Annotated in this window: 41 protein-coding genes; 26 read left to right on the top strand and 15 right to left on the bottom strand. The window is 72.4% G+C overall.

The window, feature by feature from the left end; all coding sequences use genetic code 11:
- The first annotated feature begins 194 nt into the window (after nt 1-194).
- The 7 genes from ACZ4W5_RS18995 to ACZ4W5_RS18965 all read left to right on the top strand — a co-directional run bounded on the left by ACZ4W5_RS18995 (nt 195) and on the right by ACZ4W5_RS18965 (nt 7306).
- The gene (locus tag ACZ4W5_RS18995; RefSeq protein ID WP_360226193.1) at nt 195-869 is read left to right on the top strand and encodes a DUF4097 family beta strand repeat-containing protein; all 675 of its coding nucleotides are present in this window, start codon (nt 195-197) and stop codon (nt 867-869) included.
- A gap of 148 nt (nt 870-1017) precedes the next feature.
- A complete protein-coding gene (locus ACZ4W5_RS18990) occupies nt 1018-2205 on the top strand; it encodes a sensor histidine kinase (RefSeq protein ID WP_465655657.1) in 1188 nt (395 codons plus the stop codon).
- Nucleotides 2202-2882 carry a response regulator transcription factor gene (locus ACZ4W5_RS18985; RefSeq protein ID WP_360226199.1) on the top strand — a complete coding sequence of 227 codons (681 nt, stop codon included), beginning with the start codon at nt 2202-2204 and terminating at the stop codon, nt 2880-2882. The genes ACZ4W5_RS18990 and ACZ4W5_RS18985 overlap by 4 nt, the downstream gene beginning before the upstream one ends.
- A 122-nt stretch (nt 2883-3004) precedes the next feature.
- A complete protein-coding gene (locus ACZ4W5_RS18980; protein ID WP_465655655.1) occupies nt 3005-3616 on the top strand; it encodes a hypothetical protein in 612 nt (203 codons plus the stop codon).
- Nucleotides 3617-3708: 92 nt separating this feature from the next.
- Nucleotides 3709-4923 (top strand): cytochrome P450, encoded by a 1215-nt coding sequence (locus ACZ4W5_RS18975; protein WP_465655654.1) that lies wholly within the window; start codon nt 3709-3711, stop codon nt 4921-4923.
- 21 nt (nt 4924-4944) lie between these two features.
- Nucleotides 4945-5943, top strand: a complete 999-nt coding sequence (locus ACZ4W5_RS18970; RefSeq protein WP_465655652.1) for an ADP-ribosylglycohydrolase family protein — start codon at nt 4945-4947, stop codon at nt 5941-5943.
- A 37-nt stretch (nt 5944-5980) separates the two neighbouring features.
- The gene (locus ACZ4W5_RS18965; protein WP_465655650.1) at nt 5981-7306 is read left to right on the top strand and encodes a serpin family protein; all 1326 of its coding nucleotides are present in this window, start codon (nt 5981-5983) and stop codon (nt 7304-7306) included.
- A 4-nt stretch (nt 7307-7310) separates the two neighbouring features.
- Here the strand turns inward: ACZ4W5_RS18965 and ACZ4W5_RS18960 are convergent, their stop codons facing one another.
- From ACZ4W5_RS18960 to ACZ4W5_RS18945, 4 genes are all read right to left on the bottom strand, one after another.
- Entirely contained in the window at nt 7311-8426 is a 1116-nt protein-coding gene (locus ACZ4W5_RS18960) for an ADP-ribosylglycohydrolase family protein (RefSeq protein ID WP_465655648.1), read from the bottom strand.
- Between the two features lie 48 nt (nt 8427-8474).
- A complete protein-coding gene (locus ACZ4W5_RS18955) occupies nt 8475-9758 on the bottom strand; it encodes a DUF2786 domain-containing protein (RefSeq protein WP_360226217.1) in 1284 nt (427 codons plus the stop codon).
- 131 nt (nt 9759-9889) lie between these two features.
- Nucleotides 9890-11512: a transporter gene (locus ACZ4W5_RS18950; protein ID WP_465655646.1), complete on the bottom strand. Its 1623-nt coding sequence runs from the start codon at nt 11510-11512 to the stop codon at nt 9890-9892.
- Nucleotides 11509-12345 carry an ABC transporter ATP-binding protein gene (locus ACZ4W5_RS18945; protein ID WP_360226223.1) on the bottom strand — a complete coding sequence of 279 codons (837 nt, stop codon included), beginning with the start codon at nt 12343-12345 and terminating at the stop codon, nt 11509-11511. The genes ACZ4W5_RS18950 and ACZ4W5_RS18945 overlap by 4 nt, the downstream gene beginning before the upstream one ends.
- A gap of 258 nt (nt 12346-12603) precedes the next feature.
- Here ACZ4W5_RS18945 and ACZ4W5_RS18940 point away from each other — a divergent pair, with 258 nt between their 5' ends.
- From ACZ4W5_RS18940 to ACZ4W5_RS18890, 11 genes are all read left to right on the top strand, one after another.
- The gene (locus ACZ4W5_RS18940; protein ID WP_465655645.1) at nt 12604-13152 is read left to right on the top strand and encodes a DUF1707 and DUF4190 domain-containing protein; all 549 of its coding nucleotides are present in this window, start codon (nt 12604-12606) and stop codon (nt 13150-13152) included.
- Between the two features lie 409 nt (nt 13153-13561).
- The gene (rpsL, locus tag ACZ4W5_RS18935) at nt 13562-13933 is read left to right on the top strand and encodes a 30S ribosomal protein S12 (protein WP_014144289.1); all 372 of its coding nucleotides are present in this window, start codon (nt 13562-13564) and stop codon (nt 13931-13933) included.
- Between the two features lie 2 nt (nt 13934-13935).
- Nucleotides 13936-14406 (top strand): 30S ribosomal protein S7, encoded by a 471-nt coding sequence (gene rpsG, locus ACZ4W5_RS18930; RefSeq protein WP_030055803.1) that lies wholly within the window; start codon nt 13936-13938, stop codon nt 14404-14406.
- Between the two features lie 39 nt (nt 14407-14445).
- Nucleotides 14446-16551, top strand: a complete 2106-nt coding sequence (fusA, locus tag ACZ4W5_RS18925) for an elongation factor G (protein WP_360226229.1) — start codon at nt 14446-14448, stop codon at nt 16549-16551.
- A gap of 198 nt (nt 16552-16749) precedes the next feature.
- Nucleotides 16750-17943 carry an elongation factor Tu gene (gene tuf, locus ACZ4W5_RS18920; protein ID WP_360226232.1) on the top strand — a complete coding sequence of 398 codons (1194 nt, stop codon included), beginning with the start codon at nt 16750-16752 and terminating at the stop codon, nt 17941-17943.
- Nucleotides 17944-18132: 189 nt separating this feature from the next.
- Nucleotides 18133-19173: a glycosyltransferase family 2 protein gene (locus tag ACZ4W5_RS18915; protein ID WP_465655643.1), complete on the top strand. Its 1041-nt coding sequence runs from the start codon at nt 18133-18135 to the stop codon at nt 19171-19173.
- Nucleotides 19170-19616, top strand: coding sequence for a GtrA family protein (locus ACZ4W5_RS18910; protein WP_465655641.1), 447 nt, complete (start codon nt 19170-19172; stop codon nt 19614-19616). The genes ACZ4W5_RS18915 and ACZ4W5_RS18910 overlap by 4 nt, the downstream gene beginning before the upstream one ends.
- 222 nt (nt 19617-19838) lie before the next feature.
- On the top strand, nt 19839-21911 hold the full coding sequence (locus ACZ4W5_RS18905; protein WP_465655639.1) for a hypothetical protein: 2073 nt from the start codon (nt 19839-19841) through the stop codon (nt 21909-21911).
- Nucleotides 21912-22046: 135 nt separating this feature from the next.
- Entirely contained in the window at nt 22047-23369 is a 1323-nt protein-coding gene (locus tag ACZ4W5_RS18900) for a hypothetical protein (RefSeq protein WP_465655638.1), read from the top strand.
- An 83-nt stretch (nt 23370-23452) separates the two neighbouring features.
- A complete protein-coding gene (locus ACZ4W5_RS18895; protein WP_360226247.1) occupies nt 23453-24142 on the top strand; it encodes a glycosyltransferase family 2 protein in 690 nt (229 codons plus the stop codon).
- The gene (locus ACZ4W5_RS18890) at nt 24139-24516 is read left to right on the top strand and encodes a DUF2304 domain-containing protein (RefSeq protein ID WP_360226250.1); all 378 of its coding nucleotides are present in this window, start codon (nt 24139-24141) and stop codon (nt 24514-24516) included. The genes ACZ4W5_RS18895 and ACZ4W5_RS18890 overlap by 4 nt, the downstream gene beginning before the upstream one ends.
- Before the next feature lie 134 nt (nt 24517-24650).
- On the opposite strand, the gene ACZ4W5_RS18885 is transcribed toward ACZ4W5_RS18890, so the two are convergent.
- The 4 genes from ACZ4W5_RS18885 to ACZ4W5_RS18870 form a co-directional block, all read right to left on the bottom strand.
- Nucleotides 24651-25013: a hypothetical protein gene (locus tag ACZ4W5_RS18885; protein ID WP_360243666.1), complete on the bottom strand. Its 363-nt coding sequence runs from the start codon at nt 25011-25013 to the stop codon at nt 24651-24653.
- A gap of 224 nt (nt 25014-25237) precedes the next feature.
- The gene (locus ACZ4W5_RS18880) at nt 25238-25705 is read right to left on the bottom strand and encodes a hypothetical protein (protein WP_360243663.1); all 468 of its coding nucleotides are present in this window, start codon (nt 25703-25705) and stop codon (nt 25238-25240) included.
- An 86-nt stretch (nt 25706-25791) separates the two neighbouring features.
- Entirely contained in the window at nt 25792-34356 is an 8565-nt protein-coding gene (locus ACZ4W5_RS18875) for a ricin-type beta-trefoil lectin domain protein (protein ID WP_465655637.1), read from the bottom strand.
- Nucleotides 34357-34615: 259 nt separating this feature from the next.
- Nucleotides 34616-37843, bottom strand: a complete 3228-nt coding sequence (locus tag ACZ4W5_RS18870; RefSeq protein ID WP_465655635.1) for a putative bifunctional diguanylate cyclase/phosphodiesterase — start codon at nt 37841-37843, stop codon at nt 34616-34618.
- Nucleotides 37844-37993: 150 nt separating this feature from the next.
- Between ACZ4W5_RS18870 and ACZ4W5_RS18865 the strand changes: the two genes are divergently transcribed.
- From ACZ4W5_RS18865 to ACZ4W5_RS18855, 3 genes are all read left to right on the top strand, one after another.
- Entirely contained in the window at nt 37994-41386 is a 3393-nt protein-coding gene (locus ACZ4W5_RS18865; RefSeq protein ID WP_465655633.1) for an amino acid adenylation domain-containing protein, read from the top strand.
- Nucleotides 41383-42213, top strand: coding sequence for a leucyl/phenylalanyl-tRNA--protein transferase (locus ACZ4W5_RS18860; RefSeq protein ID WP_465655631.1), 831 nt, complete (start codon nt 41383-41385; stop codon nt 42211-42213). The genes ACZ4W5_RS18865 and ACZ4W5_RS18860 overlap by 4 nt, the downstream gene beginning before the upstream one ends.
- A gap of 78 nt (nt 42214-42291) precedes the next feature.
- Nucleotides 42292-43944: a hypothetical protein gene (locus tag ACZ4W5_RS18855; protein ID WP_465655629.1), complete on the top strand. Its 1653-nt coding sequence runs from the start codon at nt 42292-42294 to the stop codon at nt 43942-43944.
- Between the two features lie 92 nt (nt 43945-44036).
- Here ACZ4W5_RS18855 and ACZ4W5_RS18850 read toward each other — a convergent pair whose 3' ends face one another.
- Nucleotides 44037-45266, bottom strand: a complete 1230-nt coding sequence (locus ACZ4W5_RS18850) for a serine hydrolase domain-containing protein (protein ID WP_465655627.1) — start codon at nt 45264-45266, stop codon at nt 44037-44039.
- A gap of 253 nt (nt 45267-45519) precedes the next feature.
- Between ACZ4W5_RS18850 and ACZ4W5_RS18845 the strand changes: the two genes are divergently transcribed.
- Both ACZ4W5_RS18845 and ACZ4W5_RS18840 read left to right on the top strand, forming a co-directional pair.
- Nucleotides 45520-46227 carry a GbsR/MarR family transcriptional regulator gene (locus ACZ4W5_RS18845; RefSeq protein ID WP_465655626.1) on the top strand — a complete coding sequence of 236 codons (708 nt, stop codon included), beginning with the start codon at nt 45520-45522 and terminating at the stop codon, nt 46225-46227.
- Between the two features lie 86 nt (nt 46228-46313).
- Nucleotides 46314-47078, top strand: coding sequence for a serine hydrolase (locus ACZ4W5_RS18840; protein ID WP_465655624.1), 765 nt, complete (start codon nt 46314-46316; stop codon nt 47076-47078).
- A 97-nt stretch (nt 47079-47175) separates the two neighbouring features.
- Here the strand turns inward: ACZ4W5_RS18840 and ACZ4W5_RS18835 are convergent, their stop codons facing one another.
- The 6 genes from ACZ4W5_RS18835 to ACZ4W5_RS18810 all read right to left on the bottom strand — a co-directional run bounded on the left by ACZ4W5_RS18835 (nt 47176) and on the right by ACZ4W5_RS18810 (nt 53912).
- Nucleotides 47176-48309 (bottom strand): FAD-dependent monooxygenase, encoded by a 1134-nt coding sequence (locus ACZ4W5_RS18835; RefSeq protein ID WP_465655622.1) that lies wholly within the window; start codon nt 48307-48309, stop codon nt 47176-47178.
- Nucleotides 48310-48346: 37 nt separating this feature from the next.
- On the bottom strand, nt 48347-48958 hold the full coding sequence (locus ACZ4W5_RS18830; RefSeq protein ID WP_465655620.1) for a GTP-binding protein: 612 nt from the start codon (nt 48956-48958) through the stop codon (nt 48347-48349).
- A gap of 3 nt (nt 48959-48961) precedes the next feature.
- Entirely contained in the window at nt 48962-49327 is a 366-nt protein-coding gene (locus ACZ4W5_RS18825; protein WP_360243681.1) for a DUF742 domain-containing protein, read from the bottom strand.
- Between the two features lie 104 nt (nt 49328-49431).
- Complete coding sequence (locus tag ACZ4W5_RS18820) at nt 49432-49878, bottom strand: roadblock/LC7 domain-containing protein (protein ID WP_402478517.1); 447 nt, start codon at nt 49876-49878, stop codon at nt 49432-49434.
- Nucleotides 49875-52718: a sensor histidine kinase gene (locus tag ACZ4W5_RS18815; protein WP_465655618.1), complete on the bottom strand. Its 2844-nt coding sequence runs from the start codon at nt 52716-52718 to the stop codon at nt 49875-49877. Before ACZ4W5_RS18815 ends, ACZ4W5_RS18820 begins: the two co-directional genes overlap by 4 nt.
- 504 nt (nt 52719-53222) lie before the next feature.
- Complete coding sequence (locus ACZ4W5_RS18810; RefSeq protein WP_465655683.1) at nt 53223-53912, bottom strand: FadR/GntR family transcriptional regulator; 690 nt, start codon at nt 53910-53912, stop codon at nt 53223-53225.
- Between the two features lie 195 nt (nt 53913-54107).
- On the opposite strand from ACZ4W5_RS18810, the gene ACZ4W5_RS18805 reads away from it, so the two are divergent.
- The 3 genes from ACZ4W5_RS18805 to ACZ4W5_RS18795 all read left to right on the top strand — a co-directional run bounded on the left by ACZ4W5_RS18805 (nt 54108) and on the right by ACZ4W5_RS18795 (nt 57488).
- The gene (locus ACZ4W5_RS18805; RefSeq protein ID WP_465655616.1) at nt 54108-55883 is read left to right on the top strand and encodes a 2-isopropylmalate synthase; all 1776 of its coding nucleotides are present in this window, start codon (nt 54108-54110) and stop codon (nt 55881-55883) included.
- Between the two features lie 250 nt (nt 55884-56133).
- The gene (locus tag ACZ4W5_RS18800; protein WP_360243622.1) at nt 56134-56514 is read left to right on the top strand and encodes a peptidoglycan-binding domain-containing protein; all 381 of its coding nucleotides are present in this window, start codon (nt 56134-56136) and stop codon (nt 56512-56514) included.
- A 56-nt stretch (nt 56515-56570) separates the two neighbouring features.
- Complete coding sequence (locus tag ACZ4W5_RS18795; RefSeq protein WP_465655615.1) at nt 56571-57488, top strand: peptidoglycan-binding domain-containing protein; 918 nt, start codon at nt 56571-56573, stop codon at nt 57486-57488.
- Nucleotides 57489-57671 lie beyond the last annotated feature (183 nt).

The following is a 57671-nucleotide window of genomic DNA, read 5'->3' as shown; positions in this document are numbered from 1 at the left end:
CGCCGAGCGCGGGCAAACAAGCTACCGGCGGAGCGGCCGCGGCGCTGGTGAATCCGTGAAATCCCCGGCCCTCCGGCTCCCCTCCCCCGCACGGGGGAGGGACGGGAACCGCTCCGGGGAGGGAGGTGCCGAGGGGGCCGGCCGAAAGAGGGTTCTCGGTGTCGGGACGACGGGGCTTGCGAAGGGGGCCGGACATGAAGCGGGTGCTGGGCGCGGTGGCGATCACGGCGGCGGTGGTGCTGGGGATGCAGGCGTGCCTGCCGTTCCTGGAGTCGGACGAGCACCGGACGGTGACGTACGGGGTGGCCGAGGCGGTCAAGGAGCTGGTGGTCGAGGGGGAGAACGGCGGGGTCGTGGTGACCGGCACCGGTGACTCGGTGCACGTCGTCGAGAAGCAGAACTACCGGGGGTCCGCGCCGAGGAGCACCCACGAGGTGAAGGACGGCGTGCTGCGGCTGGGGTACTCCTGCGAGTCCTGCGGGGTGGGGTACGAGGTGCAGGTGCCGGCCGGCACCAAGGTGCGGATCAAGGAGGAGAACGGCGGGGTGCGGCTGACGGGGCTGTCCGCCGAGGTGACGGCCGCGGTGGAGAACGGCGGGGTCGAGGCCACCGGGCTGACCTCTCCGACGGCGCACCTGAGCGCGACCAACGGCGGGGTGCGGGCCGACTTCGCGGCGGCGCCGTCGGCACTGGAGGCCCGGGTCGGCAACGGCGGGGTGCGGCTGCGGGTGCCGTCCGGGGAGGCGTACGTGGTGGACGCGCAGGCGGGGTCGGGCGGGGCGGACATCGGTGTCCCCTCGCGGCCGGGTGCGGCGCACAGCATCACGGCGCGGTCGGAGAGCGGCGGCGTGACGGTCAGCGGTGTCTGACGGGGCGGTGCTGTCCGAGCCCGCGGGTCCCGGCCGGGCGGTGCTTCCCGAGCCGGCGGTGCCCGGCCGTGCCGTGCCGGTGGTTCTGCCGGTAGGGCATGATCTTCTCCGCGGGGACGGCGTCCCCGGGTACGGGGGAGGTGCGACGGTGGAGCGCGCGGCGCGTTGGCGGAGCCGGACGGCCGGGCTGAGCCCGTACGTGCTGGACACCTTCCTGGCGGCCTGTTCGGCGGCGGTGTCGGTCTGGTCGGTCTACAACGACGACACCGACTGGCCCTGGTGGGTGTACCTGCTGGCGGTGTCCACCGCGCTGTTCCTGCCCTGGCGGCGCAAGGCCTCGCTGCCGGTCCTGATCGTGGGCGCCGCGCCCTCGCTGGTGGTGTCGGTGGTGGCGCACTCGGCGAACCCGCAGGTGCCGCTGTACGCGGTGATCGGGATGTACACGGTCGCGGAGCGCTTCCCCGACCGGCAGCGCTGGCCGGTGCTGGCGGTGGTGGTGGCCGCCAATGTGCTCGGCACCCATTCGCCGAACGGCGCGCTGTTCAGCGTGCTGACCTCGGGCGGTTCCTTCGTCTTCGGCGCCCTGGTGCGCACCCAGCGGGAGCTCGCCCGGATGCAGGCCGAGCGGGCGCGGGAGGCGGGGGTGCGGGCGGCCAGCGAGGCGGCCCGGGCGGTCGCCGAGGAGCGGGCCCGGATCGCCCGGGAGATGCACGACATCCTGGCGCACGCGGTGTCGCTGATGGTCATCCAGGCCGAGGCCGGGCCGCTGGTGGTGCGCCACGACCCGGACCGGGCGATCCGCGCCTTCGACACCATCGCCGACGCGGGCCGCGACGCGATGGTGCAACTGCGGCGGGTGCTCGGCGTGTTGAAGGACCCGGAGGCGGAGCGGGCGCTGGCGCCGCAGCCCCGGCTGGCCGAACTCACCGACGTGGCCGAGCGGGTGCGCGGGGCCGGCCTGCGGGTGGACCTCGAACTCGCGGACGGGCTGGGCGGGTTGCCCGCCGATGTGGAGGCGGCCGGGTACCGGATCGTGCAGGAGGCGCTGACCAACACGGTCAAGCACTCCGGGGCGGACCGGGTCGCGATCAGGGTGGGGCGGGTCGACGGGGTGCTGGAGGTGGTGGTCTCCGACAACGGTCGCGGGGTGCCGCTGGCCGCCGACCGTACGGTGGCCGGCTGGTCCGGCGGGCGCGGGCTGGTCGGCATCCGCGAGCGGGCCGCGGCCTGCGGCGGCCGGGCCGAGGCCGGTCCGGGGCCGGAGGGCAGGGGTTTCCTGGTGAGTGCCCGGCTGCCGCTGGGGCCGGCGGGCGTGGTGGAGAGGGTGGGCGGATGACGCCGATACGGGTGGTGGTCGCGGACGACCAGGAGTTGGTGCGGGCCGGGTTCGGGATGATCCTGGACGCCCAGCCGGACATCGAGGTGGTCGCCGAGGCCTGCGACGGCGCCGAGGCGGTCGAGGCGGTGCGCGCGCACAACCCGGACGTGCTGCTGCTGGACGTCCGGATGCCGGTGATGGACGGCCTGGAGGCGGCCCGCCGGGTGTGCGAGGAGTTCCCGGCCACCAAGGTGATCATGCTGACCACCTTCGACATCGACGACTACGTCTTCGACGCGCTGTACGCGGGCGCCAGCGGCTTCCTGTTGAAGGACGTCCGCCGGGACGACCTGGCGCACGGGGTGCGGATGGTGGCCTCGGGCGAGGCGCTGCTCGCGCCCTCGGTGACCAAGCGGCTGATCGGCGAGTTCGCGGCCCGCCGCCCGGGCGGCCGGGAGCGGGCGGTGCGGCCGCCGTCCAGGCTGCTGGAGCAGTTGACCCTGCGTGAGCAGGAGACGCTGCGGCTGATCGCGCGCGGGCTGTCCAACGCGGAGATCGCGGCCGAGCTGGTGGTCAGCGAGCACACCGTGAAGACCCACGTCAGCAATGTGCTGAGCAAACTCGGGCTGCGCGACCGGGTGCACGCGGTGGTGTTCGCGTACGAGGCCGGTGCGGTGGTCGCGGGCGAGGGCTGAGGACCTCACCCGCGAGAGGGAGGCGGACAGTTCACCGGTGCGGGCGATCCGTGACGAGGGTCTCGGGGGAGAGGCTCTGCGGTGTCGGAACGGACCGACGGACACCTGACGGAGGGCTCGAAATGAACGCCGATCTGCACCCGCGCCGCACTGCGTACGCCGTCGTCGGCGCGACCGCCCTGATGGCCCTGTACGGCGGCATCCGGCTGGTGCCCGGCTCCCGCGAGCCGGGCCCGGGCTGGACGGCCGGGCACACCGCGATGTTCGCGGGCCTGCTGCTGTTCGTCCCGATCCTCCTGGCCCTGCGCCGGGTGCTCGCCCCGCGCCGCACGGCGGCCGGGCGGCTGGCCGCGAACGCCGCGCTGGGGACGGCGTTCGCGGGCCTGGCCTGCTCACTGGTGCAGATCGGGATCGACCTGGTGGTCGGCCTGAGGGCGGCGGACAAGCCGGACCAGTCGCGGATGTTCGAGAGGATCCAGGACGTCCCGGGGGTGTCCGCGGCGGTGTACCAGGTGGGCCCGCTGCTGTTCTACGTCGGCCTGCTGGCGATGCTGATCGCGGCCTCGGTGGGCGCGGGACGGGCGCTGCGCTGGTGGAGCCCGGTGCTGATGCTGGTCGGGACGGTGGCCACGGCGGCCGACCTGGCCTTCATCCCGGTGGCCGCCGTCTGCTACCTCGCCGCCCTCGCCCCGCTGGTCCGCCAGGGCGGCGCGCGGACCCCGGCCATCGCCTGAGAACCGGAAGGGGCGTAAGGACCCTTTACGGACGTACCGCATGCATACGATGATCATTCCGGCTTCCCCTCACGGCCTGGAGTGATCGAGCGATGACGACGACGGCGAAGTTCGACCCCTGGTCGGCGGAGTTCGTGGCCCACCCGTACGACGCGTACGCCGAGCTGCGCGAGCACGCGCCGGTGACGTACCACGAGCCGACGAACCAGTGGCTGGTCTCCCGCCACGAGGACGTCAGCGCCCTGCTGCGCGACCGGCGGCTCGGCCGCACCTACACCCACCGGTTCAGCCACCAGGAGTTCGGCCGCCCCGAGCCCGACCCGGCACACGAGCCCTTCCACACCCTCAACGACCACGGGCTGCTCGACCTGGAGGCCCCCGACCACACCCGGATCCGCCGGCTGGTCTCCAAGGCCTTCACCCCGCGCATGGTCGAAGGGCTGCGGCCGACCGTCCGGCGGCTGGCCGGGGAGCTCGTCGACGACCTGCTCGCGGCCGGCGGCGGCGACCTGATCTCCGCCGTCGCCGAGCCGCTACCGGTCGCCGTGATCGCCGAGATGCTCGGCGTGCCGGAGGGCGACCGGCACCTGCTGCGCCCCTGGTCCGCCGACATCACCGGGATGTTCGAGCTCAACCCGAGCGAGGAGGCCGCCCGCCGGGCCGTCACCGCGAGCATCGAGTTCTCCGACTACCTGCGCGCCCTGATCCGCGAGCGCCGGGGCAACCCGGGCACCGACCTGATCAGCGCGCTGATCCAGGCCCAGGAGGGCTCCGACGCGCTCAGCGAGCAGGAGATGGTCTCCACCTGCGTGCTGCTGCTCAACGCCGGCCACGAGGCGACCGTCAACACCACCGGCAACGGCTGGTGGGCGCTGTTCCGCCACCCCGAGGAGTTGGCCCGGCTGCGCGGCGACGTGGACGGGCTGCTGCCCACCGCCGTCGAGGAACTGATGCGCTGGGACACCCCGCTGCAGATGTTCGAGCGCTGGGTGCTGGAGGACATCGAGGTCCGCGGGGTCACCGTGCCGCGCGGCGCCGAGATCGCCCTGCTCTTCGGCTCCGCCAACCGCGACCCGGAGCGCTTCGCCGACCCCGACCGCCTCGACCTCGGCCGCACCGACAACCCGCACGTCACCTTCGGCGCCGGAATCCACTTCTGTCTGGGCGCCCCCCTTGCCAGACTGGAGCTCACCGAGTCCTACGGCACGCTGCTGCGCCGGGCCCCGGGCCTGCGGCTGGTCCGCGAGCCCGAGTGGAACCCGGGCTACGTGATCCGCGGGCTCAAGGAGCTGTTGGTCGAAGTGTGACGGGAAGCGGGGGAGAAGGCCGTGGGCAAGGCGACGGGGGCACTGCTGGGGCTGGCCATCGGCGACGCGATGGGCCGGCTGACCGAGTTCCAGGACGTCGAGCGGATCGCCGCCGACCACCCGGACTGGCGGCGGCTCCCGCTGCCGGAGCAGGCGCTGGTCACCGACGACACCCAGATGACGCTCGCCCTCGCCCGCGGCCTGCGCACCGCCCTGGCGCGCGGGCCCCTCACCCCGCTGCACCTGGAGCACCCGGTCCGCGCGGAGTTCGTCGACTGGTGGCGCTCCCCGGAGAACAACCGCGCCCCCGGCATGACCTGCCTGCGCGCCTGCGAGCGGCTCAGCCGCGACGAGTACCGCTGGCAGCAGGCCAGCGACGTGGGCTCCAAGGGCTGCGGCGCCAACATGCGGGTCGCCCCGATCGGCCTGATCCGCGACCTGGACGCCCGGCAGCTCTCCGGCGCCGCCCAGCTGCAGTCCGCGCTCACCCACGGCCACCCGACCGCGCTCGCCGCCAGTGACCTCACCGCGTACGCCGTCCGCAAGCTCGCGGAGGGCGTCCCGCCCGCCGGCCTGCCCGCCGTGCTACGGGCGTACGCGCTGGCGAGCCGCGAGCGCTACGACGAGTTCTGGCTCGGCGACCTCGCCGACCGCTGGTACGGCGCCTCCCCGCAGGCCGTCCTCGCCCGCGGCTGGGAGGACTGCCTCAAGGTCCTCGACCAGGTGCAGGCCGCCCTCGCCGCCCCCGACGTGGAGGCCGACCCCTGCCTGGCCACCGGCGAGGGCTGGGTCGCCGAGGAGGCCTTCGGCACCGGCCTGCTCTGCTTCCTGCTGCTGCCCGACGACCCGGTGGCCGCCGTCCGCCGGGCCGCGTACAGCTCCGGCGACTCCGACTCGCTCGCCTGCCTGACCGGCGCTTTCGCCGGCGCGCACCACGGCGAGGCGGCCTGGCCCGCGGAGTGGGTGGAGCGGATCGAGCACCGGGACGAACTGCTGGAGTTCGGCGCGCTCTGGGACTGAGCGGGAACCGGCCGACGGGGCGCCGCGTCGAAGGGCCATGACGAACAGCAGCAGCGGAACCCGTCGTCGCCCGCCCCGCCGCCCCGCGGCACTGCTCCTCGCCGCCGCGCTCGCCGCACCGCTGGTCAGCGGCTGCGCCAGTACCGGCACCGCCGCCACCGGGGAGCAGCGGGCCTCCGCACCGGCCACCCGGCCCGCCGTCGACCAGGCCTCGGTGGCCGCCACCGCCAAGGCCACCGACGCCTTCGGCCTGGACCTCCTGCACGCTCTCACCGCGTCGCCCGGCGGGGCCGGGCGCAACACCGTGGTCTCGCCCGTCGGGCTGGCCACCGTGCTCGGGATGCTGATGCCGGGCGCGCGCGGCGCGACCGCGCAGGAGCTGGCCAAGGCCCTGCACACCGAGCTCGACCCGAAGCAGTACGCGCTCGCCGTCGGCGCGTTGGACCGGCGGACGAAGAACGGCGACCAGCTCACTCTGCACCAGGCCGACGAGGTCTGGACCCAGCAGGGCTTCCCGGTGAACCCGGACTACCTGGCGACCCTCGCCACCGCCTTCGACGCCGGAGTGCACACCACCGACTTCAAGAAGGACCCGGAGGGCAGCCGCAAGGCGGTCGACTCGGCCGTGGAGAAGGCTACCGAGGGGCGCGTCAAGGACCTCTTCGCGCCGGGCGCGATCAACGCCGACACCCGCGTGGTCCTCACCGACGCGCTCTACCTCAAGGCGAAGTGGGCCGCCGAGTTCAAGCCCGGGCAGACCGCCGACCGCCCCTTCCGCAAGCTGGACGGCACCGCCTCGAACGTCTCCACGATGAGCCAGACCGGCGAGTTCAGGTACGCGGAGGGCTCCGGCGGGATCGTCGGCGAGCCCTGGCAGGCCGTCGAACTCCCTTATGCGGGAGGCAACGTGGCGATGGATCTGATCGTCCCCGCGCAGGGCGGCTTCGCCGCCTTCACCAAGGGGCTGGACCAGCCCCAGCTGGACCGGATCCTCGGCGCCCTCAGCGCGCAGCCCGTCGACCTCCAGCTGCCGCGCTTCCACTTCGACACGTCCAACGAGCTCACCCCCGCGCTGCGTTCGCTCGGCGTCCACTCGGCCTTCGACGCCGCCGACCTCACCGGGATCGCCGAGCAGCCGCCGCTCGCCGTCAGCACGGTGGTGCAGAAGGCCACCGTGCAGGTCAACGAGGAGGGCACGGTCGCGGCGGCCGGCAGCGGCGCCGTGGCCGGCGTCGCGGCGGTGCCCGCCCCTCGTCAGGCCGCCGAACTGCACATCGACCGGCCGTTCCTGTTCCTGGTCCGGGACACGTCGAACGGGCGGCCGCTGTTCCTGGGGCAGGTCACCGACCCGCAGGCGAAGTAGCCCCCTACCAGGCCGGGTAGCGCCCGCCGAGCGCCGGGTGGCCCGGGTCACGGCTGCCGAACAGCACCAGCAGGTCGTCCGCGACCGTCAGCAGCTCGGCCCGCCCCTCGACGGCCTCGGCCCAGTCGGCGGGCAGCGCCGAGGCGCCGTACGCGGCCCCGACCAGGTTGCCGCAGACCGCGCCGGTGGAGTCGCTGTCCCCGGAGTGGTTCACCGACAGCAGCAGCGCGGTGCGCACCGGATCGGGGTCGAGGGTGGCCGCCAGCAGCGAGTACACCGCGATGGCCAGGCACTCCTCGGCGATCCAGCCGAGCCCGACCCGCTCCACCGTGTCCGCCGAGGGCTCGGCCTCCTGGGCCAGCCGGACCGCCCGGGCCAGCGCCTGCACGGTCTCCTTGGACCTCGGCAGCTCGCGGATCTGCTCGACCGTCTCCCCGACCGCCGCCCACGGCTCCGTCCCGGCCGCCAGCCGCTCGACCAGCGCCGCGAAGGCGCCTGCGGCGAGGTAGCCGGTCGGGTGCCCGTGAGTGAGCTGGGCGCACTGCACGGCCAGCCCGAAGGACTGCTCGACCCCGAGCCGGGCCAGCCCGAACGGCGCCGCGCGCATCACCGAACCGCAGCCCTTGGAGCCGGGGTTGATCGGCCCCGGGCTCCCGATCGGGGCCGGTGCCTCGAACACTGGGTGCTCGGACACCCCGCTCAGGCAGGCGTTGCCCGGCGCCCGCCGCGCGTACAGGAACGGCCGGCCGAGCAGCCAGCCGTCGTACGGGCGCGGCTGCGGTTCGGTGTCCGGGGCGCCCTGGTACTGGGTCCGCAGCCAGCGCCGGTAGGCGCCGTGCACGGCCTCCGGGACGGAGCCGCCGCCGCCGGACCAGCCGCGGACGAAGCCGCGGATCAGCCCCTCCGCGGTGAACAGCGTCATCTGGGTGTCGTCGGTGACCTCCACCGACCCGGCGCTCCCGGACGGCAGCGCCGTCACGCCCTGCGGGCCGAACCGCTCCTGGATCTGGTGGAGTTGCTGGAACTCCACCGGCCAGCCCAGCGCGTCGCCGATCGCGCCGCCGAGCAGCGCTCCGCGCACCCGGTCCCGGTATCCGGACTCCGCCGCCGACTCCGTCACGTCGAATCCCCCTTCGTTCGTGGCGGGTCGTTTCTATCAGGCGGGCCGTCAGGTGTGGATCTCGCCCCGCCCGTGCAGGGCGGCCCGGTCGGCCGCGGCCCGCCCGGCCGCCCAGCCCTCGCCGTCGCTGACCCGGACCCGCTGGGAGACCAGCTTCGGGAACAGCCGGCCGACCTCCTCGTCCACCGCCGCCGAGCGGGCGGCCAGCGCGGGCAGCAGCCGCTCGTCGGGCAGCAGCTGCTCCTCGGTGCCGTCCTCGCGCAGGTGGCGGCCGGCCGCGGCGGCGTCGGTGGCCCGCTCGGTGGCGGCGGTCAGCCGCTCGCGGATCCGGGCCGCGTACGCGACCAGGAAGGACTGCCGGAACGCCTTGCTGCGCGAGTCCTTGCCGGACCCGGCCTTGTTGAGCGCGTGGGTGGCCTGCACCAGCAACGAGGTGTAGAGCAGTTCGACGCCGTCCAGGTCCCCGTCGAAGCCGATCACGGTGCAGAAGCCGAACTCCTTGGCCCACACCACCCGGCACCGGTTGGCCGCCGCGACCGCGTCCAGCAGCATCGTCTTGGGTCCCTCGTACGGGTTGTCCACGCCGATCCGCAGCGCCGCCGGGGTGTTCCGGTCGGCCCCGGCGGCGGCCAGCAGCGCGTCGTCGATGCTGTGCTGGGCCATCAGCTGCTGGGCCTTGGCGGTCAGCGCCTCGGCCTCCTCCGGGAACTCGGTGGACTCGGCCTTGGCCAGCAGGGCCCGGATCCGGGCCAGCATCCGCGGCTCGCCGGCCACCGGCCCGGCAGGGCGTCGGGCCGGCCCGGCCTGCCCCGGCTGCCCGGGCGCGGGGCCGACCGGGGCGATCGGGGGCAGCCGGCCCCAGCTGCGCAGCAGCTCCAGCAGGGCGGTGGCGAGCGCGAAGCGGTCCAGCCGGTGGCGGTGGGCGAAGGCGCCGAGGTACTGCTCGTCCGCGGGCCACCAGACCTCGGCCTCCAACTCGCGCAGCTGCTCCTGCCAGCGCCGGTCCAGGGCGGCGGCGGGGTGGCGGCGGGACTCGGCGGCGATCAGGTCCACCGCGAGCGCCAGGTGGACGGGCTTGAGCCCGCGCCGCACCACCCGCACCAGGTCCGCCGGGCGCCAGCCCGCGGACCAGCAGCGGCCCACCGCGGAGTCCGCGTACCTGAGCACCGCCCGGCTGACCGCCGGCCACTGCCCGGCCGAGGCGGCCAGCAGCGAGGCCCCGGTGTCCAGGGCGAGGTCCAGCCCCTCGTCGGGGACGGTGAGCACCGAGCGCACCGCCTGCTCCAGCAGCGGCCCGGCGTTCCCGTCGCCCTGCTGCGCGCGCTTGCCCACGGTGTGTCCCTGCTCTCCTCGACGGCCCGGCCCCTCCGGCCCATGATGCCGGAGCGGCCGGGCCGACCGGGCCAGGGTCCGTCTTCGAACTCCCGTCGTTCGCCCCGCAGGCGGGAGTTCGCAGACAAGCCCTACCGCTCGATGGCCTTGGCCATGATCTCCGGCACACGCTCCAGCAGCCGGGGGGCCGCCAGCCGGATGCCCAGGGTGGCGACCAGGGCGCCGTAGGCCGGGCCGAGCAGCAGCAGCGGCCAGCTCGGCCCGTCCGAGAGCAGCGCCCAGAGCAGGTAGCCGCCGACCGGCAGGGAGAGCACCGCGACACCGAGCATCGAGCCGAACTGGTTGAGCAGGATCAGCCCGCCCTGCCCGGGGGCGGCGTTGCGCATCGGGTTGCTGTCGGCCGGCATGGTGTACGGCGCGAGCACGCTGAACACCGAGCCGAGCGCGATGCCGCCGCCGAGCACCGCCAGCGCGAGGCCGAGGGCGGACGGCAGTGCGCCCCACTCGCCGGTGACGGCGGCCAGCACCAGCCCGAGCACCACGGTGACCGGCACGGCGTACGACAGCACCGCGTACGCCCGGCCGCGCAGTTCGTCCCGGGCGTCGGCCGGGGTGCGCAGCGTGGCGGCGACCATCCAGAACGCCGAGCCGTCCATGCCGAACAGGTTGAGCATCTGGAGCCCGAGGAAGGTCCCGGTCATCGCCAGCAGGTAGACGCTCGACCAGCCCTGCACCACCGACAGCAGGCAGATCACCAGCGTCATCCCGACGCTGGTGAACAGCGCGGCCTTGGCCCGCGGCTCGCGCCAGGCGTACCGCAGGTGGCGCTGCATCACCGCGCCGGTGCGGCCCTCGGGCAGGAAGCGCCAGCCCCGGGCGCTCTGCACCCCGCGGGCCACCTCCAGGGTGGAGGAGTCGGCGGTGACCATCAGCTCCTGGAGGCTGTTCCGCCACCAGCGCAGCAGCAGGAGGAGCAGCGCGCCGGCCGCGGCGAGCTGGAGCAGCGCCGCCCCGTACTCGCCCGCGCCGACGCTGCGGGGGGCGTCGGCGGCGCTGACCGGCGGGATCCAGCGCAGCACCGCGGCGATCGGCCTGAGCGGGCTGAGGTCGATGTCCCGGTCGTGCTGCCGGCCGAAGATGCTCTGCGAGCCGACGTTGGCGCCCTGGACGAGCAGGGCGAAGGCCAGTCCGCCGAAGATCGCGAAGTCCTTGCCGCGCCGGCTGGAGAGCATCCGGGCGTTCCCGGCCGCGACCGCCCGGGACAGCGTGACCAGGCAGAGCAGGGCGAGCGGCACGGCGACCACCGCGGTGGCGGCCGAGGCGCCGCCGGACAGCACCGCGCCGGTCACCAGCACCAGGCTGATCAGCGGACCGGGCCCGAGCAGCGAGGCCAGCAGCGAGCCGCGCAGCAGCGGGCCGGGCCGCAGCGGCAGCATGGTGAGCCGGGTCGGGTCGGCGCTCTCGTCGCTGGAGAACAGGAACAGCGGCAGCGCGGCCCAGCCCAGGGTGAGCACGCCGACCAGCATCACCCCGGTGTTGCCGGAGCCCTCGTAGCGCCCGTTGAGCATCGCCATGCCGAAGGCGATCAGGCCCGCGAAGGCCAGGCCGAGGACGCCGCCGACGACGTACACGGCCGCCCGGCCCCGGCTGCGGCGCAGCCCGTTGCGCAGCAGCCGCAGCTTGAGCGCGACCAGGCCGCGGACCACCGTCCGGTCGTCCGGCACGGCGGTGACGGGCGCGGTGACGGCGCTCACCGGGCGTCCTCGGCGCGGCCGCCGCCGAGCCAGCCGAGGGCCTGGCCGTCGTCCTCGCGGACGCCGATCAACTCCAGGAAGGCCGCGTGCAGGCTGCGTCCGCCGCGGACGGAGTCCAGCGGGCCCTGGGCGATCACCCGGCCCGCGTTGACCACGGCGACCCAGTCGCAGAGCTGCTCGACCAGCTCCATCACGTGGCTGGAGAAGACCACGGTGGAGCCGGCCGCCGCGTACCGCTTGAGCACGCCGCGGATGGTCTGGGCGGAGACCGGGTCGACGCCCTCGAAGGGCTCGTCCAGGAACAGCACGTCGGGGTTGTGCAGCAGCGCGGCGGCCAGCCCGATCTTCTTGCGCATGCCGGTGGAGTAGTCGGCGACCAGCTTGTCGGCGTCCCGGCCGAGGTCCAGGACGGCCAGCAGCTCCTCGGCGCGGCGGTCCACCTCGGCGCCGGGCAGGCCGCGCAGCCGGCCGGTGTACTGGAGCAGTTCGCGTCCGCTGAGCCGCTCGAACATCCGCAGACCCTCGGGCAGGATGCCGATCCGGGCCTTGACCGAGACCGGGTCGGCCCAGACGTCGGTGCCGTGCACCAGCACGGTGCCCTGGTCGGGCCGGAGCAGGCCGGTGACCATGGACAGCGTGGTGGTCTTGCCGGCGCCGTTCGGCCCGACCAGGCCGATGAACGACCCGGCGGGGAGCTCCAGGCTGAGCCCGGCGACGGCGGCCTGGGTGCCGAAGTGCTTCCACAGCCCCTGGATGCTGACGGCGGACGGGGTGCCCGGTCCGGGCCGGTCGGCGGTGGTCGGTTCGGAGGGCGACGGTTCTGACGCCTGCATGGCGGCCTTCTGTCTCTGGTCGTGGGGTGGACGTGCGGTGGTGCGGCGCTCCGGAGCCCAGCCTGGCACCGGCCCGACGGGCTGTCGCCTGCTTTGAGCATCCCCTGAGCCTGTCCGCCGAACGGGTGAGGCGCGCCGCTCGGCGGCGGTCTCCGGGAGCTGCCGGTCGGATTCGGCAACTACTCAGTTCCCCGGTTCGTCCTGCACTATGAGGACCAGTGAGCGCGCGGGGGTGCCGCGGCGCCCGGGAGGTGGCGGATGTCCGTTCAACCGTGGGGCGAGTCCCGCCCCGCCGACCGGTCCGGCCGGCGGGCGGCGGGCTGGCAGCCTGCGCCGACCCAGCAGTCGGCGATGCGGGCCGGCCACGCCGACCGGGACCGGACGGTGGACGTGTTGAAGGCCGGGTTCGCCGAGGGCCGGCTGTCCGCCGAGGAGTACGGGCAGCGCCACGAGGCGGCCGCCCGGGCGGTGACCTACGGCGAGCTGGCCGCGCTGGTGGCCGACCTGCCGTCCGGGCCGATGGCGGCGCCGTTGCAGGCCGCGCAGCCCGTCCCGGCGACCTTCCTGCTGCCGCCGCCGGTGCCGCAGGCCCGGCCCACCAGCGCGCTGGCGGTGATCTCCCTGGTGTGCGGCCTGACCGGCTTCCTGGCGCTGCCGGTGGTGCCCGCGCTGGTCACCGGCCACCTCGCCCGCCAGCAGATCCGCGAGCGCAACATGGACGGGGACTGGGCGGCGGTGCTGGGGCTGGTGCTCGGCTACCTGGGCGGCGCCTTCTGGCTGCTGGTGATCATGCTGGGCATCCTCTGACGGCCCCGGACGCCCCGTTGGCGGGTGCCCGCCGACTGTGGTAGAGCGGGTGGAGGGCGGCCCGACACCGGCCGGTCGCGTACGGGACACCGGGGCGACACCGGGCCGAAGGCCGCGACCTGCGGCGTTGCATTTGTTTTGACCGAGCCCCATGCGCTAGGTACGCTCTGACCTTGTGCCTGGGGTGTCCCCGGGTCCTTGTGCGTGCATGCACACCGGTCGCCGCGCCGAGCCGGAGCGCCTCAAAGCGCGCCGCGCGTAGAGCGCCGTCGCTGTACATCAGCTCATGGGATTCCGTGTCGGAATAGCCCAACACACCCGACCGCGTGGGTCGACCACGGGGCCGTGTGCGAGGGAGACACCGCAGGTTAGTTCCACCAAGCCTTGGCACACAGAAAACGGAGAAACGGTGCCTACGATCCAGCAGCTGGTCCGAAAGGGCCGGCAGGACAAGGTCGAGAAGAACAAGACTCCCGCGCTGAAGGGCTCCCCGCAGCGTCGTGGGGTCTGCACGCGTGTGTACACGACCACCCCGAAGAAGCCGAACTCGGCTCTCCGCAAGGTCGCCCGTGTGCGCCTCACCAGCGGGATCGAGGTCACCGCTTACATCCCGGGCGAGGGCCACAACCTGCAGGAGCACTCCATCGTGCTGGTGCGCGGTGGTCGTGTGAAGGACCTTCCTGGTGTCCGCTACAAGATCATCCGCGGTTCGCTCGACACCCAGGGTGTCAAGAACCGCAAGCAGGCCCGCAGCCGCTACGGCGCCAAGAAGGAGAAGTAAGAATGCCTCGTAAGGGCCCCGCCCCGAAGCGCCCGGTCATCATCGACCCGGTCTACGGCTCCCCTGTCGTCACCCAGCTGGTCAACAAGATCCTGCTGCACGGCAAGCGCTCCACCGCCGAGCGGATCGTCTACGGCGCCCTCGAGGGCGTCCGTGAGAAGACCGGCTCGGACCCGGTCGTCACGCTCAAGCGTGCGCTGGAGAACGTCAAGCCGGCCCTCGAGGTCAAGTCCCGCCGTGTCGGTGGCGCGACCTACCAGGTTCCGGTCGAGGTCCGTCCGGGCCGCGCCAGCACCCTGGCGCTGCGCTGGATGGTCGGTTACTCCCGCGCCCGTCGCGAGAAGACCATGACCGAGCGCCTGATGAACGAGATCCTCGACGCCAGCAACGGCCTGGGCGCTTCCGTGAAGCGTCGCGAGGACACCCACAAGATGGCCGAGTCCAACAAGGCCTTCGCGCACTACCGCTGGTAGTCCGTACCCCGTCACTAGACAGAGAGAGAACGAGCCACCATGGCTGCAACCTCCCTTGACCTCGCCAAGGTCCGCAACATCGGGATCATGGCGCACATCGACGCGGGCAAGACCACCACCACCGAGCGGATCCTGTTCTACACCGGCGTGTCGTACAAGATCGGTGAGGTCCACGATGGCGCTGCCACCATGGACTGGATGGAGCAGGAGCAGGAGCGCGGCATCACGATCACGTCGGCCGCGACGACCTGTCACTGGACCGTCGACGATGCCGACCACACCATCAACATCATCGACACCCCGGGTCACGTCGACTTCACCGTCGAGGTGGAGCGTTCGCTGCGCGTCCTCGACGGTGCCGTCACGGTGTTCGACGGTGTCGCCGGTGTCGAGCCCCAGTCCGAGACCGTGTGGCGGCAGGCTGACCGCTACGGCGTTCCGCGCATCTGCTTCGTCAACAAGCTGGACCGCACGGGCGCGAACTTCTTCTTCTGCGTCGACACCATCGTGGAGCGCCTCGGCGCCACCCCGCTGGTGATGCAGCTGCCGATCGGTGCCGAGGCGGACTTCCAGGGCGTCGTCGACCTGGTCCGCATGAAGGCGCTGGTCTGGTCGGCCGAGGCCGCCAAGGGCGAGATGTACGACATCGTCGACATCCCGGCCGAGCTGCAGGAGCAGGCCGACGAGTACCGCGAGCAGCTGATCGACACCGTGTCGAACTTCAGCGACGCGGTCATGGAGCTCGCCCTGGAGGGCGAGGAGATCCCGGTCGAGCTGCTGCAGGACGCGATCCGCAAGGGCACCCTGAACTCGGACTTCACCCCGATCTTCTGTGGTACCGCCTTCAAGAACAAGGGCGTTCAGCCCCTGCTCGACGCGGTCGTCAAGTACCTGCCGTCGCCGCTGGACATCGAGTCCATCGAGGGCACCAAGCCGAACGACCCGGACACCAAGATCTCCCGCAAGGCCTCGGACGAGGAGCCCCTCGCCGCCCTTGCGTTCAAGATCATGTCCGACCCGCACCTCGGCAAGCTCACCTTCGTCCGGATCTACTCCGGTCGCCTGGAGTCCGGCACCTCGGTGCTGAACGCCGTCAAGGGCAAGAAGGAGCGCATCGGCAAGATCTACCGCATGCACGCGAACAAGCGTGAGGAGATCGAGTCGGTGGGCGCCGGCGACATCGTCGCCGTCATGGGCCTCAAGCAGACCACCACCGGTGAGACGCTGGCCGACGAGAAGAACCCGGTCATCCTGGAGTCCATGGACTTCCCGGCCCCGGTCATCCGCGTCGCCATCGAGCCCAAGTCCAAGGGTGACCAGGAGAAGCTGGGTGTCGCCATCCAGCGTCTCGCCGAGGAGGACCCGTCCTTCCAGGTCAACACGGACGAGGAGACCGGCCAGACCATCATCGCGGGTATGGGCGAGCTGCACCTCGAGGTGCTCGTCGACCGTATGCGCCGTGAGTTCAAGGTCGAGGCCAACGTCGGCAAGCCGCAGGTCGCGTACCGCGAGACGATCCGTCAGGCCGTCGAGCGCATCGACTACACCCACAAGAAGCAGACCGGTGGTTCCGGTCAGTTCGCCAAGGTGCAGATCGCGATCGAGCCGCTCGAGCAGGCCGAGGGCTACGAGTTCGTCAACCTGGTCACCGGTGGTCGCGTTCCGCGCGAGTACATCCCGTCGGTCGACGCCGGTTGCCAGGAGGCCATGGAGTTCGGTGTGCTCGCCGGCTACCCGCTCCAGGGTGTCCGCGTGAAGCTGCTGGACGGTGCGGCGCACGACGTCGACTCCTCCGAGCTCGCGTTCAAGATCGCCGGTTCGATGGCCTTCAAGGAAGGCGCCAAGAAGGCCAAGCCGGTCCTTCTTGAGCCGATGATGGCCGTCGAGGTCACCACGCCCGAGGACTACATGGGCGACGTGATCGGCGACATCAACTCTCGCCGTGGCCAGATCCGGTCCATGGACGAGCGTCACGGTGCCCGCGTCGTCACGGCGCTGGTGCCCCTCTCCGAGATGTTCGGCTACGTCGGTGACCTGCGCAGCAAGACCTCTGGTCGCGCGAGCTACTCGATGCAGTTCGACTCGTACGCCGAGGTCCCCAAGGCCGTGGCTGAGGAGATCATCGCCAAGTCCAAGGGCGAGTGACCTCCCGATTTTCGGGATGATTCACACCCCTTAGGCTGTTAGGAGGCGACCCGGGAGGATCCGTCCGGATCCTCCCGGGACCTCCGGCCCCCCACACCCACGGGGCGGCGCGAGGTGCCCAGGGCACCCGGGCCGGGCCCGAATCAAAGACCAACTGACGTCAGCACGGCGTACAGGAACTGTCCTCAGGAGGACTCAGTGGCCAAGGCGAAGTTCGAGCGGACGAAGCCCCACGTCAACATCGGCACCATCGGTCACATCGACCACGGCAAGACCACGCTGACCGCGGCCATCACCAAGGTGCTGCACGACGCGTACCCGGACCTGAACCCCTTCACGCCGTTCGACCAGATCGACAAGGCCCCGGAGGAGCGTCAGCGCGGTATCACCATCTCGATCGCGCACGTCGAGTACCAGACCGAGGACCGGCACTACGCGCACGTCGACTGCCCGGGTCACGCTGACTACATCAAGAACATGATCACCGGTGCCGCCCAGATGGACGGCGCCATCCTGGTGGTCGCCGCCACCGACGGCCCGATGCCGCAGACCAAGGAGCACGTCCTCCTGGCCCGCCAGGTCGGCGTTCCGTACATCGTCGTCGCCCTGAACAAGGCCGACATGGTGGACGACGAGGAGATCCTGGAGCTCGTCGAGCTCGAGGTCCGCGAGCTGCTCTCCGAGTACGAGTTCCCGGGCGACGACCTGCCGGTCGTCCGCGTCTCCGCGCTCAAGGCCCTCGAGGGCGACGCCGAGTGGGGCGAGAAGCTCCTCGGCCTGATGAAGGCCGTCGACGAGAACATCCCCACCCCGGCCCGCGCCGTGGACCAGCCGTTCCTGATGCCGATCGAGGACGTCTTCACGATCACCGGTCGTGGCACCGTCGTCACCGGTCGCATCGAGCGCGGCATCCTCAAGGTCAACGAGACCGTCGACATCATCGGCATCAAGACCGAGAAGACCACCACCACGGTCACCGGCATCGAGATGTTCCGCAAGCTGCTCGACGAGGGCCAGGCCGGTGAGAACGTCGGTCTGCTGCTCCGTGGCATCAAGCGCGAGGACGTCGAGCGCGGCCAGGTCATCATCAAGCCGGGTTCGGTCACCCCGCACACCGACTTCGAGGCCCAGTCCTACATCCTGTCGAAGGACGAGGGTGGCCGTCACACCCCGTTCTTCAACAACTACCGCCCGCAGTTCTACTTCCGTACCACGGACGTGACCGGCGTCGTGACCCTCCCCGAGGGCACCGAGATGGTCATGCCGGGCGACAACACCGCCATGACCGTCGCGCTGATCCAGCCGATCGCCATGGAGGAGGGCCTCAAGTTCGCCATCCGTGAGGGTGGCCGCACCGTCGGCGCCGGCCAGGTCACCAAGATCCTCAAGTAATCGAGGCTCTGACCTGCCTGCCCCGTCAGGCTCGTCCGAAGGGCCCCACGCACCGCACGGTGCGTGGGGCCCTTCGGCGTCTGACCCGGCGCTCACCTGGGCGCACTTCCTCTCACGGGCAGCTCATGGCCGACTGTTATGGTCGGCTCACCATCCAGCCCCGCCGTCGCGGAAAGTGGGATCCAACGCATGTCTACGGCACCGCTGTTGTCGGTCGTGATGCCGATCTACAACGAGCAGGAGGCGCTCCCGCTCACCGTCGAGCGACTGCGTCCGATCCTGGACGGGCTGGGGGTCGACTACGAGGTCGTCGGCGTGGACGACGGCAGCCGGGACGCCACCCCCGTGCTGATGCAGAAGATCCGGCAGGACTGGCCGGAGTTCCGCATCGTCCGCTTCGCCCGTAACTCCGGGCACCAGGCCGCGCTCACCGCGGGCATCCACCGGGCGCTCGGCGACTACGTGGTCAGCATCGACGCGGACCTCCAGGACCCGCCGGAGAAGATCCCGGAGATGCTCGAGCTGGCCCGCGAGCAGGGCCTCGACGTGGTCTACGGCGTGCGCGGGGACCGCGGCACCGACACCGCCTTCAAGCGCCGCAGCGCGGGCGCGTACTACTGGCTGATGCGCCGGCTGGTCGGCAAGCGGATGCCCAACCAGGCCGGCGACTTCCGGCTGCTCAGCCGGGCCGCTGTGGACGCCCTCAAGCACCTGCCCGAGCACCAGCCGGTCTACCGGCTGCTGGTGCCGTGGCTCGGCTTCCCCAGCGGCGAGGTCGTCTACGTCCGCGAGGAGCGGGTGGCCGGCGGCACCCACTACCCGCTGTCCAAGATGGTGCGGCTCGCGCTGGACAGCATCACCAACTTCTCCGCCGCCCCGCTGCGGCTGGCCACCTACCTCGGCCTGGTCAGCTTCGTGGTCTGCATCGCACTGGGGATCCACGCCACCGTCGCGTACGCGCTCGGCTCGACGGTGCCCGGCTGGTCCTCGCTGTTCATCGGGATGCTCTTCCTCGGCGGGGTGCAGCTGATCTGCGTCGGGCTGCTGGGGGAGTACGTGGGCCGGATCTACTCGGCGGTGCAGAACCGCCCGACCTACTTCATCGGCTACGACTCGGCCGAGGACGCCGAGCGCGAGGCACGCGAGGCGCGCGACTCACGCGAGGCGCGCGACTCACGCGACTCACGCGAGGCGCGCGGCTCGGGCGACGAGCGGGGCCGGGGCCGGTGACGCCGACCGAGGAGCCCGCCGGGCCCACCCCCGGGGCCCGCCGCCAGCTGCCGTCCTTCCTGGTCATCGGCGTCCTCAGCACCGTCTTCTACCTGGGGCTGTTCGTCCTCGCGCGGTCGTTCACCGACCCGCAGGCGGCCAACCTGATCGCCCTGGCGGTCAGCGCGGTGGCCAACACCGCGGCCAACCGGCGCTTCACCTTCGGGGTGGTCGGCTCGCGGGGGATGGTCCGCCACCAGCTGCAGGGCGCGGTCGCCTTCCTGATCGGGCTCGGCCTCAGCTCCGGGGTGCTCGCCCTGCTCGACCGGGTGGTGCCGGACGCCTCCCGGCCGGTGGAGGTCGGCGGGCTGGTCGTCGCCAACGGGCTGGCCACGGTCGCCCGGTTCGTCCTGTTGAAGGTCTGGGTCTTCCGCGGCGGGCAGTTGGACCGCTCCGGGGCCTGACCAGCGGATCCGCTCCACCGCCGATCCTCGGACGGTCCCGGGCCGACGGGCCGTGTGCGCGCCCGCTGGTTCGCAGGCGGCCGACAGGGCCCCTGGGAGGTCTGGACCAATGTGGCCCTCGCTATGCTGGGCGACTGCAGCCTGCCCGCAGACGGTGGCGGAAGTCCGGACCCGGTAGGGGGGAGACGGGCGGCAGGGACATGACCGGAAGGGCACGGCACCGTGTCGACCATACAGAGCTCACCCGACAGCGAGACCGGGCACAGAACCGTGCCGCCGGGACCGCCGTCCTCGCCCGCCGACGGCAGACGGCCGCGGCGCAACCCGCTCGTCCTGGCAGGCGGGCTCGCCCTGTCCTGGCTGGTGCCGGCCGGCCTGGTCGCGCTGCACCTGGGCGTCGTGCTGCTGCCGCTGCTGCTGCTCGCGGTCGCCGCCGTGATCAGGGTCGGCGGTGTGCTGCTCGACCGGCTGTTCGTCGCCGGGCTGATCCTGGCCGGCTCGGTGCTGACCTTCGGCCTGGTCTTCTCGCTCTGGCCCTGGGGCCTGTCGCCGACGGCCACCACCGGTGTGCTGTTCAGCGTGCTGACCACGGCCGCCTGGGCGGCCAGGCGCGCCCCCCGGCTGCCGCTGCGCTTCCGCTGGTCGGACCTGCTGGTGGTGGGCACCTTCGCCGGGATGTGGCACTACCTGTTCCACCCGGTCGCCGGCGCGTCGGCCGCGGAGCGGGTCGCCTTCTTCGCCACGGCGGAGGACCGGCTCTCGCACTTCTCCTTCTTCTCCAGCATCCAGGGCGTCGGGGGCTTCGCCTTCCTCCACCAGGAAGCCGCCAGGTCCTACCTGATCCCGCCGTCCGAGGTGACCTACCCGCAGGGCTCGCACTTCCTGCTGGCCTGGATCGACGGGCTGGTCCACTCCGCCGCCGACCCCGGCGACATGGTCCACACCATGAACCGGTACTTCCTGTACCTGCTGGTGGCGTACGCGCTGTTCTGCACCGCGCTGGTCTGGGCGGCCCGCTGGATCGGCGGGCCGCGGCTGCGCGGCTGGCGGGCGGCGGCGGTCTGCGCGACCGTCGGCGCGATCATGTTCGCCACCAACTACCTGGACCTGCTGGTCCACGGCTTCGACTCGACCTTCATCGGCCTGCTGCTGATCGCGCTCGCGCTCGCGGTGCTGATCCGGCCGGCGATGGGCCGCACCGAGTTCGTGCTGGTGGCCTCCGCCGGGCTGATCTCCGTCACCTACACGTACAACATCTACGGCGCGTTCGTCGGCGTGGCGCTGCTGGGCGCGCTGGTGGTGCACCGGCGCAGGTTCGCCGGGCGCTGGTGGTGGGTCCTCGGCGCGCTGGCGTGCGCGCTGGGCGTGGCCGCGCTGCCGAGCGTCCTCTCGGTGATGGGCGACCTGGACGTCGCCAGCGCCTCGAACATGAGCGGCCCGAGCGTCAGCGCCGACCGCTCGATCCTCATCGGCGGCGGGCTGCTCGGGCTGCTGGCGGCGGCCATGCCGCGCAACCGCCGCACCGCCACCGGCCAGGCGCATCTGGCGGTGCTGCTCGGCACGGGCGGCCTGCTCAGCGCCTTCGCGGTCTACCAGCTGCAGACCATCGACAAGTACTCGTACTACTTCCACAAGATGACGGCCGTGGGCGTCGTGGTCGCCCTGCTGTCGATCGGCGCGGTCGGGGCGGTCCTCCAGACGCCGCACCGGGGCACCGGCAACGCGCTGAGCCGGCGCCTGGGCGAGCTGGCGCTCTCCGGGCTGACCGTCGCCGCCGCGCTGAGCCTCTTCGCCAACGTGCAGTGGGGCTTCCTGGCCACCAAGGAGGCCCCGTCCGCGTGGTCCAACAACCCGCTGGTGGTCTGGAGCCGCGGCGAGGCCGAGACCGACATGGGCCCCAAGGGCATGGACGGGCTGAGGGTCCTGCACGGCGACAAGCCGGTGATCGCGCTGGTCTCCAACGACGACGTCAAGAACCTCAAGGCCACCTGGCTCGCCTCGCTGATGAACCGGCGCGGCGGTGACATGAAGGCGCTGTACGACATCCACTGGGTGGGCATCGGCGGTCCGCAGGTGAAGGAGGAGGACTACCAGCGCTCCCTCGGCCGGTTGAAGGGCGCCATCGAGAAGCTCCCCGCCCCGCACCCGACGCCGACCATCCTGACCGCCGACCGGTCGGTCGGGGAGCGGATCAAGCGGGACCTCGCCAAGAACGGCGTGACGGTCGACGTCGTGAGCGATCAGGGGATCCTCTGGACCCAGCCGTGGGGGCGTACATTCCCCGGGACCGTCTGAGATGACGTCCGAGGGAACGCCCGTGCGCACCGAGCAGTCACGGCCACCCGCTACTATTCACAGCAATCGCACGGCTTGGCCGGCCTCGTGCGGAGGTGTGCGGCACGGCCGGCCGGTGAATTCGGTGGTCATGTGATGAAGAACCCGATCGCCAAGCTGCTTGGGGCGCTTCCCCCGGGGGCGCGGCTCGTGGTCGGTGGCACGGTCGTGCTGGGAGCGTCGGCGTACGTCTACATGGCGCTCGTGGGCTACAGCCTGAGCGCCGTGGGCAAGGCCAATGTCACCATGCTCTGGACCATCGTGATGTCCGTGGGCTGGGGACTCTTCCAACCGGTCGAACTCGAACTGACCCGGCTGGTGGCCGCCCGCAAGGTGGCCGGGCACGGGGCGTTGCCCGCGGTGCGCCGGATGCTGCTCCTCGCGATGGCGCTGCTGGCCGCGGTGTGCGCGCTGCTGGCCGGGGCCGCCGGCCCGGTCGCCGACCTGCTGTTCAGCGGCGACAGGGCACTGGTGGTCGCCCTGGCCGGCGGCCTGGCCGGTCTCGCGGTGAGCTCGGTGGCCCGCGGTGCCCTGGCCGGCCTCGGGCTGTTCGGCCCGTACGGCACCCAGCTGGCGGTCGACGGCGGGCTGCGGATCGGCCTGGCCGCCGTGGCCGCGGCGGTCGGCCTGCACTCGGCGCTGGCCTTCGGCCTGATCCTCTTCGTCTCCCCGCTGGCCGCCTCGCTGATCGGCCTGCGCGGCACCCTCGCGGACCGCACCCCCGGCCCGGAGGTGCCCTGGAAGCAGCTGACCAGCGGCCTCGGCCTGCTGATCGCCTCGGTGATGCTCAGCCAGCTGGTGGTCAACGCGACCGTGGTCTGCGTGCGCCTGCTCTCGCCGAAGCACTCCGAGGCCTCCGACGCACTGGTCTTCGCGATCGGCCAGGCCGTGGTGATGGCCCGGGCGCCGCTGTTCGCCTACAGCGCCCTGCAGGCCTCGATGGTCTCCGCGCTCTCCGGCGCCGCCGCGGCCGGCGACCACGCCGAGTTCCGCAAGGTGCTGACCCGCACCACCGCGATCGTCGCCGCGATGTGCATCGGCGGTGGCCTGCCGGTGATCGTGCTCGGCTCGAAGCTCAACCCGCTGCTGTTCAACGCCAAGGACGTGCTCGGCCCGCTGGACTTCGTCTGGCTGGTCTTCGGAACGCTCTGCTACGTGCTCGCGACGGTCTTCGGCCAGGCGCTGATGTCGAGCGCCCAGCACCGTCGTCAGCTGGTGGGCTGGACCGCCGGTTCCGTAGCATTGGTGGCTGTCGCGCTCGCACCGGGCGACGTGGGTCTCCGGGCGGAGCTCGCGTACCTGGCGGGCTCACTGGTCAGTGCCGTTCTGATGTTGTGGTCGCTGTACCGCGCCTTCCCCTCCCGCCCCGCCGCCGTGTCGGCAGACCGGTCCGCGGCAGAGCCGCTGCGGACCTCCTGAGGTGGGCCCAGACACCATGACCAGCACCGATAGACAGACCCGAGGCACGGGCCGCCGTGCCGTTCGCCAAGCATGGAGCACCTGTGTCCGAGTATGACAACGTCTGGCTGGTGATCCCGGCCTACAACGAAGGCCAGGTGATCGCCGACGTCGTGGAGGGGGCACGCAAGACCTTCCCGAACATCGTGGTGATCGACGACGGCTGCACCGACGACACGGCCGAGCACGTCATGACGACCGGCGCCCACCTGGTGCGGCACCCGGTCAACCTGGGGCAGGGCGCCGCGCTCCAGACCGGTCTCAAGTACGCGCTCGCCCAGGAGGGCGCCGAGTACTTCGCGACCTTCGACGCGGACGGCCAGCACCAGACCGGCGACGTCGAGAAGATGGTGGCGCTGCTGCGCGAGGGCGAGGCCGACATCGTCCTCGGCTCCCGCTTCATCGAGCAGACCGGCCAGGTGCCGTGGATCAAGCGGGTGGTGCTCCGCACCGCCGCCGCGGTCAGCCCGACCGCCCGCAAGCTCAAGCTCACGGACGCCCACAACGGGCTGCGGGTGATGAACCGCGAGGCCGCCAGCCGGATCAAGATCACCATGAACGGCATGGCGCACGCGTCGGAGATCGTCTCCTTCCTCGCCGGCTCGGACCTGCGGGTCGCCGAGGTTCCGGTGGACATCCTGTACACCGACTACTCGCGCGCCAAGGGCCAGTCCCTGATCAACGGCGTGAACATCCTCTTTGACATCTCGCTGCGGGAGCGTAACGGCCGATGAACCACCTCTGGATCCAGCTCATCCTGGTCGTGGCCGCGGTGGCCATGGCGCTCGTCTTCGTCTGGCGTTGGGACAAGGCGAACACCCGGGCGTGGAAGCGCATCGCCTTCACGCTCTTCGTGATCGTCAACGTGGTCGCGATCCTGTGGCCGACCGGCGTGACCAAGCTGGCCACCGCCCTGGGCGTCGGCCGCGGCACCGACCTGGTGCTCTACCTGATGGTCATCGCCATGGGCTTCCTGACCCTCAACACCTACCTGCGCTTCCGCTCGCTGGAGAAGAAGATCACCGACCTGGCCCGGACCGTGGCCATCACGGAGGGCGTCCGGCACAACAACGACCGGCTCAACGCCCCGGTCGGCTCCGAGCGCTGATCCCGGGCGTTCGGACGGCGCGGCGAACACCAGTGGCGGGGGGGGGGGGGGGGGGGGGGGGGGGGGGGGGGGACCCCCCCCCCCCCCCCCCCCCCCACTCCCGTTGTTCTCCGTGCGTCGAGGTCCGGTCAGCCTCAGTTGAAGACCAGGACGTCGGTGCGCATCGGGATGGAGCTGTTCCAGCCGATGTTGATCTTGAAGGTCACGATCCCGTTGCCGGGGGCGATGCTCGACACCTGGAAGGCGGCGGCGCCGACGAAGCGGTTCCCGTTGGAGTCGATCTCGGAGGCGGTGATGACGACGGTGGAGTCGATCCCGATGACGTTCCAGGGGATCTGCAGGTTGAACGTCCCGTGCGAGGGGGTCCAGGTCCACCAGCCGCGCCACACGGCGCCGACGTTGCCGCCGATCGCGGCGAGCTCCTGTCCGGGGCTGGTGGGCTGCGAGTGGCCCGCGATCTGCGGGATCTCGGAGGCGGAGGATTCGGCTGCGCTCATGGCGTCACTCCTTGCGCCGGGAGAGCCCCATGAGCTCTCCGGATGCTTCGAGTGTCGGTCAGTGTGCGGAGCGTTCGCAATCACTCGTACGAGTGAACTCCCTTGCGCCATAGGCGATTTGGCGTTCAGTTCGGCCAGGGATCATTGGCAGGTGTCGGGTTGTTGGGGGGCGCCGACTGCTACCAAGGGCCCCATCCAACACCTCGTCCCAACCTGGGGGGTGGCTAGTCGATCTCCTCGGCTGCCAGGAGGAGATCTGCCCGGAGCTTCTTGAAGTGTGGGTTGCGAAGGACTCCGGAGTCGTGGTCCTGGAGGTGGTCGATCATATCGAGACCAGCGGCTGCCAGTGCTCTCCTGAACTCCCCAGGTGTCGCCCGGATGGCTCCGTCCTCGAAGTCGCAGGTCATTTCGACGATGCTGCCGGTCCTCGTGAGGAAGATATATCCCTCCCCCTCGGGGAAATAGTACTCAGACTTTCCTGACCGGCGTGCCTCTGCGATGCAGAGGAGCATGACCCTGGTGAAGTCGAAAAGGGAGACACCCGGCATCTCGAAGGTGATTCCGTCTCCGTGGATCTCGATGTCACCGAGTGGCCGGTGGTGCGTCAGTTCGGTCAGGCCGACCTGCTGGACCGGGGACTTTGATTTCCTGAAAGGATTGCCTTTCGTGGAGATTCTCATCGACACGGTCATTCGCTGTTCTCCTGAGGCTGGATTTTTTCGTATCGAAGGAGGGGGTGCGAGGCAGAAGAAGTCCGCCTCGCACCCCCGGTGCTTTTCTAGAACGGGTAGGCCGTTACCACCTTACCTCTGACGACGACCACTCGGACTCGCTTTTTCTTCGAAACCCTTCCCTTGAGATTCCTTTGCACTCCGACCTGGCGGTCATACGTCTTCTCGTACGTGTGGCCTGCCCGGCCAAGGGTCGAGCGTGCCCGTGTGCCCGTGCGGATGGTGTCGGCAATGAGACCGCGGACCTCTTCGCGATCGCCGATGAACTTGCTGCGGAGCTTCTGGGTCGCCTTCGATATGTGTCCGGTGTAGATGTGGTTCGACCACACCTTTCGCGGGATCGGGCAGGTGGCGTTGTGTACGACGATATTATTTGCGCCGTCGGACACGACGTAGGTGTGAATATCGCCGACGTTGAGGTTGAAAACGAGTTGCGAAGGCAGCTCGCCCTCGTCGACCACGGACGTGACGGTCGGACCGGTTCCGTCGGGCGACAGCAGACGGTCACCCGGCTTCAATCCGATGGCGTCGACCCATCCCCGTCCCTCGACCCAGAACGGGTGGTAGGACGTCGCGCGGATGCCCGAGGTGGTGGGTTCCTGATCGGTCCTGATGTCGACCATGTGCTTGGTCGTGTTCGCGACCAGTACGCCGAGCACCGGTTGGGCCGTCGTCGTGCCCGACTCCGGGTCGACGGCGGCAACGTAGTCGCCGGCGTTCACCTGGGCGATCGGCACCTGGGTGCCGTCGGCCATCAGGACCAGGGTGTCCGGATCGAAGGAGTTGCAGGTGGCCCTGCTCAGCATCCTGGAGGCGCCGGCCGCCCTACCGGCCTTCGCCGCTACCCTGGTCGATCTGGCAGCTGCTGCGACGGACTTGACGACCGGGCCGGCCCCGACGGTGGCGGCGACCGCGGTGACGGCCATTTCGGCGGCCTTCTCCCAGTTGCCGGTGGCGGCGTACGAGACCGCCGAGACGGTGGCTGCGACGGCGCCGATGGGGCCGGGGATGTAGGACGCCACCTCAGCGACCTTGGCGACGACCTCGACCGTCTTCTTGAGCCACTTGGGCATGCCCCAGTTGCCGTCGAGGTCCGTGCAGTTGATCGGGTCGCCGGTGCAGTAGTCGTACGGACTGGCGTTGCCGCCGGGGATCGGGTCGACCTGGAGGAAGCGTCCGACGGACGGGCTGTACAGGCGGGCACCCATGAGGATGTCGCCGTCCAGGGCCTCCGCGGAGCGCTCCTTGCCGCCGAGCCAGCCGTACCGGACGGTCGCCTGACCGTCCTGGGGGATGCCGAACTCGTCGAAGTCCAGCACCACCGGTTTGGTGAGTGCGGTGTCCGTGGTGACGACCACCGAGCCGAACAGGTTCGCCAACTGGAGCTGGACGTCGCCGGTCTTGCTGGTGGTGGCGACCAGGCTGCCGTCCAGGCCCGAGACGTTGCGGGTCAGGGTGCCGAGCGTGGTGTCCTCGACGGTCCACCGGACCTGGTCGGAGTCGTCACCGTAGTGGTTCAGCTTCGACGTGGCATTGGCCCAGGTCCCGTCGGCCTGCTTCTTGCTGGTGGTGAACGCGGTCAGGCGGTGGGCGGCGTCAACGGCCCACTCCTGCTTGGTGTCTCCCTTCTCCTGGGCGGCGACGCGGTCGTTGGCCCAGTAGGTGTTGGTGGCGCCGGTGGCGGTCTGCACCGTGCGCCCGAAGGCGTCGTAGGTGAAGCCCGGATCGATGAGCCGGTCGGCGCTGTCGTAGGTGTGGTTCTCCGCCGTGGCGCCGTCCGTGCGGCACTCGCCGGTCGCTCCGTGCGGGGAGGTCTGCTTGGAGAGGCGGTTGGAGTGCGAGTCGAAGGCGTACTGACGGGTGACGCAGCCGGCGGCGACCGTGGTCTGCTCGGCCTTCACCAGCCGGCCGAGCCGGTCGTACTGGTAGGAGCGGGTGGCGGTGGAGCTGGTGTCCTTGGCCACCTGGCCCTGGGTGGAGATGTCGGTGGTCTGGGCCCAGATCACCGTGTTGTCGGAACTGCGGGTGTAGCTGCGGCTGGTGGCCTCACCGACCGCGTTGAAGGTGTCCTTGCGGACGATCCCGCCCGGGTACGTCTGCTCGACCAACTGGCCGTCCGGGCCGTACTTCGCGGTGAACTCGCCGGCGACGCTGTCGTTCACCGAGGTGACCAGCCCGCGCGGCTCCTTCGCCCGGTCGTAGGCGTAGGTGGTGGATCCGGTCGGGTCGCTCACCTTCGCCGGCTTGCCGTAGCGGTCGAACTCCGTGGTGGTGGTGGCGCCGTCGGCGTCCGTGTAGGAGATCAGTCGGCCGAGGGAGTCCATGACCCTGGTGAGGGTCTTGCCGCCGGCGGTGGTCCGCACCGCTTCGCCGGTCGCCGGGTCGTACTCGACGGTGACCTTGGGCAGTGGCTTGCCCTCGTCCGAGGTGATCTCGGTCGAGACGACGCGGTCCAGTTCGTTGTAGACGGTGACGGTCTTGCGGGACTTGCCCGCGTTGGTCTCGGTCGTCTCCTCCGGCGCGTTGAAGGGCGAGTAGCGGGTGATCCGCTTCACGGGGAGGGTGGTGGGCATCCGGCTCGCGTCCGCGCCGGTGACCGCACCGCCCGGCGTCGTGACGCACGGGAGGCCCGCCCACTCGGGCCGACCGGCGCAGGCGGCGTCGTCCGGGTTGGCACCGGCGGTGTAGAAGACCGACTTGACGGTACCGGCGTCGGTGCCCGTGGAACCCGGCTTGCGGGACTCCAGCGCCCGGCCCGAGGCGTCGTACTTGACGGTCGCGGTCAGCTTGGCACCGAGGGCATCAGTGGTGACCGAGGTCGCCTTCTTCAGCTTCCACCCGGGCGTGCCGCCGATCGGCGTGTCGTAGCCGTGCTTGGAGACGCGCAGCTCGACGTCGTCGGCGTAGCCGTCGATGCGGGCCCCGTCGGTGGCGGTGGTGACCAGGTGGTAGGCCTGGCCGTCGGGCTTCCCTTCGTCGTAGGTGCTGGTGTTGTGGTCCCGCGCGACGACCGAGGTACCGGCCGGGAGGGTCGGGTTGACGGTCGTCTTGGTGAGCGTGACGGTGTCGATGCCGGTGTGGAAGCGCTCGCCGCCACTGGCGGTGTTGGTGTCGACCAGGGTGAGCTTGAGCTCGTGGTCGCCACGGGACAGCTGGACCTCGTCGCCGACGGTGTACGGGGCGATCACGCCGCCGGCGCTGTAGGTGTCGATCGGCCGGCCGACGGGCCGGCCGTCGATCGCCCACTGGATGACGCCGTGGTCGCTGGCCTTGGTGAGCTGGCCGGAGAGGACGTACTTGCCCTCTTCGGGGACGCTGACCCGCATGGTGTCGAACGCGCCCGCCGCGGTGCCGCGGACGCTCAGGTGGGCGCCGCCGGACCAGGTGAGACCGCAGCAGTCGTTGTCGACCTGGACCTTGGCGTTGGTACCCAGCTGCGGCAGCTTCTCGGCCTCGTAGGTCACGGCGACCGGGGAGGTCTGGCCCTTGACCTCCTCGGCGAGCGAGGCGCGGTAGGCCGGGCCCAGCGTGTCGACGACGTCGATGCCGTCGGCCGAGTACGTCGTCCGGGAGTCCAGCTGACGGGCCCGCGAGGCGGAGTCCTTCGGCAGGTTCAGCTCGGCGGCGAACTTGTCGGCGTCGGGGTGCTTGTCGAGCGCGATCGAGCGGTTGGTCGCCGAGAGGGAGCGCACGACGTGGCCGTAGCGGTCGTACTCGGAGGTGCTGATGTCACCGCCGTCGGTGATGGACGGCTCAGCGGTGTTGACCTCGTTGCCGGAGGCGTTGAGGTAGTGGACGGTGGCCGGCCTGTAGCCGTCCGGGCCGGGCTTGGCGGCCGTGGCGGTGTTGACGGCGGGGACGTCCTCCGGTCCGAACACCGCGGTGGCGTCCGTCGGCGCGTCGGTCTGCGCCCACTTGAGGGCGTCGTCGCCGGAGAGGTCGTACGGTCCGCCCGTGGCACGGGTCAGCGGCACCTCGTACACGACGTTGGTCGCGTTCTCGCCGATGACCTGGTCCTTGCTGCCCGGCGCGAGGGTGTTGCGCCGGACCTTCAGCAGTCGGCCCGGGTCCTGGTCGGACGCGGCCTTGCCGTAGTCGAGGCTCCACGGCTGCTCGCCGGCGGCAGCGATCCGGGTGACCCGGCCGGTGTCGTCGTAGCCGTAGGAGATCTTCAGCGGGTCGGCCGGGCGCGGGTCCCAGACCTGCGACAGGCGGCCGCGGTCGTCGTACGCGTAGTGCGCGACCTCGACGGCCTCCTGCTTGGAGGTGGCCGGGTTCCACGACCAGACCTTGACGCCCCGGACGCGGTCCAGGTAGTCACCCGGGGTCGCGGCGGTGGCGGTGGTCACCTTGGCGTAGTCGTACTCCATCACCTCGCAGCCGCGCGGCAGCGGGTCGACGGTGCAGCCGTTGACGTCGTCGACGCCCGGCTCGACGGCCGGGATGACGCGCTTGACCAGCGAGCGGCCGTCGGTGGTGTCGTACTGGTAGCGGGTGGTCGAGGCCGCATCGGGCCCCGTCTCGCTGACCACCTGGTAGATGCTGGATCCGGCCTGGCGGGCGAAGACGGTCTTGGAGCCGTCCAGCTCGGTCAGTTCGTAGGTGGTGCCGGCGGTCTGGATGTCCCAGATCTGGTTGGGGCCTGCCCAGCAGACCCAGATCGAGGCGCCCTTGTCGGCGTCCAGGCACTGGCCCGAGTGGCGGTTGGTCACGGTGTTGTTCGGCCGGACCTCCCACTGCTGGTTGTCACCGCCGTTGCAGGTCCACAGGGTGAGCGGGGTGCCGTTGGCGGACTGGCCCCACGGGTTGTCCAGGCAGTAGCCCAGCAGCCGCAGGGTGAGGTCGTCGCCGCGGGTCCACTGCTGGTTGGCGGCGCCGGTGCACGGGGCGGGCTGCAGCCGCGCGCCGGTGCCGGCGGCGCCGTTCGGCACCTCCAGGCACTGGCCCGAGGCGGACAGTACGATCGCGCCGGACTTGGCCGGGACGGCCTTGAGGGCCAGGGCCTCGGCACCGGGCTCGGGGAAGAACGTTCCGTCGTTGCCCTTGGCGAAGGTCAGCGAGGTGTCGTCGTTGCCCTTGATCTCGACCAGGTCGGACTGCGGGAAGGAGAGCGAGCGGTAGTCACCGCCGGTGCCGGCGTCCGGGCCGCCGGCCCACTGGGGGCCGAAGGGGGCGACGAGCTCCTTGAGCGAGAGGTCGTCGAAGAAGACCTCCTTGCCGCTGCCGGCGGCGTTGCCGTTGTAGAGGCGGAACCAGGCCTCGGTGGCGTCGGCCGGGACGGCCATGTCGACGGTCAGCTGCTGCCAGCCGTCGGTGAACGAGGCCTTCGGCGAGGCGGTCTCGCCGTAGCCGGCCGGGGTGCGGTAGACGCCGACCATCCGCAGGCCGCGGTTGGCCAGCGGGTTGTCCAGGCCGGTGGCGCCGGGGACGTAGATCCAGCCGGTGAGCCGGTAGGTGCGGCCGGGCTTCATGCCCTGGCCCATGGTGTACTCGGGGCCGACCGCGGCGAAGGAGTCCCAGCCGGAGGCGGCCGGGACGATCCGCAGCGAGTCGGTCGAGCTGTCGTGGCCGCGTGCCGTGGAGCGCGAGACGTCGGCCTGACCGGGGGTGAAGCCCGCGGTGTCGGTGCCGATCTGACGCTGGTTGAGCGTCAGCCGCTCGCCCTGGGGCTGCCAGCCGCGGGCGAGGTCGCGGGAGGAGGTGGTGCGCTTGACCGACATGCCGAACTCGTCGGCGTCGGTGACATCGGTGGAGTAGTCACCGGTGAGCAGGTTGACCGAGCCGGGGCCGATGGTGTCGGTGGCCGCGCCGTCGGCGTTGCGGTCGACCGTCATGGTGTTCCAGACGGTGGTGTAGCCGTTGCCGGAGCCGTCCTCGGGGAACAGCACGGCGCGGACCTGGACGACGCCGCCGACCTGGCCGAGGGTGTCGAGCACGTTCCAGTTGGCGTGCGGGCCGAGGTCCGCGAGCCGTGGCTTGTCCTCGGTGACCGGGGAGTTGTCGGCCTTGGTGAGGTTGGCGCGCGGGACGTTGTACTCGGTGGCTCCGGGGCCGCGGCGGTACTGGTAGACCACCCGCTTGAACTGGGTCTGGGCGTCCACCGAGAGCTTGACGCGCTTGGCGGTCTGGGTGCCGTTGACCGGCGAGCTCATGCCCGCCTGGCCGACCTGGAACACGTACGTCGCGGGCGGGGAGAGGTTCCCCGCACGGTCCTTGGACTGCACCGACAGGACACGGCGGCCCTCGGTGGTCGGCGTGATCGAGGTGGTCAGGGCGCCGGTCGCGGTGACCGTCACCGGGGTGCCGCCGTCCAGGGTGTAGACGTAGGCCGCGGTGTCGTCGGTGCCCGGGGCGGGCGAGAAGGTGAACGAGCCGGGCTGGTTGGCGGTGCCGTGCCAGAGGCCGTCGGACGGGTAGTCGGCCGAACTCACGAACGGCGTTCCGGGCTTGACGGTGTCGGCGATGACGTTGGTGCCGACCCATCCGGACCGGGACTTGCCGTCGTCGAGCATGGCCCAGATCGAGTACTGCACGCCCTCGTCGAGCTTGGCGATGCCGTAGTCGGAGGGACGGACCGTCGCGATCGCGCCGTTCGGGGTGTCCCGGACGATGCTGCCGAGGAAGGTGCCGCCGCGCCACAGGTCCAGGTAGACCTTGAGCGGGTCGCCGTCGGGGTCGGCCGCCTGCACCTGGAAGCGCGGGTTCGGGTCCGAGGTGTAGCGCGGGTTGCCCTGCTGGGAGGGGAGCACCTCGACGGTCGCCGGGGTGGCCGGGACGGTGTTGTAGGTGATCGAGATGTACGGCGGCCAGTAGCCCTCGGCGGAGCTGAACCGCTTCCAGGACAGGCTGCTGGACTCGTCGGCGGCCTTCAGGGCGAAGGCGTAGTCGTTGTAGCCGTACCCGGCGAAGTTCCGGATCATCTCGGTGACGTCGGCCCTGGCCCAGAACGAGCCGTCCGGGGCGTAGCAGTCGTGGCTGTCACCGTCGTTCGACACGTCCCAGGTGTCGTTCGAGGTGGCCCACTTGCGGTCCAGCGCGGGCTGGTTGCCCCAGCGGGTCCACCAGGCGGCGCCGGGGGCGTTCCAGACCTCCCACTGCTTCGGGGTGCAGGACGAGGAGTGGTAGTTGGCGACGTTGAGGGTGGCGCCCAGGATCTGCTTGCCGTTGAACGGGCCGCCCGGGATGGTCAGGAACGACCGGGCCACGGTCTTGCCGTCGTAGCTGCCCAGCTTGAGGTCCGTCGACGCGGAGGCGTCGATGTTCTCGTTGGTCTGGACGTAGGTGTCGAAGGTCGTGCCGACGTCCACCACCGGGTCGATGGTGACCGGGAACCGGGTCTTCTGGTCCGCGAGGAAGCCAGCGTCCGGGGTGAACACCAGCTCGGTGTCGGCGCCCTGGCCGCGCAGCTCCATCGTGACCGGGCCGCGGTTCAGGTGCTCCTGCGAGGCCTGGTCGACGGTGGCGTCCCACATCACGGGGGCCGGGATGCGGACGACGGCCTTGCCGTTCGCCTTGTCGAGCAGCTGGATCGAACCGTCCTGCTGCGGGGCGACGGTGAGGCCGGTGGTGTCGAGCGGGATCGTCACGGTGCCGGTCTGGGCGACGGCGGCACGGTCCTTGACGATCAGGAACTGCTCGAAGCCGGTCCGGGTGGCCTCCAGGACCAGGTCGACGCCGGGGCGGGCGTCGACGTAGGTGGCCTTGTTGCCTTCCAGCTTGGGCTTGGGCAGCTTGCCGAGCCAGCCGAACTTGACCTGCTGCTCACCGGAGCCGATCTTGACCAGCTCGCGCTCGGCGGGCTTGGGATCGGCGGGCTTGGCGTCGGTGGGCTTGGGGGCTGCGGGCTGCTGGTCGGCCGGCTTCGGGTCGGCGGCCGGGGCCGCTGCGGCGCGGGCGCCGTTGCGGGAGGCCCGGGACGGTTCGGCGGAGGCCGAACCCGACGGGGAGGCCGACGGGGAGGCCGGGGTGGAAGCCGAACCGGAGGCGGACGGGGCAGCCGACGGCGAGGCGGTCGACGAAGCGGAGCTGCGCGCTGACGGCGTGCCAGCGGGCGTCGTCGGCGGCGCCGCGCTGGGGGCCGCCGTCGGAACCGCTGCCGGAGCAGCGCTCGGAGCAGCACTCGCCGCCGCGGCGCTCGGCAGGCTGTCGCCCACCGTCACCCCGGCGTCGCCGCCCTCGAAGACCACCCCGCCCGGGTGCGCCTTCGGCGCGACCTTGCCGTCCGTCGTCTGCACCAGCGTGGTGTCGACGGGCACCCAGGCCTCGCCGACCTTCATCCGGATTGGCCCGGTGGACCGGTCGGAGGTCAGGGTGCCGTCGGGGTTCGCCCACAGGGTGGTGAACTCCGTTCGGGCACCGGTGACTTCGATGCGCCGCTTCTGCAGTCGGGCGGTCAGCAGGGCCGACGCCTCGTCGGGCGCCTCGGTGGCCGGTGCGACCGGGGGTGCGGGTGGCGTGGGCGCGGCGACGGCGGGGGTCGCCGTGAGCGCGTCCACCGCCACGCCGGTCTGCACCAGCAGACCGAGCGTCAGGAGCGCGGCTATTCGCCGCGTCCTGCGCGTGGAGAAGGCCCCGCCCGTGGAACCGGACGAGGCCAGAGACCGTCGTGACATCAAGACTCTCTCAAGAGATTGCCATTGTTGATAAAGGCTTCTTTGAAGCCGAACGACAATCTCTCATTCCCGGCAGGGGCCCCATGACCAGCCGGGATGAAGATTTTGCAACGAATCGTCTATGCGTGGTGTTGATTAATGGCGATTTGCCGAGAAAGGGGGGGATTGTCTGACCGATTGTCAGGCATACCAGGGTGGGTCAGCGATTGTTCTTTGCTGGTACTTTCCCCGGGTATTGCCTTGTCTGCGCGGCTTCCGGTCAGGCCGGCTCGTAGGTCGTGCGCCGGACCAGGGCTCGGGCCTGAGCGCCGTCCATGGGGTGGGCGAAGAGGTAGCCCTGGCCGAGTGGGCAGCCCATGGCGGCGAGCAGGTCGCGCTGGTCGGGGTGTTCGATGCCCTCGGCGATGACCTGGACGCCGAGGGTGTCGGCGATCCGGGTGATGCCCTCGACCAGGGCGTACTGCTGGGGGGAGAGGCCGAGTCCGTCGATGAAGGACTTGTCGATCTTCAGCAGGGAGATCGGGAACTCCCGCAGGTAGGACAGTGAGGAGTAGCCGGTGCCGAAGTCGTCGATGGCGAGGCCGATGCCGAGGTCGCCGAGGGTGGCCATGTCGGCGCGCAGCCGGTCGTCGCGGCGCATCAGGACGGATTCGGTGAGTTCCAGGACGAGGGTGCGCGGGTCGATGCCGGAGGTGTCCAGGGCGTGCCGGACCACGTCGACGAAGCCGGCGTCGCGGAACTGGCGGGCGGAGACGTTGACGTTGACGCGCAGCGGGGGGCGGCCGGTGGCGGTGCGGGGGGCGGAGCTGGCGGCGTGCCAGGCGGCGGCCTCCTCGGCGGCGCGTTCGAGGACCCAGGCGCCGAGCGGGACGATCTGGCCGCTCTCCTCGGCGAGGGCGATGAACTCGTCGGGCAGCACCATGCCGCGCTGGTCGTGCGGCCAGCGGACGAGGGCTTCGAAGGCCACCAGATCGCCCGTGCGCAGGTCGACGATCGGCTGGTAGTAGAGCTGGAAGGCCGATTCGGCGATGGCGGAGTCCAGGTTCTCGTTCATCTCGTGCCGCTCCACCATCCCGGTCTGCAGGGCGGGCCGGTAGTGGCACCACTGGCGGCGGCCGGCCGCCTTCGCCGAGTAGAGCGCGAGGTCGGCGTGGGCCAGCAGCTCGGCGGAGTCCACGCTGTCGTCGGTGGTGGACACCCCGATGCTGGCGCTGACCCGGACGGCGCCGGCGCTGAGCTTGAACGGTTCGGTGAACACCGCGAGCACGGAGGCCGCGATCTTGTCCACGTCGGTCGGGCGGAGCGCGTCCTCGACCAGGACGGCGAACTCGTCGCCGCCGAGCCGGGCCGCGGTGTCGGAACTGCGCAGCGCGGTGGAGATCCGCAGCGAGACGGCGACCAGCAGTTCGTCGCCGACCGCGTGGCCCTGGGTGTCGTTGACCACCTTGAAGTCGTCCAGGTCGATGAACAGCACCCCGGTGACGGCGCCGCTGCGCTCGCCGCGGGAGAGCGCGTGGCCGACCCGGTCCTGGAACAGCACCCGGTTGGCGAGGCCGGTCAGCGAGTCGTGGAAGGCCCGGTGGGTCAGCTCGCGCTCCATCTGGCGCTGCTCGGTGACGTCGCGCAGGGTGAGCACCAGGCCGCCGACGGTCGGGTCGTCGCGCAGGTCGGTGTAGCGGACCTCGGCCTCGATCGGGGTGCGGTCCTGGCGCAGCAGCCGCCAGTGCTCGCGCGGCTGGTCGCCGCGGGGCGGCTCGGCGGAGCCGCGCATCCGGGCCAGCGCGCCGCCGACCTCCCGGCTGTCCTCGGGCGGGACGAGGTCGGTCAGCCGGGTGCCGTTCAGGTCGGGGTGGCCCAGGACGCGCTCCGCGGAGGAGGAGGCGTAGCGGATGCCGTCGTCGGCGTCCAGGATCAGGATGACGTCGCTGGCGTTCTGCACGAGGGTGCGGAAGTACAGCTCGCTGTTGCGGCGGGTGACCTCCTGGCTCAGCACCACGCGTTCCACGGCCAGCGCGGCCTGGGCGGCGAGGATCTCCAGCGAGCCCCAGAGACTGGTCAGTTCCTGCTCGGTGCCGGTGACGACCAGGGCGCCGATGAGCGGGTCGCCGGAGGGGCGCTCGGCCAGCATCAGCGGGCTGACCAGGGCGGCGGGCATGCTGCCGAGGCGGGCGGGGAGCTCGTCGGAGCCGACGGGCAGCAGGCGGGTCTCGCGGTGGGCGGCGAGGCGGGCGAGGGCTTCGCCGTGGTCGTGCTGGTCGTGCGCATCGTGCTGGTCGGGTGCATCGTGCCGGTCGTGCCGGTCGTGTGCATCCCGCCGGTCGTGTGCATCGTGCTGGGCAGGTGCATCCCGCCGGTCGTCCTTGTGGTTGCCGGCCCGGCGGACGTGCAGCACCCCCGATTCGGTGACCGCGAGCAGGGCGACGTGCCCCCGCTCGGCGGGCATCAGGGTCGCGGCGGCGGACTGGACGGCGTCGGCGACCTCCGCCACCGTGACGGCGGCGGTCAGCCGCGCGCCCGCCTCGCGCAGCGTCCGCTCCCGGGCCACCGCCTCGCGGCGGGCCACCACCACCACGGCCAGCCGGGCCAGCACCAGCAGGTACAGCAGGGCGGAGAAGGCGCCGATCACGCCCGCGTTGCTGGTGTTCCCGGCCAGTGACTCGATGATCAGCATGCCGGGCGCGATCAGCGAGGCCAGGGTCAGCAGGGTGAGCCGACCGGCGGAGAGGTCCGGCTGCTGGGTGGGGACGGGCCTGGTCAGCTCGACCATCGAGGGGTGCAGGGCGGCCGCGCCCCAGGCGGTGTAGAAGGCGGCCCAGCCGAGTTCGACGCCGGTGCCGATCCGCCAGGTGCCGTGCAGCTGGATCAGCCCGTAGAGGATGTCGGAGGTGAGCAGGCCCAGGGCGCCGACGGTGAGCAGTTGCAGCGAACGGGAGTTGCCGCCGCGCGGGGTCAACAGCCGTAGCAGCAGGGCGAGGACGACCACGTCGCCGAGCGGGTAGGCGATCGAGACGGCCTTCTGGATCCAGCTGAGGTCCGGGTTCCGGGAGTACGGGAGGATCAGGTAGATCCAGACCAGCAGGGCCAGGCCGAGGGTGATGATCAGGGCGTCCAGCAGGCCGGCGCGGTCCTGGCGGGCGGTGCGCCAGCGGATGAAGCCGACCAGGCCGACCGCGTAGAGCAGGAACTCGGCCAGGTAGAAGCCGTCCGCGACGGACGGGAACGGGTTGTGCAGGTGCAGGATGTCGAGCTGCAGGGCCTGGACCGCCTCACCGGTGGTGAAGCAGAGGTTGGCCAGCGCCAGGACGTACCAGGAGAGCGGGTGGCGAGGGTGGTTGAGCCGGACACCGACCACCACGGCGGCGACGCCGCCGAGGCCCATGCCCGTCCACCAGATGATCCGCAGCCCGGGGTCGGCGAAGTAGATGCCGGTGAACAGCACCATCCAGAGCAGGTAACAGGCCATCAGGCGTTGTCGCCGGCGAGTCAACGAGGCTACCTCCTCCGCGACACCACCCCGCCGGTCGGGCGGGGGAGTTCGGGTGAGGGCGGGTCCTGCGGACGGTCCTCCGCGGCCGGTCGGCCCACGGGGGAGTGGCGTCCGGCGGGCTGTGCGACGGACGTTGTAGGTGTCTCCTGAGTGCGTATAGTCGGAAATGTCGCACCTCCCAGCATTCTGCCGCTTCAGCACGAGGTCAAGCCGGTGGACGACGCAGTCGACAGCGCACGGGGCGTACGCGCGGATGTGAGGTCCGGGCGTCACGCCGTGGTACGGAACGACGACGGCCAGTACGCGCTCTGGCCGGGGGACTTGACCCTGCCTGGCGGGTGGCGCCAGGTATACGGGCCGGCCGGGCGGGAGCAGTGCCGGGCCTGGGTGGAGCGCAACGTGCCGGACGCACCCCGGCGCGGCGCCGGCGGCGCCCGGGCCGGCTTCGCGGACACCGTGCACGGGCTGTTCCGCACCCGGGCCGCGCACGATCCGGCGGCGGTCGCGGTGGTGAGCGAGGAGGGCACGCTGAGCTACCGCGAGCTGGACGCGCGCAGCGACCGGCTGGCGGCCGAGCTGCGCGCCCGGGGAGTCGGGCCGGAGCAGGTGGTGCCGGTCTGCCTGGGGCGCGGGGTGGAGCTGGTGGTGGCCTGGCTGGGGGTGCTCAAGGCGGGCGGGGCCTTCCTGCCGCTGGACCCGGCGCATCCGCAGCGGCGGCTCGCGGGGCTGGTGGCGGACGCGGGGGCGCGGGTGGCGGTCACGGACGGGCACGGGTTCGACGGGGTGGAGCGGGTGGGGGTGGACGCCGGTGCTCCCGTACCGGCCGGGCCTGAGGACGGTCCCGGGCCGGAGGGCGGTCCCGGGCCGGACGGTGCCACCGACGGCGCCACCCCCGACGACCTCGCCTACCTGATCTACACCTCCGGCACCACCGGCCGACCCAAGGGCGTCCCGGTCACCCACCGTTCGCTGCTGTTCACCCTCGACCGGGTGGTCCGCGCCTACGGCCTCGCCCCCGGCGAGCGGGTGCTCCAGCTGGCCGCGCTCGGTGCCGACACCGCGCTGGAGCAGGTGTTCTCGACGCTGCTCGCCGGGGCGACGGTGGTGCTCGGCGGCCGCGACACCTGGGCTCCGACCGAACTGGTCCGCCGACTGCCCGGGCTCGGCCTTGCGGTCGCCGACTTCACCCCCGCGTACTGGCACCACGTGCTCGACCTGCTGCCGCCCGGCGGTCCGGCCCCGGCCGGGCTGCGGCTGGTGGTGGTCGGCGGGGACGTGGTGCACGCCGACGACTGCCTGGCCTGCGCGGAGCGGCTGCCGGGCGTGCGGCTGCTCAACGCGTACGGCGTGACCGAGGCGGCAGTCACCTCCCTGCACGCCGAGCTCACCCCCGGGCTGCTGGACTCCCCGGCCGCCCACGTGCCGATCGGCCGCCCGCTGCCGGGAGTGCGGGTGCACGTGCTGGACGGGCGGCTGCGCCCCGTGCGGCCGGGTGAACGGGGGGAGATCCACCTGGGCGGGCCGGGGCTGGCCCGCGGCTACTGGAGGCAGGCCGGGCTCACCGCCGAATCGTTCCTGCCCGACCCGTACGCGCCGCTGCCCGGCGAGCGGATGTACCGCACCGGCGACGCCGGGCGCTGGCGCGCCGACGGGCAGCTGGAGCTCCTCGGACGCTTCGACGACCAGGTGAAGGTGCGCGGGCACCGGGTCGACCCGGCCGAGATCGAGGCGGTGCTGGCCGGCCACCCGGCGGTGCGGCAGGCCCGGGTCGCGGCCGACGGCAGCGCACCGGACGGCAGCCGCCTGCTGGTCGCCTACTACACGCTCGGCGACCGGGCGGTGCGGCCGGAGGGGCTGCGGGCGTTCCTCGCGGAGCGGCTGCCGGAGTACCTCGTCCCGGCGGAGTACGTCGCGCTGGAGGCCATGCCGCTCACGGCGGCGGGGAAGATCGACCGGCGCGCGCTGCCGCACGCCCCGGTCCGGGCCGACGGGCCGGACGCATCTGTGGGCGCACCGGGCGAGGGTGAACCGGCCCCGGGCCGACCGGGCGAGGGTGAACCGGCTCCGGGCCGACCGGGCGAGGGTGAACCGAGCGCCGTCGAGGCCGCCGTCGGCCACCTCTGGGCGGAACTGCTCGGCGCCGAACTCGTCCGCCCCGCCGACGACTTCTTCGCGCTCGGCGGCACCTCGCTGCTCGCCATGGAGATGCTCGCCCGGGCCCGGATGATGTTCGGCCTGGACGTCGGCCACGTCCGCACCCTCACCCGGGCACTGCTGCGCTCGCCCGTGCTGCGCGACTTCACGGCTGCCCTCCAGGCCGAGCGCAGCGGCACCGCCCCCGGGGAGGCCGCCGTCGACTGGCAGGCCGAGGCCCGGCTCACCCACCCCGTCGGGCAGTCCTGGAGCCCCGCGCCCTCCCGGGCCGAGCCCGCCGAGATCCTGCTCACCGGAGCGACCGGCTTCTGCGGCGCCCACCTGCTGCACGAACTGCTCGCCACCACCGGCGCGCGGATCCACTGCCTGGTCCGCGCACCGGACCAGGAACACGCCCTGGAACGGCTACGCGCCACCCAACAGCGCTTCCTGCGGCACGACCTGGCGGACGCCCGGGTGGTGCCGCTGGTCGGGGACCTGGCCGCCGAGCGGCTCGGCCTGACGGAGCGTCAGTTCGACTGGCTGGCAGGACATCTGGACGCGGTGTACCACCTCGGCGGGTTGGTCAACTTCCTCTACCCGTACCACCAGCTGCGCGCGCCCAATGTCGACGGCACCCGGGAGGTGGTCCGGCTCGCCGGACACAGCCGGGGCGTGCCCGTGCACTACCTCTCCACCCTCGCCGTGCTGGCCGGGTTCGGCGCGGCGGGCGTGCGCGAGGTCACCGAGCGCACGCCGCTGGCCCACCCCGAACGGCTCGGCGTCGGCTACGTGGAGAGCAAGTGGGTCGCCGAACAGCTGCTGCACAACGCGGCCGCGAGCGGGCTGCCGGTCACCGTGCTGCGCACCAACGACGTCACCGGGGACCTCGCCACCGGGGTGATGAACACCGGCACCGAACTCTGCGCGCTGATCAAGTACTTCGCCGACAGCGGCAGTTGCCCGGACGTCCGGCTGCCGCTGGACTTCGTGCCGGCCGACCGCTTCGCCCGGGCGGTCGCCCACATCGCCGCGCACGCGCCCGCCGACGGCGAGGTCTACCACCTCACCTCGCCGAACCCGGCCGGGCTCCCCGAACTCGCCGACCGGCTCCGGGCGCGCGGCCACCGGATCGCCGAACTCCCGTACCGGCAGTGGGTGCAACGGCTGGTCCGGTTCGCCGCCGGGCACCCCACCCACCCGATCACGCCGTTCGTGCCGCTGTTCGTCGACCGGGCGCCGGGTTCCCGGCTGTCCATCAGCGAGCTGTACTTCCAACCGGTGTTCCCCCGGTTCGACCGGCGCAACACGGAAGCCGCCCTGGACGGCAGCGGCATCGAACTGCCGGACGTGGACACCGACTTGCTGGACCACTACCTGGCGCGGCTGGCCGACGAGGGGTTCCTGTGACCCGTACGGTGGCGGACTTCGACGCCCTCGACCTCCACCACGCGCCGACGGACGGGCCGGTGGCCTTCGGCGGGGTGCTCGGCCCGCAACTGCTGCTCTCGGCCTACCGGTGCGGACTGTTCCCGCTGCCCGCCGCCGACGACTACGCGGCCGCCTACAACGAGGCGCTGTACGGGGACGCCGTCGAGGCCGGCGAGGTGGCCCTGCTGCCCGGCGGGGCGGACCCGTACGCACTGGCGTGGTGGTCGCCCGACCCGCGGCCGGTGCTGCGGCCCGGCGCCGTCCGACTGCCCCGCCGGCTCGCCCGGCGGCTGCGCACCGCGGGCGGTGCGGGCGGTGCGGGCGGTGCGGGCGGTGCGGAGGGTGCGGGGGGTCGGGCCCCGGAGTGGTGGACGACCGCGGACCGGGCCTTCGAAGCGGTCCTCACGGCCTGTGCCGAGGGGCGTCAACCCGCCTGGCTCACCGAGGAGTTACGGGCCGCACTGGTCGAGCTGAACCGGATCGGCGCGGCGCACAGCGTCGAGGTGTGGGAGGGCGAGGAACTGGTCGGCGGGGTCTTCGGCGTGGCCGTCGGGGCGGCGCTCAGCCTGGACTCGATGTTCCACCGCCGCCCGGACGCCGCCCGGATCGCCGTCGCCGACCTCGGGGCCCGGTTCGGTGCCGCGGGCGGGCGGCTGCTCGACGCCCAGTGGGACGGGCCGTACGTGCGCAGCCTCGGGGCGGAGCCGACGGAGCGCTCCCGCTACCTCGGGGAGCTCGCCGCCGTCGGGGGCCTCACGGCGGGTGCCCTGCCGGACGGTCGGCTGCCGGTCGCGCGGCTGGTCTGACCTGCGGTTTCAGGGCGCCGGGGGATTCCGTTGGCCTGTCTTCGACAAACTTATTCCTCGTCAGTAACATGACGCCGCGTGTCCAAACCCTCGATAGGCCGGGCCGCGCCCGCAGCCCTGCTCACCCTCATCCTCGCCGGAACGGCCGCATGCGGGCCCACCGGCTCCGGCAGTACCCCGCAGGCCGCCGTCCAACCGGCCGCCGCCACCGGCACCGCCGACACCGGCGCCACCACCGCCGGGGGCAGCCCGGCGGGCGGCGCCCCCGGCTCCGACGCGCCGCGCGCCCGGGCCGGTGCCGCCGCCTCCGCCCGTCCGACCCAGACCAGCGGGACCGGCAACGTCACGGTGGCGCCGGCCGGCGACCAGCACGCCGCCATCGGCAACCCCGGCAAGGACGGTGGCGCGGTCACGGCCGCGACCAAGGCGCTCCAGCTCACCGCGTACGACCCGGGGAAGGGCACGGCCGTGCTCACCTCCTCCGGCGCGACGGCGGCGCCGGCCGCTTCACCGACCGCTACGCCGGGTGCATCGTCGACTGCTGCACCGAGCGCATCGGCGAGTGCATCGGCGAGCGTTGCGCCGAGCGTTGCGCCGGGCGTCCCGCCGACCGCTTCGCCGAGCGCGGGCGCGGCCCCCTCGGCCGGCGGCGCCGCCACCGCGACCGCCGCAGCCGCCGCCGTGCAGCCCGGCCAGCTGCTCGCCAGCCCGCCCACCGCCGCCGCCCCGCAGGGCGCCCTGGTCGCCGTCACCGGCGCCACCCCGGGCGCGGGCAACACCGTCAACCTCACCACCCGGCCCGCCACCCTCGCCGAACTCCTCGGCGGCACCGAGGCGGACGGCCAGGTGCCGATCGACGTGCACGGCATCAAGGTGACCCCGCTGGTCAAGGACCTCAAGGCCACCGCCGGCATCGACGGCAACGGCGTGCAGGCCGACGCCTCCGGCACTCTGGGGATCGACGTCAAGGCCCCCGTCCCGCTGCCCGAGGGCGCGAGCCTGGACGCCTCCGGCTCCCTCCAGCTGCACCCGGCCGTCCACTTCGCCTACCACGGCGCGCAGGCCACCAGCCCGCGCACCGCCTCGATCGGCTTCGACCTGGGCGCCCAGGCGCACTGGAAGGTCACCGGCGACGTCGCCCGCAACACCGGCGCTGCCCCGATCCGGGTCCCCTTCGCCAAGCTGCAGGCCAGCCCGGTGCTGACCGTCGCCGGCCTGCCCGTCGTCGTCAACCTCGGCCTCACCTGCTACCTGGAGGTCAGCGCCGACGGCCAGGTCCACCTGGAGACCGAGCAGGACGCCACCGGCACCTGGGCCGTGCGCGCCGACTACACCGGCGGCAAGGGCTGGACCCCGGTCACCAGCGCCGACACCAAGGTGTCCCCGGTGCACGTCCGCCTCAACGGCAAGGCGTCCGTCCGCGCCGCCCTCGGCGTCGAGGCCAGCGTCGGCCTCTACGACACCGTCGGTGTCCAGGCCGGTGTCGCCCCCTACCTCAGCGCCAAGGCCGACGGCTCCCTCGCCGTCGACCTGCCCGGCAAGGGGCCCGAGGTGAAGGGCAGTTGGGCCCTCGTCGGCGGCGTCGACCTGAACGGCGCGCTGACCGCCCACCTCAAGATCTTCGGTACCCCGCTCTTCGAGAAGAGCCTGCCCTTCCCGCCGTTCCACAAGGAATGGCCCCTGCTGACCGGCTCGGCCACCCTCCCGGCCACCAGGCCCAGCGGCAGCTGAGCCCGCTCGGAACGCGTTGAGGAGTGGGAAGTCGGCGGGTCCGACTTCCCACTCCTCCTGCTTGCGCGGGCACCGCTGCCGGTGCCGGTGCGTCAGTCCTCGACGGCCTGGTAGACCGTCGTCCAGAAGTCGTGGATCAGCCGCGCCGAGTGCGGTACGGACATCCCGACCTGGGTGAGGAGGATGCCGACGAGCCCGTACTCCGGGTCGGCGTACGTCGAGGTGCCGCTGCCGCCGTCCCAGCCGAACTGGCCGACGGGCGCGTAGTCGCCGCGGTAGGTGCGCACCGCCATCCCGAAGCCCCAACCGCCGTGCTGCCCCTGGCCGTACGACAGGTGGACGTTGTCGCGGGCCAGGGCGGTCCGGGCGGCGGTCTGCTCGGGGGAGAGGCGGTTGGTGGTCATCAGCCCGACCGCCGGGCGGGACAGCACCCGCTCGCTCCCGTGCGTGCCGTGGTTCAGCAGCATCCGGAAGTAGGCGTGGTAGTCGTCGACGGTGGAGGCCAGGCCGCCACCGCCGCCCGGGAACGCCGGAGGCTTGCTCCAGCGGCCGTCCGCGGGCTCGTCCCAGACGGTGAACTCCCCGCTCTGCGGGTCGGGGGCGTAGAGCGGGGGCAGCCGGTCGAGCTTGTCGGCGTGCACGTGGAACCCGGTGTCCGACATGCCCAGCGGGTCGAAGATGCGTTCGCGCAGCACCTCCTCGAACGGACGGCCCGTGACCCGGGCAACCAGCACACCGAGCAGGTCGCTGGCGATGTGGTACTGCCAGCTCTCGCCGGGCTGGTGCATCAGCGGGAGCGTGCCGAGGCGGCGCATCCACTCGTCGGGCTCGGGCATCGGCACCGGCAGATCGGGCGTGAGCCCCTGCTCGAAGACCGCGTTCATGATCGGCGTGCCCAGTGCGGTCATATCCATGCCGAGCCCGAAGGTGCTGGTCAGCACGTCGCGCACGGTGATCGGCCGCTTGGCCGCGACCGTGTCGTCCAGCGGTCCGTCGATCCGCTTGAGCACCCGCCGGTCGGCGAGCTCCGGCAGCCACTGCTCCACCAGGTCGTCCAGCCGCAGCTCGCAGTTGTCGAGCAGGGCCATCGCGGCCGCCACCGAGACCGGCTTGGACGTCGAGGCCATCCGGAAGATCGTGTCCCGGCGCATCGGGGCGCCCCCGCCGTGGCTCATCGTTCCCAGCGCTTCGACGTGCGTCTCCCCGCCCCGGCTCACGAGGGCGACGACCCCCGGGATCCGTCCGGAGTCCACGTGGCGCGCCAGCACGTCGTGCACCCGTCGCAGCCCCGCATCCGAGAAGCCGCTGTTGCTCCTGACCATGGTGGATCTCCCCCTGCATGAGTGTTCGGTGATTGCTGAACGATGTCGAAGCTACATTGCGTTCAGCAAATCGTCAACGAAGATGGGCGCCCAGGATCCCTGTAATCGCTGGGATATGAGGTCATCATTGCAATGATCGTGACGCTGAATGCAATGGCGCTCGAAGTAGGCATTGCAATGGTCTGGCGGTGAACGCATACTGCGGAGCGGAACCGCGCGGAGTGCGCGGACGGAGGGGAAGGAGCGGCAGCGGATGCCCGGAGGAAGGCTCACCGACGAGGACCGCCGGACCATCGCCGACGGGCTGGCCGAAGGCCTCGGCTACGCCGGGATCGGGCGACGGCTCGGGCGCCCGGCCTCGACCGTCCTGCGGGAGGTCACCCGCAACGGCGGGCCCGAGGGCTACCGGGCCGACCGGGCGCGGGAGTCCACGCGGGACCGGGCGCGCCGCCGGAGGCAGGAGCGCCCACCGGAGCCGGCGGCGCCCGAGGACGCTCACGGCCGCGACCCCCGGCAGCTCCGGGAGTTCGAGGAGTTCTTCACCGGGCTGCTCGAACGGCAGGGGCTGCCCAGGATGGCGGCCCGCGTACTGGCCCGGCTGTGTGTCGCCGACTCCGGTGCCGCCACCGCCGCGGAGCTGGTCCGTCGCCTCCGGGTCAGCCCGGCCTCCGTCTCCTCCGCCGTCAACTTCCTCGAACAGCAGGGGATGGTCCGGCGCGAGCGCACGCCCGGCGAACGCCGCGAGCGCTACGTCCTGGGCGACGACATCTGGCTCCGCTCCGCCCTCGCCGCGCTGCGGATGAACGAGGAACTGATCGCGGCGACGCGCCGCGGGGTGGAGGTCCTCGGCCCGGCCACCCCGGCGGGTGCCCGCTTCGACTCCTCCGCGGAGTTCCTGCTGCTCATGAGCGAGGCCCTGCACCTGGTGCTGGACCGCTGGCGCGAGCGGGAGGCCCGGTAGGAACGGGAGTTCAGGTTCCTGGAGGGCGTCGCGTTCGTGTATCGGCGGTCGCCGGTTCCGGAGCGGATATCCCCTACTCTTCCTCCATGCTGTCTGTGGTGGTGGCCCCCTGGGAGGGCGACGCGGATCCGGTCTTCCTGCGCGCGCCGGACGAACTGCACGACGCCGCGAGCACGATGAAGGTCGCGGTACTGGCGGCGCTGGCCCGCGGCGGGGTGGACCTCGACGCCGAGGTGCCGGTGGTGAACCACTTCGAGTCCGTGGTGGGAGGGGAGTTCGGCAACGATCCCGACTGGGACAGCGACCCGCTGCCCTGGGAACTGCTGGGCACCCACGTACCGCTGCGGCTGCTGGCCGAGCGGATGATCACCCACTCCTCCAACCTGGCCACCAACCTCTGCCTGGCCCGCACCGACCAGCGGACGGTCGCCGAGGTGTGGCGCCGGGCGGGGGCCACCCGCAGCTCCAGCCCGCGCGGGATCGAGGACTACGCGGCGCGCGCGGCGGGCGTGCACAACCGGGTGAGCGCCCGCGATCTGGTCCGCCTGCTGCACTCGCTCGCCGACGAGCCGGAGTTGCTGGCGCTGCTGGAACGCAACGACTTCCGGGTCGACCTCGCGGCCGGCATCCCGCCGGGCACCCGGATCGCGTTCAAGAACGGCTGGGTGCCCGGCGCCCGGCACTGCGTCGGCCTGGTCCACCCGTACGACTGCCCGCCGTACCTGATCGCCGTCTGCTACACCGGCCCGCTCGCGGACGGCAGCGACCGCACCGACCCGGCGGCCCGGCTGCTGGCCCGGATCTCCCGGGCGGTCTGGCAGCGGCGCAAGGAGATCACTCGCCGGTCGTGAGCACCGCCAGCCTGCTGCGCACCCCGCGCGGGCGCGACACCCGCGCGGGGTCCGGAGGCAGCGGCTCAGGAGGGCTGGGACTCAGGAGGGCTGGGACTCAGTACGGCTGGACGAGGACGTGGGCGGCGCCCGGGATGCCGATCTTGAGGAGTTCGTCCTCCTCCGGGGTGGTCGGGGTGCCGGTCTCCTGCTTGAGGACGGCGCGGGACAGCGACTGGACCCACATGGCGCGCGGGCGGCGGCGGGCCTCCCAGGCGGTGAGGGCGGCCGGGACGTCGGGCGCCGCGTCGAGGCTCTCGGCGAGGACCAGGGCGTCCTCGACGGCCATCGCGGCGCCCTGGGCGAGGTGCGGGGTGGAGGCGTGGGCGGCGTCGCCGGCGAGGACGACGCGGCCGACGTGCCAGGGCTCCTCGACGGTGACCTGGGAGATCCGGGAGTAGACCACGGCGGCCGGGTCGGTGACCTGGGCGAGGGCCTCGGCGATGGGGCCGCCGAAGCCTGCCAGCCGCTCCCGGAGCTGCTCGTGGGCGCGCTCGGGGTCCGGGCGGAAGTCCTCGGCCTCGGCGAACACCGAGCCCAGGTACATCAGTTCCTCGCTGATCGGGGTGAGCAGCGCCTTGGCGGCGAGGTTCCCGGTGGACATCACCACGCCCTTCACCTCGGGCGAACGGGGCAGGGTGACGCGCCAGTTGGCGAAGCCGGTGTACTCGGGGGCGTACGCGTCCCCGTACAGCCGCCTGCGCAGCGGGGAGCCGATGCCGTCGAAGCCGACGACCAGGTCGTAGCGGTCGTGGTGGCCGTCGGTGAGGGTGGCCTCGACCCCGGTGCCGTCGTCGGTGAGCTCCGAGACCGTGGTCCCGAAGCGGAGGCCGGCGCCGGCCGAGGTGGCGGCGGCGGCCAGCACCCGGGCCAGGGCGGGGCGCGGTATGCCGTTGTTGGAGGGGGCGTCGCCCATCCGGGGCTGGGGGATCTGGGCGAGGGTGGTGCCGGCCGGGTCGCAGATGGTCAGCACCTCCCATTCGAAGCCGGCGGCGAGGCACTCGTCGAGCACGCCGATCTCGCGCATCACGTGCAGGGCGTTGGACGGCTGGATGATGCCGACGCCCAGGGCCTCCAGCTCGTCGCGCAGTTCGGCGACGTCGACGTGGTGGCCGCGCCGGGCGAGGGCGGTGGCGAGGGTGAGGCCGCCGATGCCGCCGCCGTGGACGAGGACGCGCAGGGGTGTGGTCATGAAGGGGTGCTCCAAAGGACGGGGCTCGGGCGGGCGCTCAGCCGACGGGGGTGGCGGCGAGGTCCATCAGGTGGTCGACCAGGGCGAGCAGCAGGTCGCGGCCGAAGCCGCGCTCGCGCACGTTGCCGATCAGCATCGGGACCTGCGGGTCGAGGTCGAGGGCGGCCCGGATCTCCTCCGGGGTACGGGTGTTGTGGTTGTGGAAGCAGTTGATGGCGACCACGAACGGGATGCCGCGGCTCTCGAAGAAGTCGATCGAGGCGAAGCTGGTGTCGAGCCGCCGGGTGTCGGCGATCACGATGCCGCCGAGGGCGCCGTTGACCAGGTCGTTCCACATGAACCAGAAGCGTTCCTGCCCGGGCGTGCCGAACAGGTAGACCACCAGCTCGGGGCTGACGGTGATCCGGCCGAAGTCGAGGGCGACGGTGGTGGTGTCCTTCTGGTCGACGCCGGCCAGGTCGTCGACGCCGACGCTGGCCGTGGTCAGGTACTCCTCGGTGCGCAGCGGGGTGACCTCGCTGACCGAGCCGACCAGGGTGGTCTTGCCGACGCCGAAGCCGCCCGCGATCAGGATCTTGACCGCGGCGGGGGCCGCGGCGGGTGCGGCGCCGGGGGCGGCAACGGGTGCGGGGGAGTGGGGTGTTGCCATCGTTCAGAGTCTCCGGAGTCCTTCGCGTACGGCCGTGAGCAGGCCGAGGTCCACGCCCCCGGCGGCACGGGCGACCGAGAGGGGCGCCCGGGCCTTCAGCAGGCCCTGGGCGACGAGGTCGCCCAGCAGGATCTTGGTGACCGAGACCGGGAGGTCCAGGCCGGCCGCGACCTCGGCGACGGCGGCCGGGCGCCGGCAGCGGTCGAGGATCAGCCGGTGCTCGGGCTGGAGGCCGCGGGCACCGGCGCGGCTGCCCCGCGCCAGGGCCGCGTCGGCCTCCTCCTCGGCGGTGGTGAGCACGGTGATCAGGGTGAGGTCGTCGCGCTCGGGCGCGGTCCGGCCGCGGGTGATGGTGTACGGGCGGACCATGACGCCGGTCTCGTCCTCGGCGTACGGCTCCTCCAGTTCGCTCCAGTGCGGCGTCCGGCCGCGGGCCCGCGGGTCCTCCTCGCCGGTGTGCGGCCCCACCACGGTCAGCCCCGGTTCCGGGAGGCGAAGACGTCGAAGGACGCGGGGGCGCCCTCGGCTCGGGCCGGGGTGGTGAGCTTCTGGCCGACCTGCTGCACCAGGGTGTGCATGGCGACGGACATCACCTCGGCGTCGACCTCCTGGGAGGCGACCACGGCCAGGTGGGTGCCCTGGGCGGCGGCGATGACGAACAGCCAGCACTCGGCGAGTTCGACGATCACCTGGTGCACCGGCCCGCCGTCGAAGAGCTGGCCGACGCCCCGGGCGAGCGACTGCTGACCGGTGGCCACGGCGGCGAGGCGCTCGGCGTCGGCGCGCTCGATGGTGCGGGAGTGGCTGACCACGAGGCCGTCGTCGGAGAGCAGGACGGCGTTGCGGGTCCCGGGCACCGAGTCGACGAGTCCGTCCAGCAGCCAGTCCAGGTCCTGGTGGGTGGCGATCGTGCGGTTCATGACTGGTCATCCGTTCGTGTGGTTCGGGGTTCCGCGGCCGGCAGGGCCCAGGGGGAGGGCGCCGACGCGGGGGCGGGGGGACCGGCGGGCAGGGCGGGAGGAGCCGGCGGGGTGGGGCGGGCGGGCAGCGGGTGCTCGCCGCTGTCCTGGGCGCGGGCGGCGCGGGACTGCCGCTGGAAGGCGCCGATGGCGGCGCCGGAGCGGCGGACGGGCCGTTCGGCGCGCTCCGCCGGGCCGGGCCGGTCCGCCTGGTGGGGCGGGGCGCCGGCGGGCTGCCCGGCGGCCGGGTCGACCCACTCCTGCCGGGCCGGCGGGGGCACCCGCAGCTCGGCGGCCAGGCTGGCCTGGCGGACGCGCTGGGGCAGCGGCGGCTGTCCGCCCTCGACCTGGCTCACCGGCACGGCGGAGGGGTACTCGCGGTGCCGGCGCCGCTCGGCCAGCCGGTAGTGGTCGGCCGGGCGGTACTGCTCGTCGGCGTACGGGGCCTCGGCCTCGGTGACCCGGGCGTAGGCGATGTCCGGGTAGGCGGGGGCCTCCGGCGCGGGGGTGGTGCCGGTGGCGGGCTGCGCCCCGGCCGGGGCGGCGGCGTAGGCCGGCGCCGGGTCGACGGGGGAGCTGTGCTGGATCGGCTGCTCGTGCGGCGGCTGCGGCTGCTCCTGCGGCTGCTCGTGTGGCTGCTGCTGCGGCAGCTGGTGGAGCTGCGCCGGGAATGGCGGTTCCGGGAACGGGGATTCCAGCGGCCCCGGCTCCTGGAAGGCCGGGGCGACGCACTGTGCCGGAGCGACGGTCCCGACGGGCACGCCGACGCCGACCCCGACGGGCGCGCCGGCCCCGACCCCGACGCCGACCCCGCCCGGCAGCGGCCCGAAGGAGTCCACCGGTGCGACCGGCGGCCCGACCGCGACGGCCGGCTGCGCCGCCTCGTCGGAGGCGGAGCGCACCGCCCGGCGGGAGCGCCGGACCAGCGGGATGGGCTCGACGGGGGCGGCGTCCGGGAGCCCGGCGTCGCCGTCGATGACCAGCTCGTCCGGGACGAGCACGACCACCCTGGTGCCGCCGAAGGCGGACGGCCGGAACTCGATCTTGAGCCCGGTGAGCGAGGCGAGCCGGGCGACGACGTGGAAGCCGAGCCGGATGTCGTCGGCCCGGGCGAGCACGTCGGTGCGCGGCGGGCGGCTCATCAGCTCGTTGGCCGCGTCGTACTGTTCCGGGTCCATGCCGAGGCCGCGGTCCTCGATCTCGACCGCGAGGCCGCGGCCGACCATGGCGGCCCGGACCTCGACCGGGGTGGGCGGCTTGGAGAAGGTGGTGGCGTTCTCCATCAGCTCGGCGAGCACGTGGGCGACCGGCCCGACGGCCCGCTCGGAGAGCCAGGGGTGGCCCTCGACGTCGATCATGATCCGCCGGTAGTCCTGCACCTCGCCCTGGGCGGAGCGCAGCACGTCCAGCAGCGGGACGGGCTTGCGCCAGCGCCGCTGGGGCTGGCCGCCGGCCATGATGACGAGGTTCTCCTCGTAGCGGCGCAGGCGGGCGGTGAGGTGGTCGAGGTCGAACAGGCCCTCCAGGACCTCCGGGTCCTCGTGCTTGCGCTCCAGTTCGTCGAGCTTGCGCAGCTGGCGGCCGATCAGCAGCTGGGTGCGGCGGGCGATGCGCTGGAGCAGCCGCTCGAAGCCCCGGTGCTGGTCGGCCTGCCGGACGGCGGCCTCCAGGGCGGCGGAACGGGCCAGGTTGAGGGCCTGGCCGAGGCGGGCGAGTTCGTCGGTGCCGTTGCCGTGCTCGCCGGTGGTGACGGCGCGGCTCGCGGCCTCGGTGTCGACCTGTTCGCCGCGGCCGAGGCGGTCGACCACCTCGGGCAGGGTGCGCTCCATCTCCTCGGCCTGGGTGTGGAGTTCCTTGATGCGGCGGCGCAGCGAGCGGCTGAGCCGCCAGGAGGCGATGACCACGGCGACGACGGTGATCAGGCCGATCACGGCGGTCAGCACGACGCGGGTGAGCAGGCCGAGGATGGTGCCCTTGCCGACCTCGACGATGGCGCCGGTGCGGGCCTCGATGGCCTTGACCAGCTGGGGGTTGAGCTGGTCGACGGCCTGGCGCCACTGGTCCTGGGCGGCGGGCAGTCTGACGGTGCCGTTGGACTCGGCGGCGGTGGGCCGGGTGAGCTGCTGCTCGACGGCGGTCTTGGCCTGCCAGGCGGGGCTGTTCATCAGGTCGTGCCAGGCGGCGGCCTCGCCGTCCGGGACGTACGGGACGACCTGGACGGTGAACAGGTGGTCCTGGGCGCCGATCAGCTGCTGGACCTGCTGGTAGTCGGCGGTGCTGAGCCGGCCGGTGGGCCAGCCGCGGGCCAGGACGGCATCCTCGCGGGCCAGCATCTCCTTGGCCCAGAAGGAGTTGACCAGGGTCTTGGACACCCAGGTGACCTCGCCCGCGTCGACGTGGCTGAGCGCGGTGAACAGCCGCAGGTCGACGGCGATGAGATCGGTGTAGTAGGTGAAGACGGCCTGCTGGTCGACGGTGCCCTTGTCGACGGCGGTCCGTTCCTCGGCCAGTTTGCCCATGGCCTGCCGGGCTTCGGCGACGGCGCTGCGGACGTCGTCGGGGGCGTTGTCGGCGGTCTCGCCGGACAGCGCCTGGAACTGGCGCACCGCGTCGTCGGTCAGCTGCCGCTGGTGGCGCAGCTGGTCGGCGTTGCCGCCGGGCCGGGCGAGCGCCTCGGCGCTGAGCCGGCGTTCCTCCTGGAGGTTGTAGTAGACGATGTTGGACGGCTGGCCGGCCTTCTGGGCGAGCATGCCCTGGGCGGCCTGGCGCTGGAAGTCGAAGACGGTCTCACCGCTGGTCACCGCCCAGAGGGCGACCAGGGCCAGGCTGGGGACGACGGCCAGGACGAGCAGGGCAGTCCGCAGGGACAGGCGTGGACGCCTGCGGGGGGCCTTCGGCGTCGGGGGCCGCCGATTCGCACGCGCGCGCAGAGCAGACTCCTTGGGGCTGGCGGCCGACCGGTGAGGGGCAGGCCGTCCGGGCACGGGCTTCTGACGAAGCGATACTAGTCATATCGTGTGATTGGAGTGAAAGCCCGTGCGCCACCTACGCGGTGCTTGTGCACCAGCTGGACACAATGTCGCCCCCGCGTTGACTGTTTGTGCCCGAAGCAGCCGGGTTTGCTCCTGCCTGACACAGTGTCGCCCGCAGTCGGAGCCGTTGGGTGGCCGCGGTGTGAAAACTGTGTGACGCACGCTCCGGAAGGCTGCCTGCGCCCGCTGGTGGCCTCGGCGGGTGCCGCCCGCCGGTGGGTTCAACGGGGACCACTCGCCGGTGGGTTCAACGGGGGCCGCCCGCCCGTGGGTTCAGCGCGGGCTGAGCAGCCGCGAGCGCGTCGACTCCAGCTCCGCCGCCAGCACCCGCCCGGCCGCCGCCGGATCGCCCTCGTGCAGCGCCCGTACCAGCTCCGCGTGCGAGTCGTACCCCTGGTTCGGATCCCCCTCGCGCAGCCCGAACAGCCCGACCAGGGCCACCAGGTGCTCCCGCAGCACCGGCGCGAACTGGGCGAAGAGGTCGTCCAGGACGGGGTTGTGGGCGGCGGCCACGATCGCCGTGTGCAGCGCGATGTCGGCGTCCACGAAGACCGTGTCGTCCGCCCCGCCGGCCGCCAGGCGAGCGGCCAGCGCGGCGTCCACGGCGGCCAGGTCGGTCTCCGTACGGCGCTCGGCGGCCAGCCGGGCGGCCTGCACCTCGACCATCGTCCGCACCTCGTAGACGTGTGCCAGCTCGGCGGCGCGCAGCCGGGTGGCCCAGTCCCCGGCGGTCGGGCGGTCGGCCGTCACGAACACCCCGGCGCCCTGGCGGGCGTGCACCATCCCGGCCGCGGCGAGGGTGCGCAGCGCCTCCCGGACGGTGGAGCGGCCGACGCCCAGCTCCTTGGCGAGCGCGACCTCGCCGGGCAGCCGGCCGCCCACCGGCCACTCGCCCGACCGGATCCGCCGCTCGATCAGTTCGGCGGCCTGGGCGGCGAGGTGGGAGGGGCGGAGCGGGGGCATCGTCGTCACCTGTCAGGTTGTCTGAGGACTTCGGTCATGGTTACTCTACCCGGCATGCAGCCGTGGAGCGCTCTCCTTCTTGGTGGCCGCAGCGGGGCGTGACCTGACCGGCACCCCGCTGCGGGGCGCCGTCCTGCCGGTCTCCGGAACCAGCCCGGTTCCGGCACCCGAGTCGAGGACCCCCGAGGACACCCGATGCGATTCCCGACCCTGCACGCCCCCGCCGGCCCCACCCCGGCCGACGCCCCCGCCTGGAACCCCCAGCGCGGCGGCGCCATGCCCTCCCACCGCTACCGCCCCGCCCACGAGCGGGTCCAGGTGCCCGCCCTGCTGCGCCGCTGGCCCGGCCGCCGGATCGAGCGGGCCCCGCTCTGGGTGCCCGTCGACCTGCGCGACGGCAACCAGGCGCTCGCCGAACCGATGGACCCGGCGCGCAAGCAGCGGATGTTCGACCTCTTCCTGGCCATGGGCTTCAAGGAGATCGAGGTCGGCTACCCCTCCGCCAGCCGCACCGACTTCGAGTTCGTGCGCCGGCTCGCCGAGACGCCCGGGGCGGTGCCGGAGGACGTCACCGTGGTCGTCTTCACCGCCGCCCGGGCCGACCTGATCGACCGCACCTTCGAGGCCGTCCAGGGCCTGCCGCGCGTCGTCGTCCACCTCTACACCGCCACCGCGCCGCTGTGGCGGGACGTCGTCCTCGGCAAGGACCGGGCCGAGCTGCGGGCGCTGATCACCGCGGCCGCCGAGCGGATGGCCCGGCTCGGCGAGGGCCGGGACGGCCTGCGGTTCCAGTTCTCGCCCGAGGTGTTCAACCTGACCGAACCGGACTACGTGCTGGAGGTCTGCAACGGCCTGACCGAGCTGTGGGACGCGAGCCCCGACCGGCCCGTGGTCCACAACCTGCCGGCCACCGTCGAGATCGCCACCCCCAACGTCTACGCCGACCAGATCGAGTACGTCGACCGCCACCTGGCCCGGCGCGACTCCGTCATCCTCTCCGTCCATCCCCACAACGACCGGGGCACCGGCGTCGCCTGCGCCGAACTGGCCGTGCTGGCCGGCGCCCAGCGGGTCGAGGGCTGCCTGTTCGGCAACGGCGAGCGCACCGGCAACGTCGACCTGGTCACCCTGGCGCTCAACCTGCACACCCAGGGCGTGGACCCGATGCTCGACCTCTCCGACATCGACACGATCCGGCGCACCGTCGAGCACTGCAACCGGCTGCCCGTGCACGAGCGCCACCCCTACGCGGGGGACCTGGTGCACACCGCCTTCTCCGGCACCCACCAGGACGCCATCAAGAAGGGCTTCGCCCGGCACGCGCGGACCGCCGCCGAACTCGGCCTGCCCGAACGGGAGGCGCCCTGGTCGGTGCCGTACCTGCCGATCGACCCGGCCGACCTCGGGCGCGACTACGAGGCGGTGATCCGGGTCAACAGCCAGTCCGGCAAGGGCGGCATCGCCTACCTGCTGCAGAGCGCCGCCGGGTTGGAACTGCCCCGGCGGCTGCAGATCGAGTTCGCCCGGGTCGTCCAGGAGGCCACCGACGACAGCGGGCGGGAGGTGACCGGCGAGGAGCTGTACGCGCTGTTCCGGGCCGAGTACCTGGACGCGGGCGCCGCCCGCACCTGGTGGGTCGACGGCGGCCGGGCCGAGGTGGACGGCCGCCCGGGCAGCGGCGCCGGGCCGGTGGACGCCGTCGCGGACGCGGTGGGGGTGGAGGTGCTCTCCTTCACCGAGCACAAGGTCGGGGGCAGCCCGGACGCGATCGCCTACGTCGAGGCGCGGGCGGGCGACGGCGCGGTCTGCTGGGGTGTCGGACGCGACGCCTCGGTGCTCACGGCCGGGGTACGGGCGGTGCTGAGTGCCGCCGACCGCGGGGTGTCCGCAGGCGCCGTCCCCGGCACGGCCCCCCGTCCTGCCCGCGGCACGGCGATGGCCGTCGTGCCGCCCTCGGCGGCCGGCAGCTGAGGGCCGGCAGCTGAGGGCTGAGGGCTGACGGCTGAGGCCGTCACGGCCCACCGCCGTCCCGGCGGTGGCCCGTTGCCGTGCGGAGCATCCCTGGGACGCCCGGGGAGCCCGGGCCGCAGGCGGTTCCCGGGGCGGGCGGCGTCCCAGGGACGGGGAAGCGCTAGCGGGACGCCGTCAGCGGCTCCTAGCGTCGGTCGGGTCGAAAGCGGCCGGTCACGGCCTGCACACCCCACCCCGGGAGACCCCACCAGTGTTCAAGCCATCCTCGTTCAAGCGCGCCGCAGTGGTCGCGGCCTCCGCAGGACTCGCGTTCGTCGCGCTGGGCGGTACGGCCAGCGCCAGCTCCACAGCCGGCGACATCTCCATGTACGACACCGGGATCGGCGTCAAGTGCGTCCAGATGGCGCTGAACGACTCGAACGTGCACGCCGGCCTCAAGGTTGACGGCATCTTCGGCCAGCACACCAAGGACGCCGTGATGCAGTTCCAGCGGACGAACACCGCCAAGGCGGGCTGGTCGCTCGACGTCGACGGCATCGTCGGCCACAACACCGGCTCCGCGATGATGGAGATCATCGTCCACAACGAGCACGACTGGGGCAACACCTGCTGGGAGAACATGCCCACCTGACGGGCCGGCCCCACTCCGCTTCCCCTTCCCTCCCACACTCAGTGAGGAATTCGTCAATGAAGCGCATCCCGGCCATCATCGCCGCGATGTTCGCCGCGCTGGTCGCGGCCGTGCTCGTCGCTCCGGCCGCCCAGGCCGCGAGCTGGCCCCTGGTCCGCAACGGTGACCACGGTGACAACGTCACCACCGTCCAGTACCTGCTGTCCGCCCGCGGCTTCGCGACCGGCGTCGACGGCGCCTTCGGCCCCGGCACCGAGGACAAGGTCAAGAGCTTCCAGAGCGCCAACGGCCTGAGCCCGGTCGACGGCATCGTCGGCGGCGACACCTGGTCCAAGCTGATCGTCACCGTCCGCAACGGCGACAACGGCGACGCCGTCAAGGCCCTCCAGGTCCAGCTGAACGCCCACGGCGCCGGCCTCAACGTCGACGGCGCCTTCGGCTCCGGCACCGACAGCAAGGTCCGCAGCTTCCAGCAGTCCGCCGGCCTCAACCCGGTCGACGGCATCGCCGGCCCGGCGACCTGGGCCGCCCTGCTCGGCGGTGGCGGCAGCACCGGCGGCTCCGGCGGCGGTAGCGGTGACAAGCTGACCCAGTCGCAGGTCGCCTCGATGTTCTCGGCCGCCGGCATCACCTGGTCCTCCTCGGGCAACTGCTCGGACCGCACCAACAGCAGCTGCACCTCCTTCGACGGCCTGCGCCGCGCCTCGGCCGACGGCGCCGTCAACTTCAAGCACGCCAGCAACTGCGCGCTGAACATCACCGGTGGCACCGAGACCGGCCACGCCAGCGGCACCTACAGCCACGGCACCGGCTACAAGCTGGACTTCGGCATGACGAGCTGCATCACCAACTACATCCACGGCAACTTCTCGCACAGCGGCACCCGCGGCGACGGCGCCGACCTGTGGACCGCCCCCTCCGGCAACATCTACGCCAACGAGGGCAGCCACTGGGACGTCACCTTCATGAACTGACGCCCGCGGAGCGCTTCCTGAGCGGCGCACCCTGCGGGGGGGGGGGGGGGGGGGGGGGGGGGGGGGGGGGGGGGGGGCGGGTGGTTGGGGGGGGGGGGGGGGGGGGGGGACGGGGGGGGGGGGGAGGGAAGGGGGGGGGGGGGGGCCGGCGTCGGACTTCCCCCCTACACGCCCACCCCAAAA

It is taken from the genome of Kitasatospora sp. NPDC029367, from assembly GCF_055569135.1.
This window is presented reverse-complemented; position numbering and strand designations above follow the sequence as displayed.

What these genes read in the sequence shown, in the direction of transcription:
- ACZ4W5_RS18820 (WP_402478517.1), bottom strand. Translation starts at nt 49,878, where the DNA reads ATGAACCGCACGATCGCCACCCACCAGGACCTGGACTGGCTGCTGGAC.
- ACZ4W5_RS18880 (WP_360243663.1), bottom strand. Translation starts at nt 25,705, where the DNA reads ATGACCGTGTCGATGAGAATCTCCACGAAAGGCAATCCTTTCAGGAAA.
- ACZ4W5_RS18810 (WP_465655683.1), bottom strand. Translation starts at nt 53,912, where the DNA reads ATGCCCCCGCTCCGCCCCTCCCACCTCGCCGCCCAGGCCGCCGAACTG.
- ACZ4W5_RS18875 (WP_465655637.1), bottom strand. Translation starts at nt 34,356, where the DNA reads ATGTCACGACGGTCTCTGGCCTCGTCCGGTTCCACGGGCGGGGCCTTC.
- ACZ4W5_RS18985 (WP_360226199.1), top strand. Translation starts at nt 2,202, where the DNA reads ATGACGCCGATACGGGTGGTGGTCGCGGACGACCAGGAGTTGGTGCGG.
- ACZ4W5_RS18850 (WP_465655627.1), bottom strand. Translation starts at nt 45,266, where the DNA reads ATGGTCAGGAGCAACAGCGGCTTCTCGGATGCGGGGCTGCGACGGGTG.
- ACZ4W5_RS18995 (WP_360226193.1), top strand. Translation starts at nt 195, where the DNA reads ATGAAGCGGGTGCTGGGCGCGGTGGCGATCACGGCGGCGGTGGTGCTG.
- ACZ4W5_RS18805 (WP_465655616.1), top strand. Translation starts at nt 54,108, where the DNA reads ATGCGATTCCCGACCCTGCACGCCCCCGCCGGCCCCACCCCGGCCGAC.
- ACZ4W5_RS18885 (WP_360243666.1), bottom strand. Translation starts at nt 25,013, where the DNA reads ATGAGCGCAGCCGAATCCTCCGCCTCCGAGATCCCGCAGATCGCGGGC.
- ACZ4W5_RS18975 (WP_465655654.1), top strand. Translation starts at nt 3,709, where the DNA reads ATGACGACGACGGCGAAGTTCGACCCCTGGTCGGCGGAGTTCGTGGCC.
- ACZ4W5_RS18940 (WP_465655645.1), top strand. Translation starts at nt 12,604, where the DNA reads ATGTCCGTTCAACCGTGGGGCGAGTCCCGCCCCGCCGACCGGTCCGGC.
- rpsG (WP_030055803.1), top strand. Translation starts at nt 13,936, where the DNA reads ATGCCTCGTAAGGGCCCCGCCCCGAAGCGCCCGGTCATCATCGACCCG.
- ACZ4W5_RS18845 (WP_465655626.1), top strand. Translation starts at nt 45,520, where the DNA reads ATGCCCGGAGGAAGGCTCACCGACGAGGACCGCCGGACCATCGCCGAC.
- ACZ4W5_RS18835 (WP_465655622.1), bottom strand. Translation starts at nt 48,309, where the DNA reads ATGACCACACCCCTGCGCGTCCTCGTCCACGGCGGCGGCATCGGCGGC.
- ACZ4W5_RS18915 (WP_465655643.1), top strand. Translation starts at nt 18,133, where the DNA reads ATGTCTACGGCACCGCTGTTGTCGGTCGTGATGCCGATCTACAACGAG.
- ACZ4W5_RS18890 (WP_360226250.1), top strand. Translation starts at nt 24,139, where the DNA reads ATGAACCACCTCTGGATCCAGCTCATCCTGGTCGTGGCCGCGGTGGCC.
- ACZ4W5_RS18980 (WP_465655655.1), top strand. Translation starts at nt 3,005, where the DNA reads ATGAACGCCGATCTGCACCCGCGCCGCACTGCGTACGCCGTCGTCGGC.
- ACZ4W5_RS18900 (WP_465655638.1), top strand. Translation starts at nt 22,047, where the DNA reads ATGAAGAACCCGATCGCCAAGCTGCTTGGGGCGCTTCCCCCGGGGGCG.
- ACZ4W5_RS18795 (WP_465655615.1), top strand. Translation starts at nt 56,571, where the DNA reads ATGAAGCGCATCCCGGCCATCATCGCCGCGATGTTCGCCGCGCTGGTC.
- ACZ4W5_RS18945 (WP_360226223.1), bottom strand. Translation starts at nt 12,345, where the DNA reads ATGCAGGCGTCAGAACCGTCGCCCTCCGAACCGACCACCGCCGACCGG.
- ACZ4W5_RS18825 (WP_360243681.1), bottom strand. Translation starts at nt 49,327, where the DNA reads ATGGTCCGCCCGTACACCATCACCCGCGGCCGGACCGCGCCCGAGCGC.
- ACZ4W5_RS18965 (WP_465655650.1), top strand. Translation starts at nt 5,981, where the DNA reads ATGACGAACAGCAGCAGCGGAACCCGTCGTCGCCCGCCCCGCCGCCCC.
- ACZ4W5_RS18840 (WP_465655624.1), top strand. Translation starts at nt 46,314, where the DNA reads ATGCTGTCTGTGGTGGTGGCCCCCTGGGAGGGCGACGCGGATCCGGTC.
- ACZ4W5_RS18830 (WP_465655620.1), bottom strand. Translation starts at nt 48,958, where the DNA reads ATGGCAACACCCCACTCCCCCGCACCCGTTGCCGCCCCCGGCGCCGCA.
- fusA (WP_360226229.1), top strand. Translation starts at nt 14,446, where the DNA reads ATGGCTGCAACCTCCCTTGACCTCGCCAAGGTCCGCAACATCGGGATC.